Source organism: Lacticaseibacillus huelsenbergensis, from assembly GCF_029726355.1.
In the GTDB taxonomy this organism is placed as follows: domain Bacteria; phylum Bacillota; class Bacilli; order Lactobacillales; family Lactobacillaceae; genus Lacticaseibacillus; species Lacticaseibacillus casei.
On sequence record NZ_CP120687.1, the window covers coordinates 1787816 to 1845486 of the forward strand.

Genomic DNA, 57671 nt, shown 5'->3' on the forward strand with positions numbered 1-57671 from the left:
GTGAAAGCCCGCCGCGAGCTCATCGAGAGTGTTGAGTTAAAGCTGACCCAAGTGGGGATCACCAGAGACGGTGTAAAAGAGAAACTGCCAACATCGACGGCTGAGATTGCCTTCTATGTGCCAAACGACACGGAAGGGGTCAGTGGGCGGGATACGTCGCGCCGGGTCAGCTTAGTTCAGCGGTTGCAGACCGCGGCAGCCAAGGATGATTGGCATACCGCCTATGATAATCTCGTGGAAGAAGCGTCATACACCTGGTTCAACCGGATCATCGCATTACGATTCATGGAAGTGAACCATTATTTGCCAAGCCGGGTTGCCGTGCTTTCTTCCGAAGAAGGACGGGCAGAACCGGATATTTTGGCGCATGCACTGGAAATTGAAGACGATCTTGGCGGCTTTTCTGATGAGCAGCGAGATCTCATTCAACATGCGCAAGAAACTCAAGAGCCAGCGGCGATGGATAATGCGTATCGACTACTGTTTTTGAAGCAGGCCAATGCCTTGAACGCCAATTTACCCCATTTGTTTGAGAAAACAACTGATGCCTTCCAATTATTGTTCACTCCCAGCTATCAGAACGGGGTGATTAAGGAGCTTGTAACTGAAGTGCCGCGGGATGATTTTGATGTGGAGAAGGAGGGGCAGGTCGAGATCATTGGGTGGTTGTACCAATACTATAATGAAGAGCCCAAAGACATTGCCTTTAAGAAAAGTAAGTACGCGGCATCAGATATTCCAGCCGTCACTCAGTTGTTCACACCAGATTGGATCGTCAAGTACTTGGTTGAAAATTCGCTCGGCCGCTATTGGATCGATGTGCTCCATACACGCGGTGATCAACGGTCTGAACAGGATATTGCCCAGAGTTTCGGTTGGCGATATTTCATGTCCGCTGCTCAGCAAACTGAGGATGTTCAGCAACAACTATTGGCTTTCAATAGTCATCTGTCAGGCAAGAAGCTTCAACAGATCACCTTTTTAGATCCTGCCATGGGTTCTGGCCACATCCTGATCTATGCATTCGATGTCTTCATGCAGTTATATCAAAGTGAAGGCTATTCAGCACGAGAGGCTGCCAATAGCATTGTTGCCAACAACCTGTTTGGTCTAGACATTGATCGGCGTGCCTACCAGCTCGCCTACTTTGCAGTGATGATGAAGCTCCGGCAATACGACCGGCGCGCACTGAATCAATCCATTGATCCGCAACTGTCGGATATTCCGCAAACTAATATTCTCAATGATGATCTCAACGAGTTAACCAGAGCCTATGCTAATCAGTTGCCACAGCAACAAGCCAAGTCCTTTCAGGGCACAGTGAAGGAGTTCAACCGGGGCGATGTTCTCGGCTCCTTGATCAAGCCTAGCCTCGATCAAGGAATACTATCTGAACTCCAAACGAGTGCAGCCACAGAGCCAGAATCAGCACAGCTTTCCTTTGCGACGACAAATTTCAATTTTGAAGAGATGTCCCGCATCACCCGTGTGCTTACTATCTTGGCTGCCCAGTACACAATCGTAGTAACAAATCCACCCTATATGGGGTCTGGCAAAATGACACCGAGCCTTTCAAAGTTTGTCAAAAGGGAGTATCCAGACAGTAAAGCAGATTTATTTGCTGTCTTTATGGAATTGGCACAGAAGTTGAATGTCCAAAATGGATATCACGCACTTATTACCCAGCACCAGTGGATGTTCCTGTCTAGTTTTGAAAAACTACGGGTTAAGCTCCGTAAGAATGTGCTCATCAATATGGCTCACTTGGGTACCCGTGCGTTTGAAGAAATTGGGGGCGAAGTGGTCCAATCAACTGCGTTCGTGATGAGAAATGCGTCTATACCGAGTTATGTCGGCACATACGAGAGATTGGTGAATGCTCCTTCTCAAACGGCTAAAGAGGACGCGTATTTGGAAATGGTGAAAGATCCCTCCTGCAAGGGTCTCTATCGAACTAACCAAACGAACTTCGGAAAGATTCCCGGAAGCCCAATCGCATATTGGAGTAGCATGAATCTCATACATGACTTTGAGGTTGGGACTCCAATGTCAGAAATCGTTGACCCGAGACAGGGCCTAGCAACTGCGGACAATGATCGATTCTTACGGCAGTGGTTTGAGGTTGCGTACCAAACAATAAAGTTTGATGCTAAATCAATCGATGAATCGATCTCATCAAACAAAAAATGGTTTCCATATAACAAAGGTGGTTCCTATCGTAAATGGTACGGTAACTATGATTATGTTATTAACTGGCATAACAATGGTGAAGAAGTCCGTAACTTTAAGTTTCCAAATGGTAAGCAACGTTCAGTAGTAAGAAACCCCAATTATTACTTCCGTGAAGCGATTACTTGGTCGCTCATAACAAGCGGAGGATTCAGTATCAGATATCGAGAACCTGGCAGTATCCATGATGTATCAGGGATGTCAGCATTCTCTAACGATCACAATCAACTGATGCGTATTATGGCACTATTAAACTCGCCAGTTGGAGAACATTGCTTCAAGATGCTAAACCCTACAATCAATTTGCAGGTTGGCAATGTTACAGTATTCCCGGTCTTGCATAGCGCAATCGAGGCTCCAACTTGGGACTCACTTATTCAAAACTCAGTCAAACTAACAAAGCAAGACTGGAATAGTGAAGAGCAGCGTTGGGGATTCTGGACGTTACCAGTTCTCATCCACATCGCTGAGCATAATCGAAATTGGACCGTGGAAGCAGCTTTCAATCAGTGGAAACAAGAAGCCCAAGATCGGTTCGATCAACTGAAGAAGAACGAAGAAGAGCTGAACAAGATCTTTATTGATCTGTACGGCTTGCAGGACGAGTTGTCACCAGAAGAGTCTGACAAAGAAGTTTCGGTACGTAATAAGGCAGATCTAGGACGGGACATCCGCGCCTTCATGTCCTACTTTATTGGAGTCACATTTGGCCGGTACTCGCTAGATACGCCAGGATTGGCATTTGCTGGTGGCGATTGGGATGCTTCGAAGTACACGAGCTATCAACCCAATGCGAATGATGTGATTGTGCTGACTGACTCTGATTATTTTGGCGATGACCGAGATATCATGCACCGCTTCCGGGAGTTTTTGACGGTTACTTTTGGCAAAGAACACTTGGAAGAGAATCTCACGTTCATTGCCAAGGCACTGGGTAAAGCGGGCGACACAGCAGAAGATCAAATTCGGAGTTATCTGTTCAACGACTTCTACAAGAACCATCTGACTATCTATCAGAAACGACCGATCTATTGGCAACTGGACTCCGGTCGGCAAGGTGGCTTCAAAGCATTGATGTACCTGCATCGGTACGACGGCGACACGATGGCGATGATTCGCACGTCGTATTTACACACCCTGCAGGCTGCTTATGAAAAGCGGGTGACCACGTTGGACACCTTCATCGCCTCAGAGACCAACACGCGCCAGAAGAACCAGTTGATTAAACAGCGGGACCACACCCGCAAACAGTTAGAAGAATTGGTGAAGTATGACGCTCAACTCCAACACGTCGCCAACATGCATATTGCGATTGATCTGGATGACGGCGTCGTGGTGAACCACCAGAAAGTACAAGCAGACGTCAAGCTATTGACGCCCATAAAATAGATATTTTCCCCTCTAGAATTGATCTGGAGGGGATTTTTGTGCCAATAGATGTGCCAATTATGCGTTCTCGAGAATTGCCAGGATTTTATCGGTATCTTTTGCCTCCAATTCCTTGATAATGTGCAGGTATGTAGATTGGGTAGTCGTAATGCTACTGTGGCCGAGGCGCTTAGAGACAGAAAGGACACTCACACCTTGGTAAAGGAGAACTGAGGCATGGGTGTGGCGGAGACCGTGGAATGTTACCCGAGGCAATCACAGTGTACGCAATTTATTAGTCAATACTTGGTTGATTTCAGCGCTGACCATGGCATGCCCGTTGATCAAGAAGAGCGGAGCATTCGGTGATGTGGGGTGGTTCTCCACGAAGACGCGCAGGCGGTGCAAGGAAATTGAATCAAGCGGTAATTTTCGCATTGACGCCTTGTTTTTCGTCTTCTTAAAGCCGGCGTGGTATTTGTAGTCCCAGGTTTTATTAACATCAACGGTACCTTCTTGCCAATTGATGTCGCTAGTGGTCACTCCCAAAATCTCCGCATATCGCATGCCGGTAACAGCAGCCAAGTAAATCATCATCTCGGGAATTTGATCCGGGTCTAGATGGTGAATCAGCTTTTGCCATTCACCGTAATCCAACGCTTTTTTTGGCCGGTGTACTGCCACCCCTGTGACGACGGCCTTACGTGTTGGATCGTTGGAAATGATGTGCTCATCCAGGGCATCAAGCAGTGCCGCCCTGATCTGCTTATGGAATGCAGATACAGTGCGCGGCGCATGATCCCGAGCAAAGACGTTCAGCCGTTCTTGGTAAACTGTTCGGGTAATATCCTTCAGCGGCATTTTGCCGAAGATCTTGCGGATGTGGTTCAGCGTGTTTTCGTACTTGACGAAAGTGACGTTAGTTACAGAGTTCCGCTTATAGAGATTTATCCAGCGTTCGAAATAGATGCTCAGTGGAATTTCGCCCGCCTTGAACTGGCGTACATCAGCATAGAGCGACTTCACCTGACTAGCTGCCAACTCCGCATCAGACTTGAGGCGAAAGCCAGACTTTCGTAATTTTTTGTAGGCGCCATCCAGATCCTTGTACGAAATCTCGTACTGCCACACCTTACCTCTTTTTCGGTAACTGACCATGTTAATGTCCTCCTAATCCAAATGTTTGACACTTTTTTGGCACATTCTGTATTTTATGCCACCAGGTGGCCAACTTTTTGAATGGATGCTTAGCTGTGACGCGGATTTTTGAAATGCGCCGATGGATATGGCAAATTACCAATACCGTATGCTCAGCGATGTATCGCAGAATTGGATGTAGTAAGAATTCCCAAGAAGTTTCAAAGCTATTCCATTCAGCACGCGATTGAGTAATTGATGAATTTACAAGCTCCTTCATTTTCACATCCTTTTCTGCGCCAACTTCCAACACTGGAAAGTTTGTTACATTACCGATTTGAAGGTGCATAGTTGGGTTGATCATGCTAAATATCTCATTTGCTACCCTAGAATTCAGGGCAGCAAGAATTTCATGTATGTTACTTTTCGCCCTGTTAAAAAAGATGGACATGCCAGTGACGTCATGAATACTACCTGGCAGTCTATATCTGGCAGCAAAGCTCCCACTTGTAATATCCGACCAAGTAATCGCTTCACGGAAGTAATAATCGGTGTTCTTGACCACAAAGTCGGGGGTTTTCAGGTATGGATACTTTCTGAGAACATCCCGTTTGATTTCTTCACCGTCATTTTGGTAATTGACAATGTAATCGTAGTTCCCATACCACTTTCTGTAGGCACCGCCTTTGTTATACGGGAACCATTTTGCTCCTGATTGGAGGGCCTCTTCCGTGGAATGCGCAGAAAAATGAATGCTTGGAAAAGAGATTTCGAACCATTGCCGTAAATATTTCTTATTGTCTGTTGTTGCTAAGCCTTGACGCGGGTCTACGTACTCACTCAATGGTTTGCCAACTTCAAAGTCGTGAATCAAATTGGCACTCGCCCAATACGCAATCGGGCTCCCGGGAATCTTTCCGAAGTTCGTTTGGTTAGAACGATAAGATTAGCGAAGTATGGCATTGGCAGAGCCCCTTCGTTATACTTAACACAGGTTGAGAACACGGATAAGCGGACACTGGAACGGAGAATGAAAAACATGGCGGAGCTAGACACCAAGAAGATCGTGGCGGGTATTGAGAAGCTGTTTGCGGACAATAATCACTTTGTTTTTTGGTATGACGCACAGGGCGAGTTTGCGGACAACATTGCGGATATTACGGAGCAACTGCGGGAACCGGTCGTGATCATGGGGAAAAACGAGCAGTTTAAGACCAAGCTGACGCTGGTGGCGATGGAGCGGCAAGGGCAGTCGGCCTTGATTTATTCGCCGGCGCCGAAGCCGGATCTGACGGAGAATTTCATGACGGACATGCTTTACTATTCGCGGGAATACACCGCTAATGCGCTGGTCATGCTGCGGCAGGAGTTGCGAGTGCCGGACGAGGATGCCGCGACCTTCCAGGAGCAGAAACGGTTTTTTGCCAGCAAAGACCGCCAGGCTAAATTTCAGAGACTCTATCAGCCGGGCAAGGATTTGCAGATGGCGATCATGGCTGCGCTGGCCGGGGCCAGTGACCACACCATGACGATGGTCTTGCGGGCCGTGCTGCAGGCCGGCATTGGTGATACCAATCCAGTTCTAGCAGAGTTTAAAAAATATGGTCTGCTCACCCAGTTCTGGGAGAACGTGCGGAACGCCTATGGCTTCAATGGCGCCACCAATTCGCTGCTGGATTTCACGACGGCCCTGTATTTGAACTTTGCCTATTACCAAATGGAGAAGGATCTGCCGCGAAGTATCGATAATTACAAGCTGACCAGTGCCAACAATGCCGTCACCTTTCTGTCGTTAGCAAGAAATGACCAGACATTTGCGGATACATATCGTCAGTTGGCCGAAACAGTGTGGCAGCATCTTGAAAGCTTCAGTGGTGTTTCCCGGCAGCTCCAGCAACTGGATATTGTGGACTTGCTCAAGACGGATGTGTTTGCCAACTTTGACCGGCAAATCCTGGCGTGGGTTGTCCAGCGATTGCAGGCTGATGATTTCCATGCTGTGGCGGGGACGACGCCGTTGGCGGATGTCTTGACGCAACGAGAAAAGATGTACTTCGGTAAAACGTATCATGATGCGTATGCCTTACTGCAGGCTGCCTTGGTGATTCTCACGTACCGCCGGCGTGAGGTGAAAAACTTAGCGGCCGCCAAAGAACAATACATCACCACCGATTATGCGGTGGATACAGCGTACCGGCATTTCGTTCAGCGCTACGACCGGATTGCCATTGACCTTACGGATCTTCTGGAAGGTATCGCTGACAAAGTGGACAACACGTACGTCAACGAGTTTCTCACGCCGACAGTGACGGCTTGGACCACGGTGTATGATCCGCGGGACATTGAACCCAATAGCTGGCAGCGCAGTTTCTATCGGTCATTCATCAGTTCGGCTAAAGAGCGCATTGTCGTGATTATTTCGGACGCCTTTCGGTTTGAGGCCGCGGCCGAGCTGAAACGCAAGCTGGATGATCAGGATGTCTACAGTACAGAACTCGATACGGTATACTCTGAGCTGCCTTCTGTGACGTATTTCGGGATGCCAGCCTTGCTGCCGCATCAGACATTAACCTATCAGCCGGACAAGACGGTCTTAGTGGATGGACTCAAAGCAGACACGCTGGGGAAGCGCCGTCAGATCCTGCAAAATCGGGATCCGCAGAGCAACGCCGACCATGTGATGACTTTTCTCAAAGACTGGGATACGCCGCAAAGAAAACAACTCTTGGCGGGGCAAAAGGTGGTTTACTTGTACCACAACGAAGTGGATGCCACTGGTGATGACGCGAAGACTGAGAAGCAGATCTTTAACGCCACCGAGGAAGCCATCAACACAATTGCGCGGACAATTGGTTTTTTGCGTAATTTAAGTGTAGCGCACATCATCGTGACCGCCGATCATGGCTATCTGTACAAACGGTCTGGTCTGGATTCGGCGGACAAGATCGACATCAGCGGCCACGATCTGGACGTGTTGGGGCAGCGCTATGCAATCAGCAGCGAGACCATCGAGCAGCCCGGGGTACGGTCACAGCGTCTGGGGGCATTGCTAGATAATGATGATCAGCGGCGTGTCTACTATCCGGCCACAGATAGTATCTTCAAGTCCGCCGGAGCGGGACAAAACTACGTGCATGGTGGCGCCTCACCGGAAGAAATGATTGTGCCGGTGCTGCACGTGCGGACACAAAGTGGTCGATCCAAGGCCACACCGGTGTCAATCAAGGTTACGGAAGGCGCCCATCGCATCACCAGCCGCAGCGTGATGGTGCCCATTTCTCAAGAAAAACCGGTAACCGACAAAACCACCGCCGCCACCTATGTACTCTACTTTGTCGATAGCCAGGATCGGCCCATTTCTAACGAACAACGCTATGTAGCCGATAGTCGGGAGGATGATCCGCAGAGCCCGAGCCGGCGCCAGAGCTTCTACCTGACCTTACAGGATCGGGACTTCGACAACAGCGGCGCATACTACCTGATTATTCAGAATGCGGAAACCAAGGAAGAGATTCAGCGGATTCAATATCAAATGGACTTGACGATTAAAGGGGATTTCGGCTTTGACATCTGATAACAAGCAAGAGGAAGAAAAGTTGCGAGCGAAGAGTGACGGCGACGTGGCGGTGCCAGCGGAACCCATTGCTCAGGAGCAAGCGGCAGAAAATGTGCAAACAGACTTGCTGGACAAGCTGGAGGCCTTTTTCCCCGGGCGCTTCGTGCGCAAGGATCTGACGCAAAAGATCAAAGAGGGGGCGAACGTCCCTACTTATGTGCTGGAATTCCTGCTGGGGCAGTATGCCAACAGCTCAGATCCGGTGATCATTGAACGGGGCGTGGAAAACGTCAAGAAGACGCTGGCTAATAACTACGTGCGGCCAGACGAGGCGGAAAAGGTGAAGTCTCGGATTCGGGAAGAGGGAGCGTATACGGTCATCGACAAGATCACCGTGACTTTGAACTCGGATAAGGACCGATACGAGGCGGCGTTTGGCAACTTGGGGATCACCGGTGTGCCGGTGGATGAGCGCTACGTCCAGGACTATGAGCGGCTGTTGGTGGGCGGCATTTGGTCCATCGTACGGGTGCGGTACGACCATACCAGCGATGACCATTTTCTCATTGATCAGCTGACCCCGGTTCAGGTGCCGTCTGTGAACATGCAGGAAGTTTATGATGCCCGGGAGAAATTCACGACCGACGAGTGGATTGACTTGTTACTGCGGACAATTGGCATGGAGCCGACACAATTTGACGATCGGGTGAAATGGCTCATGGTATCGCGGCTGATCCCGTTTGTCGAGAATAACTATAACTTCGTGGAGCTCGGGCCCCGGGGTACTGGGAAGTCCCACGTCTACAAAGAATTATCGCCCAATTCGATTCTGGTTTCTGGCGGTCAGACGACAGTGGCCAACCTGTTCTTCAATATGGCGCGGCATGAAGTGGGGCTAGTCGGCATGTGGGACGTCGTGGCCTTTGACGAAGTGGCCGGCATCAAGTTCAAGGACAACGATGGCGTGCAGATCATGAAGGACTACATGGCCTCTGGCTCCTTTGCTCGGGGCCGGGACGAAATCCAGGCGTCGGCCGGGATGGTCTTTGTTGGGAATATCAATCAGCCGGTGGACGTGGTGATGCGGACGTCCAATCTGTTTGATCCGTTTCCCGCTGTCATGGCTAACGACACGGCGTTTTTGGACCGGATTCACAACTACTTGCCTGGCTGGGAGATTCCGAAGTATCGGCCGAATTTCTTTACGAACGGCTATGGCCTGATCACGGACTATTTCGCGGAGGTCATGCGGGCCCTACGGAAGATTTCTTACGGCGATGCTTTCGACAAGTACTTCACCCTGGGTAATCAGCTGAACCAGCGGGATACGATTGCGGTACGCAAGACAGTGTCTGGGATGGTGAAGCTGCTGTATCCAGATGGTAAGTTCACGAAGGACGACATTGCCCAGATTTTGGCGTTTGCGCTGGAGATGCGCCGACGGGTGAAAGAACAATTGAAGAAAATTGGCGGCATGGAGTTCTACGATGTGAACTTTTCTTACATCGACAAGGAGACTTACGACGAACATTTCGTACCAGTGCCAGAGCAGGGTTCGACAGGCTTGATTCCTGAGAATGAGGGGAAGCCTGGCCAAGTTTACACCGTTGCTTATGATGCGGATGAGCGGTTGAGTCTGATAAAATTGGAATCACAGATGACGACTGGCAACGGCAAGACGAGCTGGACCGGGATTCAGTCCAATCGGTTGGCGAAGGAAGAAATGGATACGGCGTTCAATTACCTCAAGGCCAATTTTTCCCAGGTTAGTCAGAATATTGCGCCGGCGCAGCATGACTATATCGTCAACGCGACTAACCTGAATAATGACGCCATGGCGACGGAATTGTCGTTGGCGACTTATGTAGCCCTGGTTTCTATTTCGGTGGGCAAGCCGGTCATCGGCGGATTAGCCATCCTGGGGGATTTCTCCATTGGCGGGACTATCAAAAAGATGGATAGTCTGGCAGATCGGCTACAGGTGGCCCTGGATAGCGGGGCGAAGGCGGTCTTGATTCCATCCAGTGCCACGAGTGAATTGGGTACGGTGCCGGGAGATTTGATTGCGGCTTTCTCGCTGAAGTTCTACAACACGATTGAGGATGCGGTGATGAAGGCATTGGGTGTGCAGCAGTAGCGTAGACGTATAAGGGAGGCAATCAGCCGTGGCAGATTCGAAATACGACGTACAGAATAGTCAGATTGGTACATTATTGGGGTGGATTAACTCTGGGGAGATTGGGCTGCCGGAACTGCAACGGCCATTTGTGTGGCCCTCGACCAAAGTTCGGGATCTAATCGATTCGTTGTTTAATGGTTTTCCGATTGGCTACATTATCACTTGGAATAACCCCAGTATTCGGCTTAAAGATGGGTCAATCTCTGTTGGAAAGAAGATCGTGATCGATGGGCAGCAGCGTCTCACAGCATTAGCCACCGCATTGTCGGGGCAGAAGATTATCGACCGAAGATTTAAGCGGCGGCGGATTAGTATTGCTTTTAACCCTTTGACCAGGGAATTTCAAACGGCTAATGCTTTGCTCCAGAAGGACAAACGCTGGATCAGTGATATCGCGGAAGTTTTTGCGGACGACTTCTCAAGCTTCAATTTCATTACCGCCTATTCCCAGGCCAATGACTGCCCACCAGACGAAGTGGCGCGCGCAATCGATGATTTGAAGCACATTACGTCATACGGCGTCGGCAATATCAGCCTGTCAGATGCGCTGACGATTGATCAGGTGACTGAAATCTTTAACCGGATTAATTCACAGGGGACCCGACTATCCACTGCGGACTTCATCATGTCTAAGATGTCAGCGGACACTCTGCATCAAGGCAATATTCAACGAAAAATGGTTGAATATTTCACCAATCTGCAAGCGGACGCGTCGGCGTTGTCTGGTATTCAAGAGTCTGATCCAAAATTTGCACAATCGGCGGCAATGCAGAAGATTGCCTGGATCGTGAGTGAAAACACGACCCTTTATCAACCGGCCTTTGGCGATATTTTCCATGTGATTTTGGGCAGCCATTTTGGTCGAGGAAAACATGCAGATCTTGTTGCCCTGATTTCTGGCCGTGATTTTGAGACCAAGAAATACACGGAAACAGCCATGGCGGCGGCATATAGTAAGTTGGGTGAAGGAATTGATGACTTTGTTAATCAGTCAGACTTTCGCCGATTTATTATGATTCTGGAAAGTCTCGGCATGATCAGCGGTAAGCTGCAATTCAATGGCACGGCGTTCCTGAATGCTGGATATATGTTGTTTCTGATCTTGAAAGGACAAAACGGCATACCTCAATCTGTCCGCGAGTCACTGGTTAAACAGTGGATTATTATGTCCGCTTTGACTGGCCGGTATAGTGGCTCCAGTGAAACACAGATGGAGCAGGATAGTCATCTGTTTCACCGTGCTGATGTCGTTGCAGCAGTGGAAAAAGAAATTGCGGATGCACTGCCAGAGACCTATTGGACAATTCAATTACCGAATAATTTAGCCACTCAAAGTACGCAGAACAACGGTTGGCGAATTTTTCAAATGGCTCAGGTACACAACCAGACCGTTGCCTGGTTGGAAAAGGATGTTACGGTGCGGACCGTGATCAGTCAAGAGGGCAATATTCACCATATTTTCCCCAAGGCGTATCTGCGTAAGCATGGCGCACAACAGAATGAGATCAATCAAATTGCCAATTATTGCTGGTTGACACAACCCCGAAATTTACAGATCAGTGATTTGGCACCAGAACGGTATATGAAGGATCCAGCAGTAACTGAATTTTCGACTGCAAAAGGGTTGGCCGAGAATGCAATTCCGGTTGACATCGTGAACGGCAACTTCTCAACCTATCCAGATTTTCTCAATCAGCGGCGGCAACTCATGGCAACCGTGATTGCCGAGTACTTTTCTCGGCTAAAGCCATCAGCGGTACCGGGACAGAGTTGAAACAGCATAAAGAAGGGCTTTAGGTGAACTATTACAACGATTTAGGAACCAATCAGGCAGCAGTCTATACGTTTGGCCCAGCAGATGTCGTACTGACGGTCACCAACTTCATCGGGTCTAGAATTTTTGGAATGGAAATACTTTCCAACACCAAAAATTCTAGACCCAGATTTATTAGTACACTCTTTGTTGGAAATGCTCTCAAATCTATAACTGACTTTTGCAATATAAAATTGTTATTTGATAAAGGTTTGGGCAGCTACGTAGATAAACTTAAGCATGAAATTCAATTGAACATAGATGAACAAATGAAATGATAGTCCTCCTACTAAACGGCCACTAGGGTATACCCTAGTGGCCGTTTTTGGCTTAGTGCTATACTGGTGATTATAAATGTTCATTAGAACTGTCCAAAAGGAAGTGCTGACAATGGCTAAAATAGGTTACGCTCGCGTGAGCTCTAAAGAGCAGCATTTAGATCGGCAATTAGTTGCCTTAAAAGGCGTTGACAAACTATTCACGGATAAACTAAGTGGAGCTAATACTAATCGGCCAGAACTGCAAAAACTTCTGGCTTATATTCGCGATGGTGATATTGTCATAGTCACTGAACTAGACCGTTTAGGCAGAAATAATCAGGACCTAACTCAGATTATGAACACCATTCAAAATAAAGGCGCCACCCTAGATGTGTTAAATTTGCCGTCCATGTCTGGGATTGCTGATCAGAACTTACGTCAACTGATGACTAATCTCATTATAGAACTATATAAGTATCAGGCCGAAAGTGAGCGTAAGCGAATCATTGAGCGTCAGCAACAAGGAATTGCTCTGGCCAAACAGAAGGGTAAATATCATGGGCGAAAGCCCCAATATGCCGAAGATGATCCCCGCTTACAACATGCCTTTACGCTTTACCAAGCGGGCATGAGTGATGTGGACGTCGCCCGTAATACGGGTATTAAAAGGACAACCTTCATCAGATATCGAAAAAAATTCAAGGTTTATAATTAAGGCAGGTATGTTATTCAAGCGATGTGTGGTTAAAACAATGGTATAGATATCGCATTGAAAAATTTTTCTAAGAAGGCGGCCAATCTATGGCTAATAATAGTGATAAAATTAATTTTTGTGTGAACTGTGGAGAAAGGTTAACAACTCAATCGAATTTTTGCCCAAAATGTGGGAAACCAATAAAGCAAATAAAAAGTGTTTCAAATAATGCTTCAGGAATGCGATTGACACAAAGAGGGCCCGCATTAAATCAAAAGGCGGCAGAACACTCTTCCATTTGGCAAAGTGCTACGACAGCATTGAATCATTACACCGGAGAAACCGGTCCGGTCAATATCAATCTCAAGAATCTATTTTCTGAAGTATTTAAGCGCCATTCCCAAAATGAAGCTGAGGAAATATTCATTGCTGGAACTGTGACAACAACGCCCACAGTGTCAGAGGTCTCTGCAGACTGGGGGCGTCCATGGCTTTTTTCTCGAATTTTGATGTTCTTCGGAGCAATCTTCATGTTACTTGTCTACATTGCAGCTGATATGGATAACTCTAATGCCATTCCAGGTGTGATCATGATCGGAGCCTTTACGGTACCGTTTAGTGCATTAGTGTTTTTCTTCGAAATGAATACATATCGTAATATCAGTTTTTATGAAGTCTTAAAGGTGTTCTTCTTGGGGGGTGCCTTATCTTTATTTGTCACGCTATTTCTATATCAATTTGTATCCTTTTCGGTTCAAAATCAAGTTTATGGCATGATGACATGGTCAGACACGATTTCTGTTGGGATAGTTGAGGAACTTGGAAAGCTGTTTATTGTGATCTATTTTGTGCGCCGCAAGAACTATCAATATATTTTGAACGGTATCCTCATAGGTGCTGCAGTGGGAGGTGGCTTTGCTGCTTTTGAAACAGCTGGCTATATTTATAATTCGGGTAATCTATTGCTTCAAACGGCCTTATTACGTGCTGCGATTGCGATAGGTGGGCATGTGGTTTGGGCTGCGATTAGCGGCGGTGCGCTTGTGATGGTTAAAAAATCTGAAAGATTCAATTATCATCAATTACTCATTCCTAATTTTTGGGTGTTTCTTGGAAGTGTAATCGTTTTACATGCGCTTTGGGATAAAGGAATCGCGCTGATGGGAAGTTTGATGATAACCTATATCACGCTCATAGTAGTAGCGTGGCTTATTGCATTTGTCCTGATTAACGCTGGTTTAAAGCAGGTCTCAAGAATCAAACAAGGATGACTTCTCACTCGCATACTAACCTCATCTCGTAAAATCTAATGTCATTAGAGCAATCACTATGGGTAGATCTCTATAAATATTCGAAACACTGCCCACAATAATCTCAAGTAGCCGCAGAAAATTCATTTGCTAATTATAATCAAATTGATATTATGACTGTTAATCATCATTTTCTTTGATGTAGTCATACGTGACTTCTCCTTCAGATGCAATGTACAAATCTAGGTTACTATTTAAGGGATTCAGCAGAACAATATTCACATCCTTCAGTGATGTAGGCATTTTAGGCGATAGTTCAGCAGAAATTTTTTCTAAACTGTTTTTAACTGTTTTTAATTCGCTGGGAGAATCCTGATCATCAAGAATGTCAATAAGCTTGTCATACAGTGCGGATCCTTCAGACGCATTGATGGTTAATTGATTAGCTTCTTTTGAATATGATACGTCGCATCCACTCATATGTTCATCTACAACAGTAGCACCAATATCAGCAATTTCTTGTTGGGTTAAATTATTACGTTTGTATACATTAAACGATTGTAGGCCTACAAAAGCGATAACAATAATAGCAATGAGCCCAACAATGCTTATCGGATATGGTTTCATGCTCCGACGTTTGTTATTAGAATCAACTTCTAACCCTTGCCTTCCCTTCAAACCATTTAGATCATTCAGTTCAATGCTGTGAGAACTCTCCTCGATGTGGGGTTGTTTAGCGCCACAATGGTCACAAAATTGGTCCTCCTTCTTTAGTAGTTCCCCGCACTTTATACAATATTTCATAATATTCCCCTTTACTTGAAGCTAACTTCTACTTTTCGCTTAATTAAATTTTCCCCTATTTAAAGCTAATTATAGCAACAGTTACCGGCAACTCCCTGTAAAATATCTGAAACGATGGATGTAAGCTGATTCCTGAGACAACTTTTAAGAGAGGGTATAATGAATAAATCATCTCTCAAAAGGAAGGAATTTTTACATGCCAACTCGTTACGACAAAGAATTCAAACAAAACATTATCAACCTATATAAGCAAGGCGAATCAGCTGCCCAACTGGCCAGAGAATATGGCATTGGCTATTCAACAGTTCATAAGTGGATCCAGGGCCAGGCCAAAACTCAATCCGGTAAATCGCCAGACGAAATCAAAGCGATGGAAAAGCGACTGGCTTCGCTGTCTGAGGAGAACGAAATCCTAAAAAAAAGCCCTGGGCTTCCTTGCGCAGAAGTAACCAATATCTTTGATTACATTCACCAAGAAAGCCATCACCACCAGGTAACCAAGATGTGCCGAATCCTCGGTGTTTCCAGAGCTCAGTATTATCGTTATCGATCCCCAAACCTTCAAAACGCCGGGCCGAAGATGCGGGCTTGAAACAACGGATTCTGCGGATCTTTGCGGAATTTAAGCAGCGATACGGTGTTATGAAGATCCACCATGAATTGAATCTGGAACTTCAACCACTGCAGCTTCGGTGCAGTCCACAACGGATTTCCCGGCTCATGAAGGAACTGGATATCCACTCCGTTACCGTCAATAAGTGGAAAGCGGCTTCGGCCTCCAAAACCAAGGTTGAACAGCGTCCCAACTTGCTTAAGCAGGATTTCTCGACCACTGGTTTAAATCAAAAATGGACCGCTGATATGACCTATATTCAAACGAAGCGTAATGCCTGGTGTTACTTATCAACCATCATGGACCTGCACTCACGACGGATTATCGGCTATTCGTTCTCAAAAAAGATGGATACTGATTTAGTCTTAAAGACCCTTGAAAGCGCGGTTAAAAATCGAACCATTACTGGGGACCTGATTATCCATACGGATTTAGGATCACAGTATACCAGCGATGATTACAATCAACGTTTAACTGAGCTACATATCCGCCACTCATACAGCCGTAAGGGTTGTCCGTATGATAATGCGCCAATGGAATCCTTTCACGCTTCCCTCAAAAAGGAATGTGTTTATCCAGTGCCGGTCTTTGAAGATTATGAAACTGCCGCTGCCGTCCTTTTTGAATATGTGCATGCTTTCTACAATAGGAAGAGAATTCATAGTTCACTGGGCTACCAGACCCCCTTACAAGTTGAAATTGCAACACTTACGAGCCAAATGGCCGCCTGATTTAATGCTTTCCAGGGTTCAAATAAGTTATTAATCGCAATTAATGATTTATTTGAGCTGTGGAAGGTAAACGCGGTTCTGAATGTCTCTTAAAATCTGTCTCAAATATTGACTTCAATCCAGATACGCATCAAAAAAGCGTATCATTGAAAGCGTAATGATTAAAACGTTTTTTACAAACGTTATAGAGGGGAGAAGTTAATATGGACTTAGTCGAAGAACTAGTCAATGTTGTTGGTAAAAAAAATGTTATTACTAACAAAGCAAAATCTTTACGTTTTAGGAAAGGGTACCGCTCAGGTAAGGGCGATGCAGTTGCAGTCGTATTTCCAACCACTTTAATGGCAATGTGGCGTGTGCTTAATGTTTTGCATGTTAACAATATTATCATTATTATGCAAGCAGCCAACACTAGTTTGACTGAGGGATCCGTACCAGCCCCAGGTTATGACCGTTCTGCAGTTGTTGTGAACGGCATGAAAATTAAAGATTTACAGTTAATCAATAATGGGGAACAAGTACTAGCATTCCCCGGTACGACACTGTTTCACTTAGAAAATGAATTGCGACCACTTAAACGTGAACCACATTCAGTCATTGGCTCATCTAATTTGGGTGCATCGGTCATTGGTGGTATTAACAACAATTCTGGTGGTGCTTTGATCAGAAGAGGTCCAGCTTATACAGAGCTATCATTGTATGTTTGGATTGATGAACATGACGAAATGCACTTAGTTAACCATTTAGGCATTGATTTGGGCAAAACGCCCGAAGAGATTATTACTAATTTGCAGAACCGCAATTTTGATTTGAATCAAGTACCAGCTACTGAACATCATGCTTCAATGTTCCATCATGAACAGGTTGTGCGTGACGTTGAATCTGATAAGCCTATTCGATACAATGCAAATCCTAAAGAATTGTATGAAGTATCTGGATCGTCCGGTCACGTTGCGGCATTGGCTGTCCGCTTAGATACATTCCCAATGGATAAAAAAACACAAATGTTTTACATTGGAACGAATAATCCCGATGAGTTGGAAGATATTCGTCGCCATATTATGACGACATTCAAAGAATTGCCTGTTTCTGGTGAATATATGCATAAAAATGCTTATAAATTGGCCAAGAAATATGGTAAAGACTCACTAATTGTGATTGAAAAAATTGGTACGGGTCATTTGCCCCAAATGTTTGCGCTAAAAGCATGGGGCGAACGCTTTTTGAAGCACATTCCGTTTTTCAAACCTTATTTCCCAGATCGTTTGCTTCAAACATTAAGTAATTTATTTCCTAATCAAATGCCAAAGCGGTTAGATGATTATTACGAAAAGTACGACCATTACCTACAATTGAAAATGGCTGGTAATGGTATTGAAGAAGCGCGAGAGTATCTCAAATCTTATTTTGACAAAGCCAGTGGCGACTACTTTGAAGCCGATGCCAATGAGACCAGTAAAGCGGCAACTCACCGCTATGTAACAGCTGGGGTTGCGATTCGATATCAAGAATTAAAACAGGATAGTATTGACATTTTGCCACTAGATATCGCGTTGGCAAGTAATGATTATAAGTGGTTCGAGCATTTGCCTAAAGAGATTGAAGACAAAATAGAACACAAAATTTATTATGGTCACTTACTTGATCACGTTATGCACCAGGATTATATTCTAAAACCTGGCGTCGATGCGCATGAACTTAAAAAAGAAATGCTTAAAATTTTGGATGAGCGTCACGCTGTTTATCCAGCCGAACACAATGTTGGGCATCTATATTTGGCAGCACCGGCCTTAATCAAGCACTATAAGAAAAATGATCCAACTAATAGTTTCAACCCTGGCGTTGGTAAACAAACAATGTCTAAATATTGGGGCGAATACTAAAGATAGATTGTAAAATTTAAGTTGAACGGATCTGGTGCAAACAGTCTGAGAGATGACCATCTAACCAGCTATTGATCCTATGTTGAAGGTTATGCAGCTAACAATGCTTCTAACTCGTCCACGACTGAGAACCCGATGAGACTTAACTCTCGTCGGGTTCTTTTGCGTATTGCGTGAACAATTTCCACACCGCTCAACGTTGCACTAGCGGTTCGAATGCTTTGAAAGCTTGCTGAGCGGACACGATGACGTTTAATGAATCGGTGGTCCTGTTCAATCAAATTATTTCGATATTTGGAACATTGGTGGGCTGATTTGCTCAAATAGTCTTGCTTTATCAGGTGCTTCACTGCTTTCAGTGTTGCCCGATATTGATCAGTGACTAATCGATCAGGCCGACCATTGGTCGTCAAGAGACGCTTCAAAAAGTGATAGGATGCGGTATAATCGCGGTGTTTTCGTAGCTCAAAATCCATGGTCAAACCGTTACTGTCAATAGCGCGATACAAATAGGCCCAACGGCCTTTAACTCGAATATAGGTCTCATCGATTCGCCAACTTTTAGCGTGAGCTGTTTGATGCCGACGCCATAGAGCCTTAAAGATGGGGCCATAGTGATGAACCCAACGCATGACCGTGGTGTGATGAACAGTGATACCCCGATCCCGAAGCAATTCAACGATGTCACGATAGCTGAGACTGAATCTGAAATAGTAGCCAACGGCTACTAAGATGATGTCCTTTTGAAAGTGGCGTCCCTTAAAGTGATTCGTGCGCGCAATCCCTCGTTTCTTGGCACCCAGTATACTAAAATCAAGTCAGCGAGGAAAATTTGCACCAGAACCATCTGGAATACATATTCTGAAATGGATTTTCTTATCTGAATTCGAATACTACAGTTATCGTTTTGAAGGAGGCAATTCTTGTGATGAAAGTTATTAACATTAGTGGCAACCAAGATACAGGTAAAACAACACTTTTACAAACCTTGAGAAAAAAAGTTAAACTAAGTTGTAATGATTCAAAGGAGAAGCCAACCAATCATGAATCAGATTTCGTGGGAATATATCACTGTAGTGCTAAAGACGGTGACTATTGGATTGCAATTATTTCTGAGGGCGATAGTGCTTGGGCTATACTAAAGAACCTTGAAATCCTAGGAGAGATTTTGCGGGAAGAAGAAAGTGTCTCTCCTGCAGACATAAGATATTTGTTCTACACATCACACAACCCACAAAAAGAAACCCAAAATAAAATAGATAGTAAGATAGAAGAATTGGCAGGTACAGACACCGACCGTTACTTCTATGCAACAACTAAAATACATGAAAACGACTCAAGCGAAGTCGTAAATGAGCAAAAAGAGAGGCAGCTTAAATTAATATTGACGGACATTGGTTTGCGTATAAACTAATTTAAATCAATCTATTTGTTGCACTAGGGTGTACCCTATCGTATCCACTTGTAAACTCAACAAACGCTAGCAACAAATAAGTGACCCGGTGGCCATTTTTAAATGGATTTCAATAAGGTAGCTTAGTGGGATCTTACGTGTAGTAACTTGAAATGGAGACGAAATATGAATTGGCAAAAAATTTGGGCGGTAAATAAATATTGGGTAATGTCGAAATCACAGCAACAATATGACCACATTCGTTTATTGGCAAAAAATAATCAATGGACGCCACAAAAGTCACAAGAGTTAGATAAAATTCTTGATTCACTCGGGTCAGTTTCACCAACAAGAAAAACGTTAGTAACGACTTATCAACATATCTGGGGATATTTCAAGAAGAAATGTACCGATGAAGAGTTACATCAATATCTGAAGCTTTTAGATGAGCTACAACCTGATAATGATAGTCTCGGTCCTTTCTTAGTTCAATTAACTGCCAAATACCAAATTGATTACCTCCAAAAATCTAGACTTATAATTGAGCTTAACGAAAGAGAAGGCCAATCAATTTCTAAGAATTAGACTTTTAATTCACCGGTTCCAATCAATTATGCCTTTGAAAAGAACGATTAGCGTTGCCCAACAATTCAGCCACTCCAAAATTGATTGCTAAAATTAGGACTAACCAAAGAAGTGTAATCAGAAATTGCTGGTTACTTGACTATCTTTCAGAATATTTGCACCAGAATCGAAAGAAGTATAGGCATAACTTCATGGACGCAAAAACGCCTCACCACTGGATTTGATTCCGGCGATGAGGCGTTTTTTAGTATGTGCTGTATTTGTATCTATAATTCAATGCTCTCTCAATCATTGAAATATCAGCTGCATCAAATTTCTTTTTTGCCATCTGTACCGATGATAAGAAGTCTTTGTTTTTTTTCAAAGATTTAGCCAGCAACTTTTTATCCTTATCATCGAGCTTGATTTTATAAAGCAAGTTTGCCATCGAAATAATCATAGTTTTGTGAGTCTTAAAATAGCGTCTGTACAATTCGCTTTCAGATGCACACAACTTATCAAAATCCTGCTCTGAATATTTGGGTTGAAGCCCCAAAATTGGATTAACAAGTAGCGCGGTGGATGCTTCCATTAGATTGACATATGCACCCAACTCATACTGTTGAGCCTCCGTCATCTTGGTGTAGTCAGTTCCGAAGGTTTCTATCTTCACAATGGCTTCTCTTAATTTCTCAGATTCATCTATGATTCTTGTAATGCGCTTACTTAGTTCGACAATAGCAAGTTCGTATGATTTGATGTCACGGTTACTAATAAGCGTGTATGTATTCTCAAGTCTTTCCTTATCGCTGTTTGTCTTAAAAAACATCAGACCGCTTGCTACAATAGAAACGCCGGCAATCGTCCAGCCAACAGGTCCCGCAAGTGCTAAAAAGGCGCTGCCCGCAGCCATTCCACCGCCACCAGTAGCTAAAGCACCTCCACCTAACCATGCCAGCGCTGCATTTGTAAATGCTGCACCACTCAAAGCAGATATTGCTGTTCCGGTAGAAGCCGCTCCAAATGTGGTCGCAATACCCATAGCAGCTGTAGGGCCAAGCGCAGCAACAGCAACACCGGCACCAACACCAGCAACGCCTTGACCAGTAGCTTTTACCTCCGCTTTCTTATATTCCAGTTCTATTTTCTCAGCCTGCTGTTTCCAGTTAACTCTGATTGTTTTTAACTTCTCATATTTCAGCATGTTTTTTTCCGGCACATTGCGAATGCGGTCAAATAACGACTGTATCGTGGTCAATGAGGTGTACAATGAACTGGTATATTTTCCCAGCTCATTTATTTTTTGATTCGTTTTCTGTGCAGCAGCTTTTGCTTTCTGTTGCGCTTTTTTAAGTTTTGATGACTTCTTTGCCATATTATTTTCCTCCAAAGTACTTGTCGATGTCCGGCTTACTTTTCAGAATTCTATTTACGGGAACATTACGCACTTCTGCTAATGTTACTGATTTTCCAAAAGCTTCTATATAAGCATCGCTTTTTTCGAAGTCACTGATAAACATTAACAGGTGGTGGTCGTCGTACTGATGTGCCAGAATTTTCAGACCCTCTATGTAATTGCTAACAATAACGGTTTCCTTTGACGCAAAATCGAATTCTTTCTTTGCGTGATTATAGGAAATCGCTCTCCTCGTTTCACCATAGAGAGATATTGCAAATCGTCCGACTCCGACAACGTTAAGTCGTAAGACAAACTCTACCGCATTAAAAGTACCTCCACCAGCTATAAGCGATCTGCCCACTGCATCACCGACATCAACCAAACAGAATGTACCATGTGCAACCGTCAACATTCGCTTAACTGTAGCATTTGAGAATGGTTCACATTTCTTCCACATGAGCGCAAAGGAGCGTTCTGTCTTTGGAATTTCTGAAAAATATCTGAATAGACGGCGAATAGCATAAATGAGTCTAACAAGAAGCTCGTTCAAAAATACTGGTATAGCCTGAGCTGTCTGGAACCGAATATCATAGCCTTTTTCAAAAATGTTTAGAGCCAGCTCATTCATAGCTTTGTCCGTTTCAGTTACACTAAGTCCCAATTTAGCTTTTATGGCAATAATGTCATTGGTCCATGTCCACAATGGAGATGGAAGGCCCGTGCCGCGATTACCTTTGGCCGCACTTGACGATGAACCGGATACATCCGAAATAAGATGACCTATCCAGTTAGCAAATCCACAGAACAGCTTACTTGGAATATTTCCGCCTCGTAGTTCCCATTTTTCATCTGCCTGTTGCAAAGAAACAAGTTGACCGTCTGTAACAAAATGAGATGTATTGCTGAACTGGTCGAGTATCGAAAAGAACAGTCCCAACAAACTCGGATTGTGTGCAAGAGATTTGAAATGATGATTTTTGGCAGTCAAATCGAAAATAGTCTTTCCAGCGTCACCCAGTCCGGTCTGGTCATATGGAACCTTAAATTTCTTCTCCAAGAATCTCAATGCGGAATCAAGGCTATCAAAATTTTTCTTTTCCGGATTGCACAGTTTTGCAAAATCTATCATTCTGGCTACAAACCATTTATCCGTAATATTACCTAAAGGTGACTCACCAGGCTTACCCACTAAAAAAATGTCGATGATACCACACAAGGCACCAGAACTTGTAGCCAAAATATAATCCAACTTATCACAGTCTGGTTTCAGACCTTTAATCGAATCTACCGTTTCATTCAAAACGACAAGCTCTGTTTCAGCTTTCGCCATTGCATCAGCAATCGATGTAGAAAAATCAAAGCCCCCATCCTCAACGCTTAAATTAAGGAGAATATCCTTATTTATGATTGCATTATCCATTTACGCACCTCACTCAAGATGATCATTATTCTGACCATGTCTTTTGATTTGATATTGTTGCACTCAAACTGGTTCTGGTGCAAAGTTCAATAAATGACTAAGTTCTACCCGTTTAACTGACACTGTTGGCTTCAGGCAGCTATTAGTTGTTGCAATTCAGTGATTACTGAAAACCCGAAGAGATTGCCACTTCTTCGGGTGGTTCAGGTGCAAATTTTCCTCGCTGACTTGATTTTAGTATACTGGGTGCCAAGAAACGAGGGATTGCGCGCATGAATCACTTTAAGGGACGCCACTTTCAAAAGGACATCATCTTAGTAGCCGTTGGCTACTATTTCAGATTCAGTCTCAGCTATCGTGACATCGTTGAATTGCTTCGGGATCGGGGTATCACTGTTCATCACACCACGGTCATGCGTTGGGTTCATCACTATGGCCCCATCTTTAAGGCTCTATGGCGTCGGCATCAAACAGCTCACGCTAAAAGTTGGCGAATCGATGAGACCTATATTCGAGTTAAAGGCCGTTGGGCCTATTTGTATCGCGCTATTGACAGTAACGGTTTGACCATGGATTTTGAGCTACGAAAACACCGCGATTATACCGCATCCTATCACTTTTTGAAGCGTCTCTTGACGACCAATGGTCGGCCTGATCGATTAGTCACTGATCAATATCGGGCAACACTGAAAGCAGTGAAGCACCTGATAAAGCAAGACTATTTGAGCAAATCAGCCCACCAATGTTCCAAATATCGAAATAATTTGATTGAACAGGACCACCGATTCATTAAACGTCATCGTGTCCGCTCAGCAAGCTTTCAAAGCATTCGAACCGCTAGTGCAACGTTGAGCGGTGTGGAAATTGTTCACGCAATACGCAAAAGAACCCGACGAGAGTTAAGTCTCATCGGGTTCTCAGTCGTGGACGAGTTAGAAGCATTGTTAGCTGCATAACCTTCAACATAGGATCAATAGCTGGTTAGATGGTCATCTCTCAGACTGTTTGCACCAGATCCCTTAAAAGTTGTCTCAGGAATCAGCTTACATCCAAATTGTGTACAATCTATATCATGAGAACTAATTTTAGAGTACGATAAAGTTGATTCCTAGATTGCATAATTAAAGTTACCACCCAGAAAATGTGAAAAAAGACCTGTCCGTTCTTGCTAAAATGGTGTTTGCATAACATACCATCTAGAGAGAAGGACAGGTCCCATGGCCATTATAACCTTAATTGAACGATCTCAGATAGAACTGATGCAACACCACACGATTCAATACATCGCCGCGACCTTAGGCCGCTCTCGTATTTCTATTAGGCATGAGCTTCACCGTTGCCCTGAAGGTGATTACTGCGCCATTATAGCTCAGGATCATGCCGATACTTGTCGGCATCGTTGTGGTCGGCACTCGATTTTAACGCCTAAGTTGAAGCGGATGGTAACTGAGAAGCTAAACCTAGGTTGGTCCCCTGAAATGGTCGGTTATGCCGTTCACTGTGCGCCACACACGATTTACCACTGGATTTATCAAAGACAAGTCGATTTTCAGCCAAGCCAACTCTTTGATCACGGTAAACGTCATAAAAGAAGACAAGACCTTCGGTCGCGCTATAACCAAGCAGTAGGCACCTCAATTGAGATTCGCAGTGAGTCAGCTAATCGGCGAACCGAAAAAGGACATTTAGAGATGGATACAGTTCGCGGTGGTCGCGGGTCAAAGGCTGCTGTTTTGACCATTGTCGATCGGGTGACACGTTTAATGGCGACAACTAAGCTTGAAAACTTATCACAAAATGCTGTTCTCAAGGGATTTGCAAGACTGATGGTGGACTTTCCGGGTCCGGTTCGATCAGTGACGGTTGATCACGGTAAAGAGTTTTCCTGCGATCAGGCGCTTACAAAGCGCTATCGGATACCGGTTTACTTTTGCCACGCCTATCACCCGAATGAACGGGGCACAAATGAACGGTTCAATCGAGAACTTCGCTACTATTTCCCGAAGGGAACACAGTTTGATCAGGTTTCAGAGACCGATATTCAACAAGCCACAGCGCTTATCAATAACAAACCTAGAAAATGTCTCCGTTGGCAAACCCCAGTTCAAGCAGTGAGCAAGCCTCTTTCTAGGTGGTAACTTTATTATTGCAATCTAGGATTAACAATTTCGCTAAAGGCGATGATGGGATGAAAAGCACGACGAAATGGGTAACACGGTGGCCCGAACGAATTAGTTACGGCTTAAGTGACGCCGCCGATAATTTAGTCTTTCAAATGATGACGACCTATTTGCTATTCTTTTACACGGATGTTTATGGACTGACACCAAGCGCGGTGGCCATTTTATTTGTCGTGGCGCGGGTAGCTGACGTTGTTGAAAGTTTTGTCATCGGGATCATGATTGATCACACACATTCACGGTTTGGCAAGAGCCGACCGTTCTTCCTCTGGTATTCGTTACCTTACGTTATTTTTGCGGTTCTCACCTTTGTGACGCCTAACTTTTCGTATAATGGTAAATTAATCTGGGCATATGTGACGTATTTAGGCCTTGGATTTCTGTATACGGCTGTTAATCTGCCAATCACGTCAATCTTACCAACGATGTCGCAGAATACTCGTGAGTTGACGTTGTTGGGTGTCATTCGTCAATTCTTTGGCAGTTCGGTTCAAATTGTGGTGGCGGTATTCACATTACCCTTGGTTGCGTTCTTCGGCCACGGTAATCAGCAAAAAGGGTTCTTGGGCACAATCTTCGTGTTTAGCCTGATTTCATTTCTTTTGATTATCAACACGTTTGTCCATGTTCGCGAACGGTTCGCGAATCCTGAAATTGCCCATCAACCGTTAACAACTGTCCTAAAAATGTTGAAACATAATCAGCCATGGATCGTTATGTCAATCGTGATTCTCATGTACTGGCTGGTGACGGCAATTAAGAATCAGACAACCATTTACTATTTTAAATATACGGTGGGAAACGAAAACCTGGTACCACTAGCTAACAGTTTTACCCTGGCAGCGTTAATCGGGGTATTGCTGATCATTCGAATTACCGAGGTTCGCAGTAAGAAGCAAACGATGCTTCGCGGTATTTTAATGGCGCTGGTTGGTCAAGCCGTGATTGCGGTTGGGGTTTATACCAAAATACTGTGGTTCTTGTTTGGCGGTGTCTTGATTAACTCGATTGGCAATGGGATCATTATCGGCCTCGTCTCAATCATGATTGCTGACACAATCCGTTATGGTGCCAGCATGGGGATCCAAGCCGAGGGAATTCTGGCTTCAACGGATGACTTTGGCGTTAACGTCGGCCTTGGTGTTGGCGGCTTGATTACAGCTGGTTTGTTTCACTTTTCGGGTTACGTTGCCAATCGAACCCAGAATGCCGCAACTCTCACCATGATTAATTTGAATTATGTTTGGATTCCGTTGGTTATTTATGTGGGGATGTATTTTGTATTGCGGCTTTATGATGAGGGGCGGATTGAACGAGCAATAGAAGCAAGAAAATAAGTCCGAATTATATTCTAAATAATAGTTTTTGATTTGCTAACTAACACCGGTGCGGTGTGATATTATTACCTTTTTGCGCCAACGGTTATTGCAATTGGCCAAATAATCTTGCAACCTCACTTTTGAAATGCAATAGATTGTGAGTCGTTCCAGTTAGCACTATACTGAAACTGAGTCTAAATCTAAAAGGAGTGCTTTGCATGGCTGAAAAGTATACAGCAGAAATCGTGCCATTGAACGCTGAGAAGATTGGCACCGCGCCGCACGGTGCCGCGACGTTCACGATTGATGGTGCGCAAATGAAGATTCATATCGATATGTTTGATACACCTGCTAATGTGCAGCATTGGGAACATTTCCACGGATTCCCGGATGGTAAGCCAGCAGAAATCGCCACAGCGGCACAAGATGCTAATGGTGACGGTTTCGTTGATCTGCCAGAAACAGAACCGGTTTCCGGTACAACGATGGTGCCATTTGACGCTGAACCGGCCAAGATGCATGTGCCAAATGACAGTTACCCAGTGGCTGATGCAGAAGGTCACTATGCTTATGACAAACTCGTTGATCTGAAGGAATTGCAGACAGCGTTTAAAGCCGCTTTTGGCAGTGACGATTTGCAGCTTGATAAAAGGGTCATTTATATTCATGGTGTGCCGGATACCTTGAAGCTACCGGCTACTGTTCAAGGAACTGTCATGAACTACGATGCCCACGTTACTTTACCAATTGCAGTTGGGAAAATCATCAAAGCTTAAACTAATTAGTTAAATAAATAACCTATAAGTAGTCTTGAAACTTACTGGCAATACGCCGGCTGTTTCAAGGCTACTTTTGGGTTTGAAGACCTTATTTACCTATAAGTAGAGCTTTTTACATTATATGTAAAGATTAATACCTATAATGTCAATAAGTATGCACCGTTAAAAAATATTGTTAAATAACGAACATTACCATTCCTTTGCGCGGGGTCAACTTGTTAAGCTGGTGTTGGAAGAAGAGAGACGCCGGAAACAATGGAAGGAGGCGCACAGATGCCTAAGAAGTTGATCCATATCGTCATGTTGGCGATGTTGATGCTGACCCAGGTCGGCAGCGCCGTTGTCCCTGTAGCCGACAACGGTGAGACAAACATCACCGAACATGACCGTGCGGCGCCAAAATCCGATCCATCCTCACACCAGAACGATGCGAGCGGACAAGCGGCAATTAGCCAAGACACAATTGAGTCTGACAAGAAACAGATAAGTGCAGCAATGAGCAGTTCTGAGAACCTGTCTAGTATCTTTTAAGAACTATCTTCGGGAAGGCCAATACAATCATTTGAAGACTGCTGTTAAGGGCGCGTTCACAGTTTTTCCAAAGTCGCCGACATTTGTCTAGCCAACTCCATGAACGTTCAATGATCCATCGTTGCGGTAACACCGTGAACGTATGCAACTCGTTGCGTTTAGCTACCGTCGTCTTAGCATTCAAAATGAGCATCACTTGATCCGTAAAGTCATTGCCAGTGTAGCCACCATCAACCATGACAGGCTGAACCAGCTCTAAATTTTGGCTAGCCAAACTAAACATAGCCAATGCACCTGAACGATCTGATACATTAGCTCGTGTCACGAGAATGGCTTGTGGTAAACGATTAATATCAACCGCCATATGACGCTTAATCCCTGAAATCTTTTTGCCGCCATCGTAGCCACTATTTTTCGTTAAATCAGTGGTTTTAACACTTTGAGCATCAACAATCACAAACGACGTTCGGGCCGATCGGCCCTGTGCAAAACGATAGGAAGCGACAGTTTTTTTAAAAGCCTTTCTAATAGCGAATCAGCTGTCGGGTCTGGTTTATCTCGCCACATATCGTAATAGCGGTAGACGGTATGCCATTCCGGGAAATCGTGCGGTAATTCACGCCATTGACACCCTGTAGTAAGCGAGTAAAGGATGGCATTGAATACGTCATAAAGATCATAACGACGCGGTCTTGTATGCTTACGGAAGTTTTCTAAATCAGGTTGTATTAACGCAAATTGCGCTCGAGAAATATTGCTTGGATAATCTGGCATGACAAACTCCTCAGTCGGTTTTCCACAATTCTACCAGATTCAGCAGATACTAGACAGGTTCTAATAACTTGGCCTTGAGGTCGAGACCGAGCCGACTACTTTTTTCAAGGCCGATCTGCTCATCAAGCAAAAAGATGCGTTCATTGGTACGAACATCTTCATAGTACCGACGGCGAAAAGATACAGTGCCAATGCTGGTATCGACATGGCGTTCACGCATATCTTTGATTTTAAAAAACTGCTTCCGGTAGGAAGAATCCGCCAAAACCTGATCTTGTTGTTCCAGCATGACACCAAGTAATTGACAAAGAGTCTTTCCAAAACTTTTTTGAGTTTCGATGACTAGATTGGCAAAGTCTAACTTTCCTGTCAGTAAATCAAAGGCAGAGTTTCCAAATGATGTCATCATTTCTGTGATGATTTGTTGTAAGATAGAGTTCAAGAGTGATTCCTCCTAATTGCTAGCTGGTTGATTTGTCATTAACATTCTAGCATGAGTAGGGATCGCTCCCTTTTTGTTTCTGATAATTTACCCACTTAAACTTTACGCTAAGCCTTAAATTTCATCTGTTGTCCTGTATTATATAATGAGTCTGTAATTTTGGGAGAATTTAAAATTTACTTTGTAAAAACAGACTAGTCTTTTCTTTCGTTAAGCTCAATTATAATTCTAGACTTTTAAAGGTAATCAATTTGGTACTTGTTAGTTAATTGGGCCAAAAAAGGTCCTAGTTTATCATTGTTCGGTTGCAAATTATCTAATAATCTTAAATACTGATGTAACTCTTCATCGGTACATTTTTTTTGAAATATCCCCAAATATGTTGATACGTTGTTGTTAATGTTTGTTTTGTTGGCGAAACCGATTCAAGTGAGTCAATGATGTTCCCTAGTTCTTGTGTCTTTTGTGGCGTCCATTGATTATTCTTCGCCAGTAAACGAATGTAATCATATTGTTGCTGTGATTTAGACATTACCCAATATTTGTTGACTGCCCAAACTTTTTGCCAATTCATATTTTATCTCCATTTTATGTCATTATACGTAAAGCATCAGAGCGTTCTACTGAAGTAGATTGAAAAGCTTACGCTAAACTCGTGAATGGACCTTCATGAGTTTTGTGTCTAGTTTGCTTGGTTAAGAGACTTCAACTTCAGATTGAAAGAGCACCTTTCAAGAAACTTTAATTGTTTATGGTGGCTACCGTGCTCACATTAACAAGTAAAGCCATCCAAAAACACCCAAAATTAATAAACCAATCAGATTTAACACAGTGAACACTTTAAGGAAATGCCACAATGACTGTTCTTCGCTAAACAGCAATAATTGTTTTACTGCAAGCAAATTTGCAAGGGAGGCCACAATTGATCCCAATCCACCTATGTTAACACCTAGGAATAAGGCTGGTAAGTACTTTGTAAAATTGGCCAGTAAGATAGCGGCTGGAACGTTACTAATCGCTTGGCTAGTCATTAGGCTAGCAATATAAACGCTCTGCGGTGTTTGCATTAGCTGATTTAACCAGAGAGTAATATAGGAGTTGTGACTAATAGCACTAACAAAAAGGAAAAAGCAGACGAATGTTAAGAGCAAAGCGTAATCAACATGTTGAAAGACGTGCCAATCAATTCTCAAACCAACAATAATAGTAACAATAATAACTAATGAAATTGGTATCAAGTTAAAAATTACGAGCATAATAAACCCAATCAGGGAAGTTGCAATACCAATTTGACTAACATGAATGGTAGTTGATTTTGCGGGAACCATCGTTAAGGACTTTCGTGGTACCCACAAGCTTAACGCTACCAGAAGAATCAGACTGGCAATCATCAGAGGAGCCGATAATTTGAAAAAGGTTAATATATCAATGTGATAAGATGTCACAAGGAACAAATTTTGAGGATTCCCAATAGGTGTAAATGAACTTCCAAGATTTGCCGCCATCACGATTAGAGTCAATGGGTAAGCAATTGCTCCCTTCTGATGACGATTTAATGTCATAAAAGTGGGAACTAAAGTTAGAATAGCAATGTCATTGGTCAAAATCATTGATCCACCGAATGCCAGTAAAATAAAAAATTGCGTCATCTGTCGAGTATGTTGTGATTTGACTAAAAGCCAGTCACTTAATGCATCTAAAATATGCATGGTTCGTAATAACTGAACTCCAATCATAAGTGATAAGAGCGTTCCAATCGTGTTCCAGTTAATATCGGTAAATTGTGGCGTCCCAATCAAAAAACTCAGTCCTGCGCAAACTAAAGCAGTAATAAAAATTTTGTCGCTGATGGTACGGCGAAAAACGGTACCCATTAGGCGCTCTCCTTTTTCCTCATCTTGTAGTATCAGTTTGTGTAAAATATTTTGGATTGAAGTCAATATTTGAGACAGATTTTAAGAGACATTCAGAACCGCGTTTACCTTCCACAGCTCAAATAAATCATTAATCGCGATTAATAACTTATTTGAACCCTGGAAAGCATTAAATCAGGCGGCCATTTGGCTCGTAAGTGTTGCAATTTCAACTTGTAAGGGGGTCTGGTAGCCCAGTGAACTATGAATTCTCTTCCTATTGTAGAAAGCATGCACATATTCAAAAAGGACGGCAGCGGCAGTTTCATAATCTTCAAAGACCGGCACTGGATAAACACATTCCTTTTTGAGGGAAGCGTGAAAGGATTCCATTGGCGCATTATCATACGGACAACCCTTACGGCTGTATGAGTGGCGGATATGTAGTTCAGTTAAACGTTGATTGTAATCATCGCTGGTATACTGTGATCCTAAATCCGTATGGATAATCAGGTCCCCAGTAATGGTTCGATTTTTAACCGCGCTTTCAAGGGTCTTTAAGACTAAATCAGTATCCATCTTTTTTGAGAACGAATAGCCGATAATCCGTCGTGAGTGCAGGTCCATGATGGTTGATAAGTAACACCAGCCATTACGCTTCGTTTGAATATAGGTCATATCAGCGGTCCATTTTTGATTTAAACCAGTGGTCGAGAAATCCTGCTTAAGCAAGTTGGGACGCTGTTCAACCTTGGTTTTGGAAGCCGAAGCCGCTTTCCACTTATTGACGGTAACGGAGTGGATATCCAGTTCCTTCATGAGCCGGGAAATCCGTCGTGGACTGCACCGAAGCTGCAGTGGTTGAAGTTCCAGATTCAATTCATGGTGGATCTTCATAACACCGTATCGCTGCTTAAATTCCGCAAAGATCCGCAGAATCCGTTGTTACAAGTCCGCATCTTCGGCCCGGCGTTTTGAAGGTTTGGGGGATCGATAACGATAATACTGAGCTCTGGAAACACCGAGGATTCGGCACATCTTGGTTACCTGGTGGTGATGGCTTTCTTGGTGAATGTAATCAAAGATATTGGTTACTTCTGCGCAAGGAAGCCCAGGGCTTTTTTTAGGATTTCGTTCTCCTCAGACAGCGAAGCCAGTCGCTTTTCCATCGCTTTGATTTCGTCTGGCGATTTACCGGATTGAGTTTTGGCCTGGCCCTGGATCCACTTATGAACTGTTGAATAGCCAATGCCATATTCTCTGGCCAGTTGGGCAGCTGATTCGCCTTGCTTATATAGGTTGATAATGTTTTGTTTGAATTCTTTGTCGTAACGAGTTGGCATGTAAAAATTCCTTCCTTTTGAGAGACGATTTATTCATTATACCCTCTCTTAAAAGTTGTCTCAGGAATCAGCTTACATCCATTTTGAGTCTAGCTATTAGGGTGTTACACTTGAATTGTAAACTGGGTAGGAAAATAACTAAACTCTTTGATCACGGGAATTCCATAAAAAAACACCTTCGGTCGTACTACAACCAGAAGAGGGAAATCATGAGAAAAGTGATTCAAAATACAGTATTTATAGAAATGATGATACAATGCTAACTTGGCGAGTGAAGCGATTACGAGCTTTAGGAACAAATATAGTTTTGTCGGTATTTGGCGAGCAAGATAATTCTGCATTAGTTGCTGCCGAATTGCTAATCAGGCAACAAGAATCTAGGTTGACAGTAAATCAACCTCATTCAGAAATAATGACCATAAATCAACTAGCAGGATATGACAATACTGAGATTTCGTGTGGTACGTATGCACTTATAAAAAATGCTGTCCTAGCAAGCCAAAAGCACTTTGGATTCAATGCCTTGATTGGACCACTTGTCAAACTTTGGAAGATAGGTTTCAACGGTGCCAATGTTCCATCCGATCACGACATTAAGTCTCGGCTACTTTTAAGCAATCCCGATAACATTATTATGGATGATGCGTTGCACACCGTAAAACTAGTCAAAACTGGTATGGAGCTCGATCTTGGAGGAATTGCAAAGGGATTCATTGCTGATCAAATTCGGTCTATTTGGTTTGCCTATGGGATTAGGGCTGGAATAATTAATCTCGGTGGTAATTTACTATTTGTTGGAGAATCTCCACGACGATCTGATGGCCGATGGATAGTTGGTATTCAGGATCCCAATAAAGGAAGAAATATTGGCATTGGAACGGTCATTAAACCTGCATGTGCAGCTGTTACAAGTGGTATCTACGAACGATTTTTAATAAAAGGGGGTAAAAGATATCATCATTTGTTGGATCCTCAAACTGGATATCCTTTACAAACCCAATTGGCTGCTGTTACGGTATTTGCTCGTGATTCTCTGCAGGGTGAATTAGAAGCCAAGCGATTATTTTTTGCTGGTAAGCCTATTCCAGGATGGGAGAAAGATCCTAATAATTTAGGCGCTGTTTTTATCTATCAAAATGGCAATACACAAACGGTCAAGGCCTCAATTCATTAAATCTCCTTAACTATAAGTTATCAGGTTCACTGCCGTTCTCTAAGAGTGACGAGATTGCTACTCTGCAAGCTAAAAAGGAATATAATTATCCTGGGTAAGGTAAAGTTACCCTTTCGAGTGATTTTCCTAGAAAGGAAGGTGTTCAAATGTTGCACTATGTTGGTATTGCTGGAACAAATATACAGCGGTCAACTAATCTCAAGTTACTTCAATATATGAAGAAACATTATTCTGAGGAGGCAGTTATTGAGATTGTTGACATTAGTAATTTACCAGTTTTCTATAAGGCTTCCCAGGATCATATACCGGAAGCCGTCAACGTTATATCTGGAAAGATTCGGAAGGCTGATGGTGTCATTATTGCCACACCTGAGTATGATCATGCCATACCTGCTGTGCTGAGTTCTGCACTTGCTTGGTTCTCTTATCGTATACACCCATTTGCTGGCAAACCTGTGATGATTGTTGGTGCATCTTATGGTTCATTAGGCACTTCACGCGCTCAGGCTCAATTACGGCAGATTCTAGATTCTCCTGAATTGAAGGCTAGTATTATGCCAAGCTCTGAATTCTTAGTAGGGCACTCACTAGAGGCATTTGATGACTCCGGTAATTTAAAGAACTTACGATTAGGTGTCCAGCTTAACGGTTTATTCTCAGACTTTTCCGTCTTTGTTAAGTTGACCAAACAAATGATTCATTCACAAAAACAAGCTAAAGAACAAACTAAAAACGTCAATTGGCAGGATAACTAGGAGGACAATTATGAAAATTGTTGCAATTGCAGGAAGTATTGCAGATATATCATACAATCGGCAATTATTAACTTTTATCGCTAGCCACTATGCTTCACAGATTGACATTGAACTACTGGAAATTAAGAATATACCGATGTTTAATGAAGATAAGGATCAAACTCAAAGTGCAGCTGTCCAATATCTAGTACATAAGATCGAATCAGCTGATGGTGTTATTCTAGCAACTCCCGAGCACAATCATACAACAAGTCCTGCTATGAAAAACGTCATTGAATGGTTGTCTTACAAAGTACATCCGTTAAATCAGAAACCAGTCTTAATAGTTGGTGCTTCTTGGCATACACAGGGTTCCTCAAGAGCTCAACTTGCACTTCGTCAAATTATGGAATCACCCGGCGTTGGGGCTTTGGTTATGCCTAGCGATGAGTTTTTATTAGCTGATGCCAAGAAAGCCTTCGATGAGTTAGGGAACTTGAAGGACTCAAAGACAATTGCTTTTCTCGACACTGTAATTAACAAGTTTATACGTTGGATTAATGTACTAGACGCACTACAGGAAAAGAAAAAGCAAGAACCTTGGCGTCAAGAGGATCTTGCAGGAAAACATCCTGTCGAAACTTCTATTGATATTGATATATCCGATGATTGGGTGGAAAAGGCAGCTAAACTAGTTAAGGCAACGAGTGGGAATCATTATGTCCAACTGAATCGTGGCGTATTAACAGTTGATCAATTAAATTGGTTCCTTAACACGATGCCTGTAGAGTTAACTTTTATGGATGATAATGATCAATTTATTTATTACAATCATTTTCTCGATCATGACGCTATGCTCGCACCAAGGGATCCAAAACAGGTTGGCAACACTGCCGATTTAGTTCACCCCAAACGAGCCGTTGAGCACGTTCAACAAGTTATTTGGGCTTTACGTCAGGGGCAAAAAGAGCTTATCGCGATGCCAGTACCTGGAAATAAAATAAACCAAAAGTACATTATGCATTTTTACAAAGCTATGCACGATGCAGACGGACGTTATCGTGGTGTTAACGAATGGGTCCTGGACATTTGGCCAATTGTCTCTGATTATCTAAGGCGTACTGGACAAAAGCTTATCAAGGATCCCGATAGTAAACCTGATGCAACTACAAGTGCCTCACAAAGTGAACCTCAAAGGGTCTTATCTTCTCGAGTAGAAGGGAAAGACGTACAAACAATTAATGACATGAAAACTTCAACAGCTGATGCGATCACAGGTGCTTCCGAGACGACTAAATAAGCAGTACTGACTTAACTGATAAGAACATCAATCGAATAAAGTTTGGCGCTACGTCAACTGGTATTGAAGAATAAATGGCTCTGCGTCAACTGATGTTGAAGAATATATTTATCATTTGAGGCGGTTCTCCATTTGGGGAGCCGTCTTTGTCATGTTATGCCGTGATTTGGTAGATTCGTTTCCTCAATTTTCAAGTCAAGTGCAACGATGATAACGAATTCTTGATAGTGGTCTAGGCTGTTACGCCATGCATCGGTAGTAATCGCATGGGCGAAGATAGTTCAGAATACGTCTGGGACGATGGTTCAGTGCGGATTGGACTGCTTGAATTTCAACCAGGGTAATTGCTCTGAGAGACTTCCCTTTCGGGAAGAATTCCCTAAGCAGTCCATTGGCGTTCTCGTTTGTGCCACGCTCCCAAGGCGAGTACGGATGTGCGAAGTAAATCTGGGTTCCAACAATCTCTGATAACTTGGCAAACTCGGAACCATTGTCAAAAGTGATACTCTCAAATTCCTTGGCCCCGTAGTCGTCGATCGTGTCCTGCAAGGCTTTAAGGCAGGTGCCCGCATGATAGTCAGGAATCTTGACGATGATCTCAGTCCGGCTGTACCGTTCTGTGAGCGTCATTAATGCTGGCTCATCAGCTAAGCGAATACCTTTGACCAAGTCGCCTTCCCAATGTCCCACGCCTGTGCGGTCATTCACGGCCGCAGGACGCAACTCGATTGAGTCGCCGTATATCTTCTTATTCTTGTGCTTGTGGGCGTTCTTATAGCCTTTGATGCGGCGTCGGAGCTTCTTGGGAAGTGTCATGTTGTCTAGCTCAAGCAGCCCGGCGTCGATGTAGCGATAGACAGTTGTCGTTGAAGGGCAAGCCTTGCCCTGGTCGCGATAGAAGTGTACGAAGCTATCAACGCTGTGTACGCGCGGCTTACGAGTAAGCTCCCTGGCGAGAGCCTTGAAGAACGCACGGCCGGTCTTAAGAAAGGCGTAGTGACCGGTTCTATCGCGTTTACGGTCGTGCATGGCTTGGGCAGTTTCCGCAAGATAGACTTGATGCGAGTGACGCTTCGAGTCGAGCTGAGTTACAGATCCACGCGTGATTTCTCGTGAGATTGTCGCTTTACTGCGATGAAGCTTCTGTGCAATCACGGTCGCGGTGTCACCAGCAGCCTGAAGGGCCTGAATTGTAGCACGGTCGCTAAAACTGAGTTGTTGGTAATGCTTGTGGGTGTTAGTCTGAGAGTGGGTCATGAAGATTCCTGCTTTCTTGTTTAGCTAGCACTAACAAGAATAGGTCTTCATGGCCTTTATGGTCTAGTCGTCAGGGTGTTGCACTTGAATTGTAAACTGGGGAGATTAAACGCTGATAAAAGATCTGATAATGCGTGAATTTAAGTGACAACCATACGCATTCGGCAGAACCGGACAATTTTTGTCCGACCATTGACATTCTTGCCAATTGCCAGTGCAAAGGCAGCAAGAAAACGTGTGCATAGCTACATCTGGTATGGTGTTGGTGCAAGTAGCCAGTTGGGATTAGAAGCACTTGACCGTTATATGCCTCGTATCAAAGCGCAGACACCAAAGGGAAGCATCGTTGCTTTGGACTACGAAGATGGTGCTTCTGGCAATATGGCAGCTAATACGGATGCCATTTTAGCTGGCATGCGGCGCATTCGTTCAGAAGGCTACACGCCCATGTATTACAGTTACAAGCCATATACATTGGCACACGTCGATTATCAGCGTATTCTGAAAGAATTTCCTAACAGCCTTTGGATAGCTGCTTACCGTGATTATCTGCCAACTACCAAACCAGACTACGGTTATTTTCCAAGTATGGATGGGGTAGCTATTTGGCAGTACACGAGTGCATTTGGGTTGTCACAAGGCCTCGATGGTAACATTGATCTGCTTGGTGTCACCGATAATGGATACTCGAAGCAGCCAGTAACACCTATCACCCCAGCACCAAGCAAACCAGCGCAATCAACCGCAGCCACTGATACCGATTATGCGCAAACTGGTGTTTTCAAGCCTTCCACGACTGTTAACATCCGCACTGGTGCCGGCACCGGCTATGCATCCGTTGGTAGCTATGCACCCGGTGAAAGTGTGATTTATGATCACGTGTATATCCGTGGCACATATGTTTGGGCGCGTTATCTCAGCTACTCAGGCAGGTATCATTATGTTGCCTTGGGCGTAAATGGTGGTGAGAGCTATGGTTCGCGCAGTTCAAATGCGCAAACCTATTCGCACACGTATTATACAGTCCGCTCTGGTGACAGCTTCTGGAGCATTGCTAACAAGTACGGCATTAGCATGTACACGTTAGCCGCCAACAATGGCAAGTCAATCTACAGCCTGATCTATCCGGGCGAGAGCCTGTACATCAGGTAACAAAAAAGTCCTCTGCTCGCTAACGCGGGTGGAGGGCTTATTTTTGTTGCTTTGAAGCACGGGCATAATGCTGTAAAATAAGATACGTAAGCAACTAAATATTTTAGTCAGCCTGTAATACCTTGTCGTTCTGCCTCCCTTGCTCAGGGAGGCTTATTTTTGTGCACAGAGTTGACAGAATCGACTCAAAAAGGCAAAAGGTTTACATATGCCGGATTAGGTAACTTACTATGAGCAAATTGTTTGCATACCCAGCATAGCCATGCGATACTGACGGTGAAGGAGCAAAACTCCAATAGCTAGGAGTAAAAAGCTCCTTAGGAGTTGGCAAGCTAAGCTGCTACCCACCCCAAGAATAATCGCGCATACGGACTGTATACTGTTAGGAACCTGCCCCCCTCGGCGGGTCTTCCAGATAAAAGCAATTCCTTGCCAACTCCGCCCCATCCTATATGGATGGGGTTTGCGTTTTGATTGCTTTTGTGCGCTAAATTATCAGCCACAGCAAGGCCGTTGAAACACGATTTAATAACTTGCTTCTGGATGCTTCTAGATTTGTCAGTCAAAGGGGACAAAAAGGGGACAAGGATACCTCAAATGTTGATACATAGCTATCAGTTATGCCCGGTGGAGGCATCCGTGTTAACTATCGAACGCTGACAAAATCGCATAAGGGGTCTTTGATATGCAACCTGTGCTACTAGCCACTGTCCATCACCCAAATGTCTCTTTGCCTCAGCTACAACAGGTTGTTGCGAGTGTCGGCAAAATATTTTCGGCCATCTACGTCACAATCAGTTCTGTCACTACTAACGAGATCGCGCGTTTACTAGACGAAGCACCGAAATTTCATTGCCGCATTATTGAGCCGCATGGTGCTGCCGATGCCCGCCGAAAAGTACTTGAGTTTGGTTTGCGGGATGTCCATGATGTGGCACCATTTTTTTACTGCGATTTTGACAAAGTCGTGGTAGCGGTAGAACGAGCGGAGCCTGCGCTAGAAGCATTTATGAAACGACTTCAGGCGGTTGACGGGTATCAGATTGTCGGTCGTGATTCAGTGGTGATGCGCAGTTATCCGGCAACTTGGCGCGAAACCGAGGCTATTACCAATAAAGCGGCTTCTGCGGTGTTGGGATTGCCTGATTTGGACATAACGGCTGGATGCTGTGCTTTTAGCCAAGAAGCGGCTAGGTATATTTTAGCTAACTCAAAAGGCTTACTGACAGATACGGAATGGCCGTTGATTTGCAAAGCAGCGAAATTAACAATCACGGCAATAAAAGTCAGCTTTTTACCTTATGATCAGGCGGTCAATGCTGGACGGAACGATGATAATTGGCGTGGCTATGCATCAAGGTTGAGGCTTGCTTATCAAGCACTGCAGTCATTGGAGCAAGGTGTGGATAGGCTTGACCAAACTGATACGCCCAAACAAGTTAAAGTTGGCTGGCCATATAATGGTCACTGAGATTTTGACAGTTTTCCATTTTTGATCGGCGAGCATAAAAAACATCCTTTGAGCGTAATGAAGCTCAAAGGATGTTTTTTTGTACCACCTATTTCTTTTCCGCCGCCACCAACGCCTGCGCTAGATCATCAATCAAATCCTGCTGATCTTCCAAGCCAATCGCGATGCGGACGTGCTGCGGGGTTAAACCGGAATCTGCGCGTTTTTCTTCCGGTAGTTTGAACCATGGCAGTTTGACTAAGCTGGAGACGGTGCCTAGTGAATCGGCGAAGTCAAAGACCTTGGTACTGTTGACGAATTTCAGCGGATCAATGTTGTCGGCGAGCTTAATGGACAACAGGCCGCTGGCGCCGGTGGTTTCCTGTTGGGCCAGCGCGTAGCCGGGGTCGCTTGGCAGTCCGGGATAGTAGACATGGGCAACATCGGGATGCTGGTTTAAAAATTCAGCTACTGCCTGGGCGTTGGCTGTTTCTCGATCGAGGCGAACGGCGAGGGTTGCGATGCCGCGTGACACCAGGCTACAGTCCAGTGGGCTTAAGATAGCGCCGATCGTGTTTTGCAAGAGGGCCAACTTTTCACTGAGGTCAGGGTGGGCGGAGACGACCAGTCCGGCAATTAGGTCGCCGTGGCCGCCAAGGTATTTGGTGGCGCTGTGTAGCACAATGTCAGCACCCAGGTCGAGCGGCCGTTGGTAATAAGGGGTCAGGAACGTATTGTCCACAATTGTGATGAGGCTGTGTGCTTTCGCAAGCGCGCTAATTGCCTTCACGCTGCTGACTTTTAGCAGCGGATTGGAAAAGGTTTCAAAGAAGATGGCCTTGGTTTCAGGACGGATCGCCGCTTCCACTGCGGCCAAGTCGCGCGTGTCGACCGCAGTAAAGGTCAGACCGTGCTGAGCAAAGTATTGGTTAATCAGCCGATCGGTCCCGCTGTAAAGCGAATCTCCGATGATGAAGTGACTGCCGTTGGGAAAGATGGCTAAGACAGTAGCAATGGCAGCAACCCCACTGGAAAAGGCAAAGCCGGCGTCGCCATTTTCCAATGTTGCAATCTGCCGTTCCAAATATTCGCGGGTCGGGTTGCCGCTGCGCGCGTAGTCCCAGTGGGTTTCCTGTCCATCAGGGGCAAACCGGAACATGGCGCTTTGATAAAGCGGCGGCACGATGGCACCAGCCTGATCAGTCTGTAGTTGCGGTCCATGAACTAATTTCGTATTGAATTGAGTCATAAAAACCCGACCTCCCTTTGATGAACATGTTGACTATGTATGGCCGCGAATTTCGAACATTCGCGGCTTGAAAGTTTAAAAGCAATCCTACAAGTTATTTTGTCGTCAAGTCGGCACCGAAGTATTTTTGCGACAACTTCTTCAGAGTGCCGTCTTTGCGAAGTTCTTTGATACCTTTAGAAAGAGCAGCTTGGAGCTTAGGTGATTTCTTGCTGACCATTCCAGCAATGTCGTCGGGCTTTGCTGCGCTGACTTTAAGCGTTTGACTTTTTAGGCCCGCGGTTGAGTTACTCTTGGCATAAGCATACCAAGCAGCGCTGGAGTTAATGGTGCCGTCAGCACGCTTTTCTTTGACGAGGTTTAATGAAACCGTGAAGTCACCTGATGGCGTGATGGTCGCGCCGTACTTTTTCGCTAAGGCGGCGTTTGGGGTGCCAGTACCTTCAACGAATTTCTTGCCTTTAATATCACTCAACTGCTTAATCGAAGTATCGTCGCTGCGTGTAATCAAGGCATAACGCGAGTACATATACGGTGTCGTGAAGGCATAAACTTTCTTACGTTGTGGCGTTTCGGCAATGTTGTTGAGCACCAGATCGAACTTTTGGCTGCCAAGACCGGCGATCAGGGAATCCCATTGAGTAGGGACGAACTTAGCCTTAACGCCGACTTTTTTGGCTAAAGCCTTGCCGAGCTCAACTTCGAACCCCTGCAGCTTACCGTCTTTGCGATAGGAAAACGGGGCATAGGTTCCTTCAAGACCGATCGTGAGTTCATTCTTATTAATCAGTTCGCTTTTGACGTCGCTGCTTTTAGACGTGCTGGACGATCCGCTGCTGCAGGCCGTCAGGGTGAAGGCAACGAGCGCCATGATTGGCAACATGAACCACAACTTTTTCTTCAACATCATATTTCTTCCTTCCATAGATGAGGTTGTGCATTCACCGGCTTCTGCGCCAGTGAACGCGCGATGGTAAACACCTTACAACTGAGTCGACTGCGTGTTTGCCGTATAGCGTGAGGTGACTTTTTCGAGGTAACGCTGACCCCAGGATAAAACGGTGCAGACAATCGCATAGAGCAAGGCTACCAGTGAGTACATCAACAATGGCTGGTAATTTTCCGCCGCGATCTGCTGACTGACCTGAAACATTTCGACGATGGTGATTGATGCCGCCAAAGAGGTATCCTTGACGAGGCTGATGAAACTATTTGACAGCGGCGGAACCGCGGTTCGCAGCGCCTGAGGGATGATGATTTCCCGTAAAACCAGGCGGCGCGGCAATCCCACAGCATACGCGGCTTCCCACTGACCGGAATCGATGGATAAAAGCGCCGCCCGAATCGTTTCGGCACAGTAAGCGCCAGTATTCAGCGAAAAGGTAATGATTCCCGCCACAACCGGATCGAGCTTAATGCCATGCGGGAAAATACCCGGAATGACTAGGCTCGGCAAGCCAAAGAAAACGATAAACAATTGAACCAACAAAGGGGTTGACCGGAAAAGCCAGACGTAAAACGATGCAACGCCCTTAGCGATGCTGATTAACACCCCTTTACGTGCCGAGATCCGTGTTAAGGCGGTGATTAAAGCGATGATGAGGCCAATGGCAAATGAAACAATTGCGATCGGAATGGTGTATTTAATTCCGGCGGCGACCATTTGCGGCACGGCGTCAGCGATGATTTTCCACATAATGTTCCTCCTCTTAAGATACATGCCGGTACTTTCCGCTAAATGTCAAGCAGACTGCATGCTCTCAAGCTACTTTTCTTAACGGCATGCTCTAGACGAACGGGCAAATAAAAAAGCATTTCCGCCTCTGTCCATTTTTCATAGACAAGGACGAAAATGTTCCGCGTTACCACCTTGATTAGCCGAACTGATCCGGCTCCCTTTAAGTACAACACACCACCTCATGTGCGAATACCCTGACTCAATAACGGGAGCACCCGTCAGCTGCTTGCGGTGAACGTTCACAACTGAATGCATGAAAAGACCATCTTCGCCAGAACCCAATCATTGTCTTCCACCAACTGACAACTCGCTGCGGATCTTCGCCTGGCTACTCATCTCTCTGCCGCTAAGATATTGACATTACATTAGGCTAAAAAACAGGTGTTGTCAATAGGGAACAACGCACAAACTAGACAATTAAGTAACGCTTTCGCTTCGTAATCGTCTGGTAAATAGCTTGCGGGAAAGGCCTTATGTTTCCTGCCAAAAGGAAGATGGATCAATTCACTCCCCCTACATAAAACAACGAACGTAATTGCAAATGCACAAATTACGTCCGTTGTTTGCTAAGTCAAGAGGAATCTTCCTAGATTATTTTTTTATGAACGTAAGGACGTTCTTCTTATCTGATTTCATGCTTCCAGCCAAGAACGCAATGATGACGGCAATCGCAGAAAGCACAAACTCAAAGACTGACCACTTAAAAACTAATGTTAAAACTAACAGCATGATGGCTGCAATTAACAAAACGCCATCCCTGGGGCCTAAATTAATATAAGGATACATCATCATGGAAAACCACTCCTTTCGCTGCCCAACTGAATTAGTCAACGTTAATTTAGTTATAATTTTTAGTTACAATTTCATCGGCTTACAAAAGTCTGGGTGAGCTCTTTTTCGGTCAAAGTTTTCGTGAATGCCTCCACACTCTCGTATCAACAATTACAACCTGAGTGTAGGCGTGTTAACATAATCAGTCAACATTTTTATATGAAGCCGTTTTTGAAATTCCATTTAGCAATTTAAAAAAGCGCTATTCCAGACTGGAACTTATTTTCAATATCTCTTGCTTTGTCCTCCGCGTCTAGAAGTACATTGCGTTGTTCTGAAGTGAGCTGATAGTCATGGTCACGCACCTCGTCTCTGATAAAATACCCTAGTGCGATTACTTGAGGGGGGAATGTTTGCACCTTGTATTCGCTTACTAGCTAATTTATCAACGGCTTGTTTTATTCTTGAGATAATTTCTTTGGATATCTCATCTGTTTGCTTCTCAAAAAGATGCTGTAGTTCCAACATTTCAGCAATAATGGCTTGCTTTTCATCCATTCTAAGTCGCCCCTTAGAAACTTACTGAATAGTGATAGTGAGAAGATCTAATCTGCGTGGAGCAAATTAGTTTTATAAAAGTCTTCATTCTAGCGAGATCGACATCACTTGGAGTCAAAATCGTACTTAGGCGAGGATTATATCGTGATCCGGGACAGGAACAAGAGGAGGTGGGAGGAAGCCACTGATATCGTTACTAAACCGGCTTGTGGTAGTAATTGTTCATAGTTCAGCAGCATCGTGTGCTTTCCTCGTAGCTCTTTAAAAGAAACGTTTGAAAGAATGACTCTTATAAAAGAGGGAGTACGAGGCGCTTGAGAACACTAAACAAACACGTGGTAAGCGTTTACCCAGTTATCCAAGTAAGTCATGCTCCCTCATCTTTTCTCTGTCAAGAGAAGACACTCATTAATACAGATACGGATGCTATAGTGCATCAATGACCTGGTGCATAGTTTTTAATTAGTCGTCGATGGTCGGTTTAGCCTTTAGATGATGCCTGTACAAAAAGATAATAGCTAGTAGAGCACCGGTTAGACCGCCACCAAAATGAGTGTACGATGCAAGGTCTAACCATGGATTTGTCGAAAGATTTTGGTATGCACCCAAGATCTGTGAAAGTATTACCAAGACGAGAAGACCTAGTTTGAATTTGACTTTGCTGAACCGTCCAAGATTAGTTAGTAAGAATACTATTGTCGCAAAGAAGAACAAACCCTCAATAGCCGTGGACATGCCAATACTCCCATCTGTGTATCCGAATGTCGTCAAAAATGACCAAATGTGACCGTTTAATTTGTACAGACGGGTAATGAAGATGTCTGCCAATAAGTTTCCAATAACCCCGGAAAAGAAAAGCACCATCAAATATTGAAGTCTGGTGATACTGGCAGAGATGATCCACGTTAGAAGTGCTAATGGGATCATATTTCCTGCAAAGTGGAAAATGTCTTGATGTAAAAAAAGAGCAGTAAATAATCGGTAATACTGCCCCGAAAGAACTTCAGTAGGAGAGTTGCCACAGTTTGCAGCCAAGAAAACCGATATAGAGGAACTGAAAAACTCCAGATATATCATTCCGGAACAGATGCCTATAATCCAGAAAAGGGGGCTTGTAAGTATAAGTATTGCTTTATTTTTCGGTTTTCTCATACTTGTTCACACCTTCTTTCAGCTTTTCATTGGCATACGTTGTAGACGAAAATAGAAGCTAGCCGTCTACCTTTTTGAGATTGCGTCAGGCTTCTTTGTTTGCTTAAGTTTGAGCTTTAGGGGGTTGATCTACTCGTTAGTTTCCGCTTTGAAAAATAGAGGTAAAGTATTCCCAAAATTCCGCCGACCAATCCTCCGCCGAAGTGTACGTAAGCGGTTAGTGTGAACCACTGGCCCGCAATAAAGCCTAGAATCACGGAAAGAAACCCGATAAAAGACACCAAGGTGAGGGCAACTAGTCTGAATATTCTTTTAGGAACGTCTTTTGTTCCTATAAACGCAAAGGTGAGAAAAGTAAAAGTGAATAATCCTGTTATGGAAGTAGAGAACCCGACAATTCCATATGAATAGCCTATCGTCGTTAGAAATTCCCAGTAGTTGCCATTTGAATTATTCAAAAAGGTGATGAACAGGTCTGCTAATAGATTTCCAAATATACCCGAAAGAAATAAGACTATTAAATATAGACCTTTGCCAATTATTGGGGAAATAATCCAAGTCAATACAACTAATAGTATCATATTGGAGATCAGGTGGGAGATGCCAGTGTGAAGAAACAAGGAGGATAGTAACCTGTAATATTGACCAGACAATACAAGAGCAGGGACATTTGTTGCAAAATTGCTTATCAAAAAGGCGTTAAATGAGCTGCTTTCTTCTATATAGGTGATACTGGAACAAAAAAGAACAATCCAGAAAAGTGGACTTAAGATTATGCGGCGCATAAGTTGTATGGCTTGCTTCATCATAGCTATCTCCTGTAAGTAAAGGTCTGAAGACGTTGTTATAACTAAAAAGCAGAATGGACATTTTTTTATACAGGGCAACTCAGGTTTTTTAAAATCTTGTGGAATCAATGAACCATAAATTTCCAGAGCAACACACGTAGGGGATGAAGAATAGCATCAAGCCAGTAGCGCTCATGGGAGTGTTACTTCCAGCATTATAAAGCTGAGTAGGCTGAATTCTGCCTGTTTCTTTGCTTCATCAATGGATAAGATGCTGAAGTCTTCAATTTTTTCGTAGGTTTAATAATAATACCAATTATAATTGTGGCTCTTGGCGGCAGGATACAGCGCTTTTTTAGCAAAGTCAAGAATTATTAATCGTTGAGGTCCTCCTTTTTAAGGGGCTAATTCACCAATAAATAATTTCTGAAATAATGCTGAATTAGCATACGCCTACAGTGCTAGAATCATGATATATTCAGCAACTGATCCGTTAAAACCTTCATTAAGTTTTCATATCGGTGATAATAGAAGCTTCCATAGCTAAGTAATGAATTCTATTATGTCGTTAAGGAGCACCATGAGCGCCAAGGCTACTTTCTTTTGGCGCTGTAGAACCATGTAGACGTGCTGCTATTGTGGCCACCAATCCTAGTAGTAGACCAACCACACTTCCAGCTATGTGACTATAATCGCTCAAGTTGAACGGATCTCCGCCTAAGAATGGATATGCCCAAGGGATTAAGCCGACAAATAACCAAAACGTAAGGTTGAAAAGATCAGCTTTGCTTTTAACTCGATCTTTTTGCGTAATAATATACCGCACTAGTGTATAAAACAGAAGACCGAATAAAGCGGTGGACATGCCCACTACATAGCCATTTGCTCCGTCACTCGTCAAATAACTTGGAATCGTCATCTGGCTGTTAACCAAGTAAATAATGAACGTATTTGCTAACAGGTTACCAACCATACCACTGATGATGAAGATAATCAGAAACTCACTGTATGTCGTTACTTTTCGAGTAACAAGACTAAGCACTATAAGCATGATGCTGTTAGAAATTAATTCCGGAAAGCCGTAGTTGCTTAAGAATAAACATGTTAAAGCACGATACCATTGTATAGGCGAGGACATCGTGATGTTTGGAACGTTGGTAAAGTTTGCGATGCTGAATTCATTAAAATCGTTAAGACGGGTAGTGAGCCCAAACACTAACCACGCAATAACAAGAATTAGAAGTGCAGGATTGGCAACAGTTTTCTTCGTCATTCTTTAAGGCTTCCTCTCTAAGCTGATCTATTCGGCTCGTTAAATTCTCGCATTCAGCATAGCGGTTGACAACTTAGTCAAACAGCTTTGCACGCGTTGTGTTAACTCGCCAATCTGTTCTTCGACGTGAAATTAATCATCTCAACGGCGATGTTGGGACGCTCAACTTACGCGCTCTCTAGTTCTAAAGTCCAGTGACTTTATTTCATAAATGAGGTATATTAAATGCGGAGAAGTTATGTAAGATGTTAATGTTTTAGTGGAGGATAAGATGAAAAAGGCATGGGTTTACGGCTTAGCTGCCATGCTTGGCTTGGGTGTATCAACGGTGATTGGTAATCAGGCGTTGACGTTTGCAGCTTCAGCGCCACCAGTTGCGGTACAGGCATCAGCACCAAGTTGCAGTAGCACACAACCAAAAGAAGACAGCGTGAAGACAACGGAAGACGCCACCGAAAAGACGACCGATGATCAGCAACCGGTCATCACAGTAGCTGACACGGATGAACCGACTGACAGCAAGGAAGCTTCAAAAAGTTCCGTGGTGACTTCTGACAGTCAGGACGACAAAAAGTCATCCACAAGCACCGAAGCAATCAGCGGGGGCTCAGTACCAAGCAGCAAAGTATCGGAAACATCGGCAGACAAGCCAAGCAAGGTTTCCGAAAAAACAGTCAGTTCAACACCGACGATTAAAACCGAGCAGGAAGTCAATTCGCTGGCCAGTCAGTCAGTGACAAAGCCGACAGCAGAAGAACAAAAAGAACAGGCTGTGGTTGCAGTAGCGCAAGCGGCAACGCACGATGACGTTAAAGTTGACCACGCGGTGCCGGTTGCTTCCAGTGATGGCAACTACTTTAAGCCATCTACATCAAATCGGAAACATCCACGTACCGCTGTCGAACTCATTTGGCAGGCGTTGATCGACACGTTTTCCCAGCGGCAGCAATGTCCAAGCAATATCAGTGACCGGCTGGTTGTCCATGAACCGACCGACGATCAGGGTATTGTCAAAACATCATTGGCGCTCATGACCAAAGAGCTCCACAAGACGTTTTCTGTCAAGGAACTAGCGCAAAATTTTCAAAAGGATATTCTGACGCCAGCGAATCGAACGATCAAAGATGTCATCGGTTTACTTAATCAGGTTCTACTGAAGCACCTGATCAATGCCGATTATCGGTGAATCTTTGCTAGGCTATAATATAGAAGAAAACGTATAAAAATAAAGGTGCCGATCGCGCAAAACGTGATCGGTACCTTTTCGATTGCGACGAAACGTCTGATCAAGCAGCTTTTGGGTAGCTGGCTTTTGGGATGATCAGTAAGAGCATTGCCGCTTAATTTTGTTCAGCTTGAACCTTGGCTAAAGCCGTTGCCCGCCGTGTTTTAACGGTGTGGGCGACCAAGCCGATAACCAGACCGACAGCAGCCGGAACCAACCAGCCCAGACCCATTGCGGCGAATGGCAGGTAATGTAATTGGAAACTGTGCAAAGCCAGGCCAACTGCGCTTTGGCTCACAACTGCCGGGAATGCAGCAAACATGTCCAAAACAGCCGGTACTGCGGTGAAGGCAACGACGACGCGGTAAACGACCGGATCGTGATGGAAGGCTTTGCCGAAAACAGACATGAGGATGAGGACCATTGAGAATGGATATAGGAACATCAACATTGGCACGGACCAAGCGATGATTTGTTCAAGTCCGAAGTTAGCGGTCAGGAAGGACAGAAAACTCGTCAGTGCCAGCCATGCCCGATAACTAACCTTAGGAAAATGCCGGTGGAAGTCTTGCGCGAATGCGGCAACTAAGCCCACAGCAGTTGTCAGGCAGGTCAGCGTTAGCAAGGTAGCTAAAACCGCGTGGCCAGCGGTACCAAAGTAATAAGTGACCACCTGATTGAAGGCAGTGCCACCTTCAGGACTCAGTTTGAAATGTGCCAGTGACATACTGCCAAGCACGATCAATGCAACATAGATCAAACCGATAAAACTGGTTGCCATGACGCCGGCCTTGGCGGTTGCTTTGGCGACATGGTCATCATTTTTCAGCCCCAAGCCGCGAACCGCCGTGACAACGGTGACCCCGAATGCTAACGCAGCAAGTGCATCCATCGTGTTATAGCCTTGCAGGAAGCCATTCATAAAGCTGCCGTTTTTGTATGCGGCGGTGACGGTTTGCGCAGCCGGATTGCCCATTGGATGCAGGTAGCCGACGAAGAAGACGAAGAATAAGAGCACTAGAAAAATCGGGTTCAAAACTTTACCGACAGCCGTGGTGATCTTCCGTTCCTTATAGGACAGGAAGAACGCTGCGCCGAAGAACAAGGCGGAGAAAACAAGGAGGCCACCTTGCTGCCAGTCTTTTGGCAACATTGGTAAAACGCCGGTGGTGAATGAGACGGTCGCAGTCCGCGGGGTGCCGAACATAGGACCGATCGTTGCGTGGATCAGCACCATGAAGACGAGGGCAAAGACGCCACCAAGCGGTCGTCCGATATCATAAACGCCTTCCGCATGCGTGGCGGCGATGGCTAAAACGCCTAGTAGCGGCAATGCAACCGCGGTGACTAAAAAGCCCAGCATGGCCGGGAACCAGTTAGCCCCAGCGAGTTGACCAAGGTGTAATGGGAAAATTAGATTGCCGGCGCCAAAGAAGAGGCCGAACAAAAGTGATGCAATGACGACATAATCGCGGGTTGAAAGTTTTTTTTCAGGTAATTCCATTTGAGTTCCTCCAATAAGTTTAAGTCAGGCGTTAATTCATTCATAAAGCGACTAATGTGGGTAATGTCAGATTCCAATTGCATCACATCCTTAATTGGTTTGTTGATCTAGTTGCTACGCGAAAATGCGGACAGATTACGGAGATACAAAAAGTCGCCCTTAGATTTAATCTAAGGGCGACTTTGCGCGGTACCACCTTAATTCACCAAAGCATAGAGCCTTGGCCTTCATCGCATACGGTCCGTAGACGATATGCTAGCACTGTAATGGGTGCTCCCATGACACGTTACTGAAGGTTCGGTGTCCTGCTTGAAAGGGATCTTCATCATGTCCTGAATGCTTCCTCACACCAACCGAAGCTCGCTGAATCCATGAACATCACTACTTGTCTTTCGCGTTGCATTTGTATTTGATTATGAGTTTAACACGCTTTGCTTCCTTGTCAACAACTAATCTAAATTTAATGTTGCTAGCTGGGTCAAAGAAAAACTCGGTGGCATTCAAAATAGTGCTCGGTAAATCTCGTGCGAAGCGAAAATTATAATTTTTATATAATGCAATCAATAGATAGCTTTGGTAAAAGTTCATTGGTGCACAAATTATACTGGTTAACCGACGTTCAAAATGACCACCACAAAAAATATCTTTTAATGGGTTTAATAACGCTGATTTGATGAACTGGTTAAAAACAAATTGCTAATGTTGCTTATAAACTCACGTTAATGTAAATGGCCTAATTTTATAAAAAACAAAATTTCAAAAATTCCGTAATATTGCCCGTCTGACGGGGCTGATTGGCTGATCGTATTGTTTGATTACCGATTCGGCAAGGTGCTATATTGATATTAGTAACACAGGTAAAGAAACTTTTCACAACACCCATGGAGGTAAAATCGATGAGGAAAATTAATTATATTGTAACTGGTATTTCGGCTTTGACGTTGGCAGGTTGTCTGGTACCAACAGGAAGTGTGTTTGCTGCAAATGACACAAAGACTTCTGTGGCAGAAGTTAATATCCTTCCTGGTGATATTAACTTGGACAAGGTGCCTGATCTTCACTTTGGCACAATCAACATCGGTCAGATCACGGCAGGCAACGTTGATCTAAAGCTTGATAACAATACGATTGACGCAACAGGTCCGGTTAAAGACGGTACCAATGCCATGGACGGTAATGCTGACGGCGAACTAACTGTGTCTGATAATCGTGGTACCAGTGCAGGTTGGGCTCTGACCGCCCAATTAGGCGATATGAAAGACTCTGCCGGTAGAACGTTGAATGGGTCACTGACACTCAAAACTGCTGACGTCACGACAGATAACCCGACCCTCAATGCCGTTAACCCAACAGCTGGAACGACCCTTGATTTCGGTGGCGGTTCACTTCCGATCTGGAAGGCTGATGCTTTGGCAACAGGCACAAATGGGCAAGGGCAAGGTAAGAACACAGCCTTATTAAAGAAGGGCAGTGAAACGGTTCTTCACCTTCTCAAAGATCCAACAGCAAGCGCCGGCCGATACCAAGCAGCAATTACTTGGACGCTGGCTGATGCACCTTTGTAATTTAGTGTTCAAGCTAAAGGGCGGCGGGGCATCCGCTGTCCTTTTTTGGCAAATTGCCGCGTTTTCCGGCGCAGGAGCTTGCGTGTAAGGACCTTGGCCGCAATGACCAAGTTCGGGTCATCACGCCCAAGGCCGCTTACACTCCAGCTCCTAAGCGCGCCAGCTCACGCTCAGCTTATTAACGCGTTCACCGGCGCAAGAGCCTACGTATAAGGACCTTGGTCGCAATGGCCTAAGTTCGGGCCATCACGGCCAAGGCCGCTTATACTCCGGCTCCTAAGCGCGCCGGTTCACGCTCGGAGAGGGGTAAGCATGAAACGAAAAATTCTATTTGGCCTTATTGCACTGCTGGGCATGTTTTGGCTTGGCAATCTGCATCAGGTTCAGGCGGCTGAAGGCGCAGGTTTCACGATTAGCCCCGCTCTGCCGCAAAATCAGATTGACAAATCCACGTATTTCAATTTACTGGTCAAACCAGGCGAAACGCAGCGATTGCTCATTTACGTGAAGAATACGAGTGATCAGGCCAAGAAGCTAAAGGTCAGCCCAGTCAGTGCGTTCACGCAAAATAACGGAACGTTAGGCTACTATCCTAATAACAAAAAGGACAACTCGGCCGAATACACATTTGCCCAGTTGGCAAGTGAGCCGCAGACCATCGACGTTCCAGCCAATGGCCAAGTGCCGGTGACTTTTGATGTCAAAATTCCGGAACAAGGCTTTACGGGCCAAATTCTCGGCAGTTTGTACGTTGAAGACCCGAATGTGCATAAAAGCGGCGGTGGCGGCATGGCGATTAATAACAAATTTGCCATGCTGATCGGGGTGGTTTTGCAAACTTCGGAAACCGAAGTGGCGCCTGATCTTAAGCTCATGCAGGTTAAGCCGGGCTTGCAGGACAACCAAGCAGGCGTATTAGCGACCATTCAAAACTTTAAGCCGCGACTGTTTGGTGACATGACGTTAGACGGTAAGGTGTACCGGCAGGGATCGAATGAACCTTATTTAACCCGACATGAAAAAGGCTGGTCGTTTGCCCCTAACTCACATTTTGACTATGCCATTTTTACCAAAGAGGCGCTCGCTCCCGGAACCTACACCTTGGATTTGACTGCCAAGGCTGTCGGGAAAACCTGGCATTGGCGCCGTAACTTCACGATTACCCGACAACAGTCGAACGCCATCGAAGAAAAACTAGGCCGGACACCGCAAAAAACACCTTGGGTATGGATCATCATTGCGATCATCCTTGCCGTGGTGATTCTGATCCTGCTTTGGCTTATTTGGCGGCAACGACAAGAGAGAGGAAGGGAGACTGATGGCGAAAAGAAAGCGTAACTTTTGGTTCTTGATGCTCATGATGGTCGGTCTCACGGCAGGCGGAGCCGCAGCCCATAAGGTGCACGCCGAAACATCAGTGGCGCAAGTCGAGCTCGTCGGCGAATTGCCGTCAACGGGACCGGATCCGACGCCACCACCGACCCCAAAACCCGATCCAAAACCCGACCCAGGAACCGATCCAAGCGGAAAGCCGAGCGGTGGTGATCCGAGTGATACGACCGACCCAACCGATCCGGCTGGCGCAACCGATCCATCCAATGCAGGCGATCCGCATGGTGATCAATATGGAAAAGGACGGTCAATTCTGGACTACAGCCGCCTCCCACAAACAGGGGACGCTGTTCAACCATGGCTGATCGTAATCGGCGTCGAAGTTCTGTTGATTGTTATCTTAAGTGCTGTGCTTGTGCATGGACGTTCGCGGCAAGGAGGTAAAAAATGAAGAAAAAGACTTTAATCATGATTTGCCTCGCCGCAGTGTTCAGCGTGATGCTTGGTCCAATACAATCCGCGGCGGCGGCAGCTACTTGGCCGGTTCCGAGCACTTATCCGTCACCGGGCGAAGGAAATTTTACGAGTTTGAACGGTGTTTTTTCACCAGTCAGCACGCAATCTCATATGATTTCAAATGGTCCAGATGAAGTTGGTCTTGAGCTGAATGCAAATATAGCAAGTCAGACAGGGAGCATTTGGAGTAACCACCCCTTTGTCGATTTAGATAAAAGTAGTTTTAAGTTGGACATGCGAATCTATTTGGGCAACACCACGAGTGGCGCGGATGGCCTTGCTTTTGCGCTGGCAGGGGATAGGCCAACCAAAGTGTTGTCAGGTGGCGCGTCACTCGGCATCTGGGGGATTACTGGTAAGAACGGTGGAAAGCCGATTGATATTGCTACAACCGGTTTGCCAAACAGTTTTGCAATCGTGGTTGACACCAAGAGAAGCCGTGATGGCCTGATTGTCACAACAGGTATGGATCAAAGGGTTAGTTACCCTTGGCCGAGTTCATCAGATCAATATATTGGCTCTGGGTATCCTGGCCAGGCAAGTATGTATGCAATCGGTTACCCCAATTATAAAACTGAGCTTGAATTCAATAACCCGGAATTTCCAAATGAAGCCAAAGTTTTAAGTGGTAAAATTACTAACGGCCTATGGCAGGATTTGAGTGTGGAGTGGCATAAGACTGCTACGGGTGGGAATTTGATTTATAGATTAAGCGGGACAGGTTTTAATACTGTCACGCGCTCACTCACATGGACCAATCAACAAATCAATGACATTTTTGGCTATAAGCGCCAGTTGTACCTGGGCTTCACAAGCGCCACAGGTGACGCCTTTGAACCGCACGTGGTCGCAATTAAGAGTTTGGCCGATTTTATCACCGTCAAGCCTGAGGTCACGTTAAAGCGTGAAGGTCAGGTCGTCGGAGAAACCACGATCCTGCAACCTGGCGATCAGTTAACCTATGATTACAATCTTAATGTCGATAATCTTGATGGTAGCCCTTGGCCAATGCCGACAATCACCTTACCAAAAGGCGAGTACTTTGATTATCTGAAAGCTGACGGAAAGCCGGCCCAACCTGGCGACGAGTTGGAAGTGACATTAACCGTTGACGGCGTCGCGGGTCCGAAAGTTAAAGCGATTGTTCAGGCTGATCAAAAGTCAGCCGTCATCACTAACATGCCGGAGTTACCAAAAAATAAAAACACGACGGTAACGTTTAGCTTACCCGCCCAGGTAAAGCTGTATAATCTCTCCGCTAATCAAGCTTTTAGTGATGATGCCGGAACCATCAATGGTGGCTCGCCAGCTAAGGATTACAAGTTGATCAATACGGCTGATAGCTCAAATAAGATTAAGTATGTCCTTGGTGCCCACACCGGCGACCTGTTTTTGACACATGTACCGGGATTCGTTTTCAAGAAGTATACGGGCGGGTTTAGCGATCCGACTGTCGCGGATATTATTCGCGGTATACCCGGAGACAATTCGCTGCCGTCAAGCCCCGAAGACTTCAAAAAGTGGTTGAACACGCTTGAAGGTGGCGGCACCGAGGACTATCTCGAAGTGCTTGATACCCGTCCCGATCAACCGGGGTGGCACCTGCAAATGAAGCTTTCACCGTTTAAACTGGACGGTGGCGATTATGTTCTAGGCGACAACGGCAGTCAAACCGGTGGTAAGGCCGAAATCGTGCTGATAGATTCAAACGGCACCAGTGAAGTTGCACGTGTGAAGGATAACAACGATACAGTGACCGTCAAAAACATGCCAAGTGGGGGCGGTACCTGGCAAATTGGTGATGGTGCGCAACATGCACAAGCTTTAATGACCGTTAAAGGGACACCATCCGTCCGCGCTGGAAAATACCACGCAACCGCCACATGGACCCTTGCAGACGCGCCAGAATGATGCATTAACGGACAAACAATTTCCTAAAACCGCAAAAATGAGTTGAACTATTCCGAAAATGAGAATATGATATGGACAATTCTTATTTTTAAATGTTGAGTTGTCAGGATTGCGGTTATAGAGGGGTCTGCTAATGAAAAAACATGTTACACGTTCTCATTTACTGCCGGTCGTAGTTTTGGGCACACTGGCCTTCCTGCTAGAGTTGCCCATTCACGTTTTGATTGCCAGTTTCACCGGCTTCCTTTAGTCGATACTGGTTCTGGTCAATCAACGAACAAAAAAGAGATGCTGAAAGTTTCGGGATTTTCCCTAGACTTTTAGCATCTCTTTTTGATGTTCAGGATTTCGATTTTTGCAAGAGTTGATGAATCAATCGTTTTTGCACGCTCTGAATTTTTTTGAACGGCAGCGCCTGCAACAAGGTGTTCAAGACAATGAGGAGGCCGCCGAGCCATTCTGCCGGACCAAAGGCGATGTGTAGGCGAGTGACGGCGAGGGTAGTGGCGGTTAACGGTTCAAACGCGCTTAACATGCCGGTTGCCACGGGTGATATGTAGTTGAGGCTGCCGAGTACCAGCAGATAAGCGAGCATGGTGCCGAAGATGACGACAAACCCAATCGCGCCTAGATCTGGTAACGTGAGCATTGGGTTAGGATGCAGCACGTACTGAGGCAAAAATGGTAAGCTGCCGAGCAACATGGACCAGCCCGTGACCGCCCGCGCATCATATTTGGCCAGCAAGGTTCGCGGCAGCAACGTATAAAGTGCCTGACTCACGCCGGCCATAATTCCCCAGAAGATAGCGGCAGGGGCGAGCTGTAAACTGGTGAGATGGCCGCGCGTGACGAGTAAATAGGTGCCGATCAGGGCTAAGGTGATGCTGATAAAATCGATCCGCCGCGGCATTTGCCGGGTTGTCAGCGCCATGTAAAGCAAAATAAATACTGGGCCTAAGAACTGCAAAATGGTTGCAGTTGCAGCATTGCCGGCATTAATGGCAAGAAAATAAGTCAACTGGGATGGCACCATGCCGAAGAAGGCAAACAAAATCATAAGACCAGCATCTCGCCGATTTTTCCAAAGGGCCAAAAACGATTGCGGATCGCGCAGAGCACTCCACAATACTAGTAACATCCCGGCAAAAAAGAGGCGAATACCCACAAGCCAAAGCGGCTTAACGCCGGCATTGGTAAAAAGCGTTTGCGTAAAAATACCGCTGGCACCCCAAAAAATGGCGCCAACAACGGCAAATGTAACACCTTTTATTTTTCGATTCGAATCGTTCGTAAGATGAGCTTCAGTGCGTGGCATAGCAGTATTCCTTTCAAATTAAGACATCCAGACTACTATACGCAAAAAGAACCTGGTTGGCTAGTTCGTGTTATTTTGATCAAACTTGACGTGTATGCATGCATGTCTGCCGGCATTTTGCTCGATAAATCCAAATCGCCCCTAAAGACAAATTGCGTCTCAAGGAGCGATTCCAGAGTGATGTTCATTTTTGGAATGTTAAGAGGTTATTCTGGCTCGGTGTTGATTCTTAATTCATAATGCAGATTGGTGCGATAAAAATGGCCTAGTAGCAAACCGAACGTCAAACCTAAGAGTGTCAAAGCCAGTGGGAAAATCCAGCCGGAAAGAAAGCCGCCAACGAAAATAACTATGGCCCCGATGATCATGCCGCCGATGATGCTGATCATACCGATCGAACCGCCGTGCACGTTGGCGTTAGCTGAATAAACGCTGGCAAATGGAAACTGTCCGCCAACCAGTGGCCAGCCCATAATTAACGTGATGCCATAGATGAGAACGATGATGGCAACGCCAGCCAGAAATGCATCCAAGCCGCCAATAGCGGTCGTGACGATCGTAATCAACACCAGTGGCAACAGGAATAAGCGGGCAAACATGGCCTTTACGACACCACGCAGTAATAATCCGTGTGTGGTAAATGGCACATATTGAAAAATCGCCATGGCTTGTGGTTGGCTTGAAAACCGCAGATTAACCAGCGCCGGTGCCAACGCGACAACGATTCCGATACCGGCATAAGCAACATAATGGCTCGCGTTTGTAAAACTCATCTGGCGTAATTCATTGCTGACGATGACCAAAGGCAAGATCAATCCATAAGCCAGCTGTGGATAAACGCGCAGCTTGTAGTCGCGTTCATTACCTAAAACGCGCCAACCTAAAGTGAAATAAGTCCGCTCTTCGCCTGGTCGCGTCATTAAGGCGCTGATGCCACGGAACCACCAACCGAGTTTGCGAGTTCGATCGTTGCCTTGATTTAATTTTTCCAAATAGGTTTCAAACGAACCGGAGAAATGGAGGAAGACTAGGGTCAAGACGATTGGCATCACAATACTTAAGCCAGCCAATGTCATACTTAAGGCGGTCACTTGTCCAGCAAACAACATTGGCAAGCCAGCAAACCATGAAGGAAATGCCGGTATGAAAATCCAATTAAACGAATCGCTAAGAGATAAACCAAAAAATGACAT

General features: G+C 44.9%; 46 protein-coding genes, 5 pseudogenes and 2 other annotated features (2 of these 53 running past the window's edge). Of the genes and pseudogenes, 27 read left to right on the forward strand and 24 right to left on the reverse strand.

Annotated elements, in window-relative coordinates; genetic code table 11:
- Window positions 1-3618, forward strand: the 3' portion of a protein-coding gene (gene pglX / locus LHUE1_RS08175) for a BREX-1 system adenine-specific DNA-methyltransferase PglX (RefSeq protein ID WP_279280237.1). Its footprint begins 30 nt before the window's first position; the window shows 3618 of its 3648 coding nt (coding positions 31-3648); its start codon lies beyond the left edge, outside the window; its stop codon occupies window positions 3616-3618.
- 57 nt (window positions 3619-3675) lie between these two features.
- Here pglX and LHUE1_RS08180 read toward each other — a convergent pair.
- Both LHUE1_RS08180 and LHUE1_RS08185 read right to left on the reverse strand, forming a co-directional pair.
- Window positions 3676-4755: pseudogene (locus LHUE1_RS08180) on the reverse strand (tyrosine-type recombinase/integrase).
- A 1-nt stretch (window position 4756) separates the two neighbouring features.
- The gene (locus tag LHUE1_RS08185) at window positions 4757-5608 is read right to left on the reverse strand and encodes a hypothetical protein (RefSeq protein WP_279280238.1); all 852 of its coding nucleotides are present in this window, start codon (window positions 5606-5608) and stop codon (window positions 4757-4759) included.
- A gap of 165 nt (window positions 5609-5773) precedes the next feature.
- Here LHUE1_RS08185 and pglZ point away from each other — a divergent pair, with 165 nt between their 5' ends.
- The 6 genes from pglZ (at window position 5774) to LHUE1_RS08215 (ending at window position 14507) form a co-directional block, all read left to right on the forward strand.
- Complete coding sequence (gene pglZ, locus LHUE1_RS08190) at window positions 5774-8308, forward strand: BREX-1 system phosphatase PglZ type A (RefSeq protein WP_279280239.1); 2535 nt, start codon at window positions 5774-5776, stop codon at window positions 8306-8308.
- Window positions 8309-8354: 46 nt separating this feature from the next.
- Window positions 8355-10427, forward strand: a complete 2073-nt coding sequence (gene brxL / locus LHUE1_RS08195; RefSeq protein ID WP_279280293.1) for a protease Lon-related BREX system protein BrxL — start codon at window positions 8355-8357, stop codon at window positions 10425-10427.
- 28 nt (window positions 10428-10455) lie between these two features.
- Window positions 10456-12243: a GmrSD restriction endonuclease domain-containing protein gene (locus LHUE1_RS08200; RefSeq protein ID WP_279280240.1), complete on the forward strand. Its 1788-nt coding sequence runs from the start codon at window positions 10456-10458 to the stop codon at window positions 12241-12243.
- A 23-nt stretch (window positions 12244-12266) separates the two neighbouring features.
- Window positions 12267-12560, forward strand: coding sequence for a hypothetical protein (locus LHUE1_RS08205; RefSeq protein WP_279280241.1), 294 nt, complete (start codon window positions 12267-12269; stop codon window positions 12558-12560).
- A 112-nt stretch (window positions 12561-12672) separates the two neighbouring features.
- On the forward strand, window positions 12673-13257 hold the full coding sequence (locus tag LHUE1_RS08210) for a recombinase family protein (protein WP_049176457.1): 585 nt from the start codon (window positions 12673-12675) through the stop codon (window positions 13255-13257).
- Between the two features lie 86 nt (window positions 13258-13343).
- Entirely contained in the window at window positions 13344-14507 is a 1164-nt protein-coding gene (locus tag LHUE1_RS08215; protein ID WP_003587127.1) for a PrsW family glutamic-type intramembrane protease, read from the forward strand.
- A 159-nt stretch (window positions 14508-14666) separates the two neighbouring features.
- Here LHUE1_RS08215 and LHUE1_RS08220 read toward each other — a convergent pair whose 3' ends face one another.
- Entirely contained in the window at window positions 14667-15290 is a 624-nt protein-coding gene (locus LHUE1_RS08220; protein ID WP_049176456.1) for a zinc ribbon domain-containing protein, read from the reverse strand.
- A gap of 196 nt (window positions 15291-15486) precedes the next feature.
- Between LHUE1_RS08220 and LHUE1_RS08225 the strand changes: the two genes are divergently transcribed.
- The 3 genes from LHUE1_RS08225 (at window position 15487) to dld (ending at window position 18517) form a co-directional block, all read left to right on the forward strand.
- On the forward strand, window positions 15487-15882 hold the full coding sequence (locus LHUE1_RS08225; protein ID WP_011674191.1) for a transposase: 396 nt from the start codon (window positions 15487-15489) through the stop codon (window positions 15880-15882).
- Window positions 15879-16634, forward strand: a complete 756-nt coding sequence (locus tag LHUE1_RS08230) for an IS3 family transposase (protein ID WP_279280242.1) — start codon at window positions 15879-15881, stop codon at window positions 16632-16634. Before LHUE1_RS08225 ends, LHUE1_RS08230 begins: the two co-directional genes overlap by 4 nt.
- A 203-nt stretch (window positions 16635-16837) precedes the next feature.
- On the forward strand, window positions 16838-18517 hold the full coding sequence (dld, locus tag LHUE1_RS08235) for a D-lactate dehydrogenase (RefSeq protein ID WP_049176748.1): 1680 nt from the start codon (window positions 16838-16840) through the stop codon (window positions 18515-18517).
- An 89-nt stretch (window positions 18518-18606) separates the two neighbouring features.
- On the opposite strand, the gene LHUE1_RS08240 is transcribed toward dld, so the two are convergent.
- Complete coding sequence (locus LHUE1_RS08240) at window positions 18607-19299, reverse strand: IS6 family transposase (protein ID WP_279280294.1); 693 nt, start codon at window positions 19297-19299, stop codon at window positions 18607-18609.
- Between the two features lie 143 nt (window positions 19300-19442).
- On the opposite strand from LHUE1_RS08240, the gene LHUE1_RS08245 reads away from it, so the two are divergent.
- A complete protein-coding gene (locus tag LHUE1_RS08245; RefSeq protein WP_126353753.1) occupies window positions 19443-19931 on the forward strand; it encodes a hypothetical protein in 489 nt (162 codons plus the stop codon).
- 165 nt (window positions 19932-20096) lie between these two features.
- On the forward strand, window positions 20097-20495 hold the full coding sequence (locus LHUE1_RS08250; protein WP_003586778.1) for a DUF1722 domain-containing protein: 399 nt from the start codon (window positions 20097-20099) through the stop codon (window positions 20493-20495).
- Between the two features lie 244 nt (window positions 20496-20739).
- Here the strand turns inward: LHUE1_RS08250 and LHUE1_RS08255 are convergent, their stop codons facing one another.
- Both LHUE1_RS08255 and LHUE1_RS08260 read right to left on the reverse strand, forming a co-directional pair.
- On the reverse strand, window positions 20740-21849 hold the full coding sequence (locus LHUE1_RS08255) for a hypothetical protein (RefSeq protein WP_003607129.1): 1110 nt from the start codon (window positions 21847-21849) through the stop codon (window positions 20740-20742).
- Between the two features lies 1 nt (window position 21850).
- Window positions 21851-23293 carry a hypothetical protein gene (locus tag LHUE1_RS08260; protein ID WP_003586782.1) on the reverse strand — a complete coding sequence of 481 codons (1443 nt, stop codon included), beginning with the start codon at window positions 23291-23293 and terminating at the stop codon, window positions 21851-21853.
- A gap of 272 nt (window positions 23294-23565) precedes the next feature.
- Between LHUE1_RS08260 and LHUE1_RS08265 the strand changes: the two genes are divergently transcribed.
- From LHUE1_RS08265 to LHUE1_RS08285, 5 genes and pseudogenes are all read left to right on the forward strand, one after another.
- Window positions 23566-24249, forward strand: coding sequence for an IS6 family transposase (locus LHUE1_RS08265; RefSeq protein ID WP_002816607.1), 684 nt, complete (start codon window positions 23566-23568; stop codon window positions 24247-24249).
- Between the two features lie 261 nt (window positions 24250-24510).
- Entirely contained in the window at window positions 24511-25431 is a 921-nt protein-coding gene (locus LHUE1_RS08270; protein ID WP_003574021.1) for an IS30 family transposase, read from the forward strand.
- Between the two features lie 50 nt (window positions 25432-25481).
- Window positions 25482-26810 (forward strand): glycoside-pentoside-hexuronide (GPH):cation symporter, encoded by a 1329-nt coding sequence (locus tag LHUE1_RS08275; protein ID WP_016388654.1) that lies wholly within the window; start codon window positions 25482-25484, stop codon window positions 26808-26810.
- 200 nt (window positions 26811-27010) lie between these two features.
- On the forward strand, window positions 27011-27568 hold the full coding sequence (locus LHUE1_RS08280) for a hypothetical protein (RefSeq protein WP_003567312.1): 558 nt from the start codon (window positions 27011-27013) through the stop codon (window positions 27566-27568).
- A 276-nt stretch (window positions 27569-27844) separates the two neighbouring features.
- Window positions 27845-28084, forward strand: a pseudogene (locus LHUE1_RS08285) (hypothetical protein); the annotation flags it as partial.
- 4 nt (window positions 28085-28088) lie between these two features.
- Here the strand turns inward: LHUE1_RS08285 and LHUE1_RS08290 are convergent.
- From LHUE1_RS08290 to LHUE1_RS08315, 6 genes and pseudogenes are all read right to left on the reverse strand, one after another.
- Window positions 28089-28876 (reverse strand): IS5 family transposase gene (locus LHUE1_RS08290; protein WP_109990064.1). Its coding sequence is split into 2 segments (ribosomal slippage): window positions 28089-28609 and window positions 28609-28876, totalling 789 coding nucleotides; the frame shifts between segments, so codons are not numbered across the junction.
- 49 nt (window positions 28877-28925) lie between these two features.
- Complete coding sequence (locus tag LHUE1_RS08295; protein WP_003587174.1) at window positions 28926-29318, reverse strand: UPF0236 family transposase-like protein; 393 nt, start codon at window positions 29316-29318, stop codon at window positions 28926-28928.
- 236 nt (window positions 29319-29554) lie between these two features.
- Window positions 29555-29892: pseudogene (locus LHUE1_RS08300) on the reverse strand (DUF1722 domain-containing protein).
- A 193-nt stretch (window positions 29893-30085) separates the two neighbouring features.
- Entirely contained in the window at window positions 30086-31192 is a 1107-nt protein-coding gene (locus LHUE1_RS08305; RefSeq protein WP_049145074.1) for an SLC13 family permease, read from the reverse strand.
- Window positions 31193-31366: 174 nt separating this feature from the next.
- Window positions 31367-32110: an IS3 family transposase gene (locus LHUE1_RS08310; protein WP_112199634.1), complete on the reverse strand. Its 744-nt coding sequence runs from the start codon at window positions 32108-32110 to the stop codon at window positions 31367-31369.
- A 152-nt stretch (window positions 32111-32262) separates the two neighbouring features.
- Window positions 32263-32514 (reverse strand): IS3 family transposase, encoded by a 252-nt coding sequence (locus LHUE1_RS08315; protein ID WP_002816285.1) that lies wholly within the window; start codon window positions 32512-32514, stop codon window positions 32263-32265.
- A 256-nt stretch (window positions 32515-32770) separates the two neighbouring features.
- Between LHUE1_RS08315 and LHUE1_RS08320 the strand changes: the two genes are divergently transcribed.
- The 3 genes from LHUE1_RS08320 to LHUE1_RS08330 all read left to right on the forward strand — a co-directional run bounded on the left by LHUE1_RS08320 (window position 32771) and on the right by LHUE1_RS08330 (window position 35722).
- A complete protein-coding gene (locus tag LHUE1_RS08320) occupies window positions 32771-33688 on the forward strand; it encodes an FAD:protein FMN transferase (RefSeq protein WP_003593245.1) in 918 nt (305 codons plus the stop codon).
- A gap of 146 nt (window positions 33689-33834) precedes the next feature.
- A complete protein-coding gene (locus LHUE1_RS08325; protein WP_003593246.1) occupies window positions 33835-34443 on the forward strand; it encodes an NADPH-dependent FMN reductase in 609 nt (202 codons plus the stop codon).
- Window positions 34444-34453: 10 nt separating this feature from the next.
- A complete protein-coding gene (locus tag LHUE1_RS08330; protein ID WP_003593248.1) occupies window positions 34454-35722 on the forward strand; it encodes an NADPH-dependent oxidoreductase in 1269 nt (422 codons plus the stop codon).
- A gap of 240 nt (window positions 35723-35962) precedes the next feature.
- On the opposite strand, the gene LHUE1_RS08335 is transcribed toward LHUE1_RS08330, so the two are convergent.
- Window positions 35963-36979: an IS30 family transposase gene (locus LHUE1_RS08335; RefSeq protein ID WP_123155730.1), complete on the reverse strand. Its 1017-nt coding sequence runs from the start codon at window positions 36977-36979 to the stop codon at window positions 35963-35965.
- Window positions 36980-37186: 207 nt separating this feature from the next.
- Here LHUE1_RS08335 and LHUE1_RS08340 point away from each other — a divergent pair.
- Window positions 37187-38131: pseudogene (locus tag LHUE1_RS08340) on the forward strand (GH25 family lysozyme); the annotation flags it as partial.
- A 685-nt stretch (window positions 38132-38816) separates the two neighbouring features.
- The gene (locus LHUE1_RS08345; protein ID WP_049170845.1) at window positions 38817-39602 is read left to right on the forward strand and encodes a hypothetical protein; all 786 of its coding nucleotides are present in this window, start codon (window positions 38817-38819) and stop codon (window positions 39600-39602) included.
- Window positions 39603-39690: 88 nt separating this feature from the next.
- On the opposite strand, the gene LHUE1_RS08350 is transcribed toward LHUE1_RS08345, so the two are convergent.
- From LHUE1_RS08350 to LHUE1_RS08385, 8 genes and pseudogenes are all read right to left on the reverse strand, one after another.
- Window positions 39691-40830, reverse strand: a complete 1140-nt coding sequence (locus tag LHUE1_RS08350; RefSeq protein ID WP_049170847.1) for a trans-sulfuration enzyme family protein — start codon at window positions 40828-40830, stop codon at window positions 39691-39693.
- Window positions 40831-40924: 94 nt separating this feature from the next.
- Complete coding sequence (locus tag LHUE1_RS08355; RefSeq protein WP_049170849.1) at window positions 40925-41737, reverse strand: transporter substrate-binding domain-containing protein; 813 nt, start codon at window positions 41735-41737, stop codon at window positions 40925-40927.
- A gap of 75 nt (window positions 41738-41812) precedes the next feature.
- The gene (locus LHUE1_RS08360) at window positions 41813-42526 is read right to left on the reverse strand and encodes an amino acid ABC transporter permease (RefSeq protein ID WP_049170852.1); all 714 of its coding nucleotides are present in this window, start codon (window positions 42524-42526) and stop codon (window positions 41813-41815) included.
- Between the two features lie 143 nt (window positions 42527-42669).
- Window positions 42670-42923, reverse strand: a binding site (T-box leader).
- Between the two features lie 236 nt (window positions 42924-43159).
- Entirely contained in the window at window positions 43160-43360 is a 201-nt protein-coding gene (locus LHUE1_RS08365; protein ID WP_049170853.1) for a hypothetical protein, read from the reverse strand.
- Between the two features lie 230 nt (window positions 43361-43590).
- Window positions 43591-43897: pseudogene (locus tag LHUE1_RS08370) on the reverse strand (hypothetical protein).
- Window positions 43898-44359: 462 nt separating this feature from the next.
- Entirely contained in the window at window positions 44360-45049 is a 690-nt protein-coding gene (locus tag LHUE1_RS08375) for a rhomboid family intramembrane serine protease (protein WP_049170856.1), read from the reverse strand.
- Window positions 45050-45165: 116 nt separating this feature from the next.
- Window positions 45166-45858, reverse strand: a complete 693-nt coding sequence (locus tag LHUE1_RS08380; protein WP_241484821.1) for a rhomboid family intramembrane serine protease — start codon at window positions 45856-45858, stop codon at window positions 45166-45168.
- 547 nt (window positions 45859-46405) lie between these two features.
- Window positions 46406-47110 (reverse strand): rhomboid family intramembrane serine protease, encoded by a 705-nt coding sequence (locus LHUE1_RS08385; RefSeq protein ID WP_049170861.1) that lies wholly within the window; start codon window positions 47108-47110, stop codon window positions 46406-46408.
- Window positions 47111-47381: 271 nt separating this feature from the next.
- On the opposite strand from LHUE1_RS08385, the gene LHUE1_RS08390 reads away from it, so the two are divergent.
- A complete protein-coding gene (locus LHUE1_RS08390) occupies window positions 47382-48296 on the forward strand; it encodes a hypothetical protein (RefSeq protein ID WP_277848334.1) in 915 nt (304 codons plus the stop codon).
- Window positions 48297-48450: 154 nt separating this feature from the next.
- Here the strand turns inward: LHUE1_RS08390 and brnQ are convergent, their stop codons facing one another.
- Window positions 48451-49839, reverse strand: a complete 1389-nt coding sequence (brnQ, locus tag LHUE1_RS08395) for a branched-chain amino acid transport system II carrier protein (RefSeq protein WP_049170865.1) — start codon at window positions 49837-49839, stop codon at window positions 48451-48453.
- A 169-nt stretch (window positions 49840-50008) separates the two neighbouring features.
- Window positions 50009-50246, reverse strand: a binding site (T-box leader).
- Between the two features lie 489 nt (window positions 50247-50735).
- On the opposite strand from brnQ, the gene LHUE1_RS08400 reads away from it, so the two are divergent.
- The 4 genes from LHUE1_RS08400 to LHUE1_RS08415 all read left to right on the forward strand — a co-directional run bounded on the left by LHUE1_RS08400 (window position 50736) and on the right by LHUE1_RS08415 (window position 55163).
- A complete protein-coding gene (locus LHUE1_RS08400; protein ID WP_010491100.1) occupies window positions 50736-51404 on the forward strand; it encodes a WxL domain-containing protein in 669 nt (222 codons plus the stop codon).
- A gap of 312 nt (window positions 51405-51716) precedes the next feature.
- The gene (locus LHUE1_RS08405; RefSeq protein WP_049170869.1) at window positions 51717-52742 is read left to right on the forward strand and encodes a DUF916 and DUF3324 domain-containing protein; all 1026 of its coding nucleotides are present in this window, start codon (window positions 51717-51719) and stop codon (window positions 52740-52742) included.
- Window positions 52723-53187: an LPXTG cell wall anchor domain-containing protein gene (locus LHUE1_RS08410; RefSeq protein WP_049170873.1), complete on the forward strand. Its 465-nt coding sequence runs from the start codon at window positions 52723-52725 to the stop codon at window positions 53185-53187. The genes LHUE1_RS08405 and LHUE1_RS08410 overlap by 20 nt, the downstream gene beginning before the upstream one ends.
- Window positions 53184-55163 carry a WxL domain-containing protein gene (locus LHUE1_RS08415; protein ID WP_049170877.1) on the forward strand — a complete coding sequence of 660 codons (1980 nt, stop codon included), beginning with the start codon at window positions 53184-53186 and terminating at the stop codon, window positions 55161-55163. Before LHUE1_RS08410 ends, LHUE1_RS08415 begins: the two co-directional genes overlap by 4 nt.
- Window positions 55164-55503: 340 nt before the next feature.
- Here the strand turns inward: LHUE1_RS08415 and LHUE1_RS08420 are convergent, their stop codons facing one another.
- A complete protein-coding gene (locus tag LHUE1_RS08420; RefSeq protein ID WP_049170879.1) occupies window positions 55504-56478 on the reverse strand; it encodes an EamA family transporter in 975 nt (324 codons plus the stop codon).
- 206 nt (window positions 56479-56684) lie between these two features.
- Window positions 56685-57671 carry the 3' portion of a hypothetical protein gene (locus LHUE1_RS08425; RefSeq protein ID WP_049170882.1) on the reverse strand. It continues 741 nt past the right edge of the window, so 987 of the gene's 1728 nt are visible here — the last part of the coding sequence; the start codon falls outside the window, past its right edge; it ends in the stop codon at window positions 56685-56687.

Excerpts from the sequence above, each read along its gene's own strand:
- brnQ (WP_049170865.1), bottom strand. The coding sequence starts at position 49,839 with ATGGAATTACCTGAAAAAAAACTTTCAACCCGCGATTATGTCGTCATT.
- LHUE1_RS08355 (WP_049170849.1), bottom strand. The coding sequence starts at position 41,737 with ATGTTGAAGAAAAAGTTGTGGTTCATGTTGCCAATCATGGCGCTCGTT.
- LHUE1_RS08220 (WP_049176456.1), bottom strand. The coding sequence starts at position 15,290 with ATGAAATATTGTATAAAGTGCGGGGAACTACTAAAGAAGGAGGACCAA.
- LHUE1_RS08270 (WP_003574021.1), top strand. The coding sequence starts at position 24,511 with ATGGCCATTATAACCTTAATTGAACGATCTCAGATAGAACTGATGCAA.
- LHUE1_RS08380 (WP_241484821.1), bottom strand. The coding sequence starts at position 45,858 with ATGATGAAGCAAGCCATACAACTTATGCGCCGCATAATCTTAAGTCCA.
- LHUE1_RS08330 (WP_003593248.1), top strand. The coding sequence starts at position 34,454 with ATGAAAATTGTTGCAATTGCAGGAAGTATTGCAGATATATCATACAAT.
- LHUE1_RS08420 (WP_049170879.1), bottom strand. The coding sequence starts at position 56,478 with ATGCCACGCACTGAAGCTCATCTTACGAACGATTCGAATCGAAAAATA.
- LHUE1_RS08345 (WP_049170845.1), top strand. The coding sequence starts at position 38,817 with ATGCAACCTGTGCTACTAGCCACTGTCCATCACCCAAATGTCTCTTTG.
- LHUE1_RS08225 (WP_011674191.1), top strand. The coding sequence starts at position 15,487 with ATGCCAACTCGTTACGACAAAGAATTCAAACAAAACATTATCAACCTA.
- LHUE1_RS08265 (WP_002816607.1), top strand. The coding sequence starts at position 23,566 with ATGAATCACTTTAAGGGACGCCACTTTCAAAAGGACATCATCTTAGTA.
- LHUE1_RS08250 (WP_003586778.1), top strand. The coding sequence starts at position 20,097 with ATGAATTGGCAAAAAATTTGGGCGGTAAATAAATATTGGGTAATGTCG.
- LHUE1_RS08320 (WP_003593245.1), top strand. The coding sequence starts at position 32,771 with ATGCTAACTTGGCGAGTGAAGCGATTACGAGCTTTAGGAACAAATATA.
- LHUE1_RS08415 (WP_049170877.1), top strand. The coding sequence starts at position 53,184 with ATGAAGAAAAAGACTTTAATCATGATTTGCCTCGCCGCAGTGTTCAGC.
- LHUE1_RS08400 (WP_010491100.1), top strand. The coding sequence starts at position 50,736 with ATGAGGAAAATTAATTATATTGTAACTGGTATTTCGGCTTTGACGTTG.
- LHUE1_RS08335 (WP_123155730.1), bottom strand. The coding sequence starts at position 36,979 with ATGACCCACTCTCAGACTAACACCCACAAGCATTACCAACAACTCAGT.
- LHUE1_RS08215 (WP_003587127.1), top strand. The coding sequence starts at position 13,344 with ATGGCTAATAATAGTGATAAAATTAATTTTTGTGTGAACTGTGGAGAA.
- LHUE1_RS08275 (WP_016388654.1), top strand. The coding sequence starts at position 25,482 with ATGAAAAGCACGACGAAATGGGTAACACGGTGGCCCGAACGAATTAGT.
- LHUE1_RS08365 (WP_049170853.1), bottom strand. The coding sequence starts at position 43,360 with ATGATGATGTATCCTTATATTAATTTAGGCCCCAGGGATGGCGTTTTG.
- LHUE1_RS08405 (WP_049170869.1), top strand. The coding sequence starts at position 51,717 with ATGAAACGAAAAATTCTATTTGGCCTTATTGCACTGCTGGGCATGTTT.
- LHUE1_RS08315 (WP_002816285.1), bottom strand. The coding sequence starts at position 32,514 with ATGCCAACTCGTTACGACAAAGAATTCAAACAAAACATTATCAACCTA.
- LHUE1_RS08280 (WP_003567312.1), top strand. The coding sequence starts at position 27,011 with ATGGCTGAAAAGTATACAGCAGAAATCGTGCCATTGAACGCTGAGAAG.
- dld (WP_049176748.1), top strand. The coding sequence starts at position 16,838 with ATGGACTTAGTCGAAGAACTAGTCAATGTTGTTGGTAAAAAAAATGTT.
- pglZ (WP_279280239.1), top strand. The coding sequence starts at position 5,774 with ATGGCGGAGCTAGACACCAAGAAGATCGTGGCGGGTATTGAGAAGCTG.
- LHUE1_RS08210 (WP_049176457.1), top strand. The coding sequence starts at position 12,673 with ATGGCTAAAATAGGTTACGCTCGCGTGAGCTCTAAAGAGCAGCATTTA.
- LHUE1_RS08260 (WP_003586782.1), bottom strand. The coding sequence starts at position 23,293 with ATGGATAATGCAATCATAAATAAGGATATTCTCCTTAATTTAAGCGTT.
- LHUE1_RS08375 (WP_049170856.1), bottom strand. The coding sequence starts at position 45,049 with ATGAGAAAACCGAAAAATAAAGCAATACTTATACTTACAAGCCCCCTT.
- LHUE1_RS08360 (WP_049170852.1), bottom strand. The coding sequence starts at position 42,526 with ATGTGGAAAATCATCGCTGACGCCGTGCCGCAAATGGTCGCCGCCGGA.
- LHUE1_RS08390 (WP_277848334.1), top strand. The coding sequence starts at position 47,382 with ATGAAAAAGGCATGGGTTTACGGCTTAGCTGCCATGCTTGGCTTGGGT.
- LHUE1_RS08350 (WP_049170847.1), bottom strand. The coding sequence starts at position 40,830 with ATGACTCAATTCAATACGAAATTAGTTCATGGACCGCAACTACAGACT.
- LHUE1_RS08385 (WP_049170861.1), bottom strand. The coding sequence starts at position 47,110 with ATGACGAAGAAAACTGTTGCCAATCCTGCACTTCTAATTCTTGTTATT.
- LHUE1_RS08305 (WP_049145074.1), bottom strand. The coding sequence starts at position 31,192 with ATGGGTACCGTTTTTCGCCGTACCATCAGCGACAAAATTTTTATTACT.
- LHUE1_RS08410 (WP_049170873.1), top strand. The coding sequence starts at position 52,723 with ATGGCGAAAAGAAAGCGTAACTTTTGGTTCTTGATGCTCATGATGGTC.
- LHUE1_RS08325 (WP_003593246.1), top strand. The coding sequence starts at position 33,835 with ATGTTGCACTATGTTGGTATTGCTGGAACAAATATACAGCGGTCAACT.
- LHUE1_RS08255 (WP_003607129.1), bottom strand. The coding sequence starts at position 21,849 with ATGGCAAAGAAGTCATCAAAACTTAAAAAAGCGCAACAGAAAGCAAAA.